The 54260-nt window shown below is 68.2% G+C and carries 63 protein-coding genes (1 of these 63 cut by a window edge); 42 read left to right on the forward strand and 21 right to left on the reverse strand.

Annotated elements, in window-relative coordinates:
• From BR07_RS0115670 to BR07_RS0115695, 6 genes are all read right to left on the reverse strand, one after another.
• Positions 1 to 263: the beginning of a phosphatidylserine decarboxylase gene (locus BR07_RS0115670; protein WP_027506255.1), read on the reverse strand. The gene continues 451 nt to the left of window position 1, outside the view; the window shows 263 of its 714 coding nt (coding positions 1-263); its start codon is at positions 261 to 263; its stop codon lies off the left edge, out of view.
• 110 nt (positions 264 to 373) lie between these two features.
• Positions 374 to 646 carry a GlsB/YeaQ/YmgE family stress response membrane protein gene (locus tag BR07_RS0115675; protein ID WP_027506256.1) on the reverse strand — a complete coding sequence of 91 codons (273 nt, stop codon included), beginning with the start codon at positions 644 to 646 and terminating at the stop codon, positions 374 to 376.
• A 141-nt stretch (positions 647 to 787) separates the two neighbouring features.
• Complete coding sequence (locus tag BR07_RS0115680) at positions 788 to 2002, reverse strand: PQQ-dependent sugar dehydrogenase (protein WP_037186110.1); 1215 nt, start codon at positions 2000 to 2002, stop codon at positions 788 to 790.
• Positions 2002 to 2469 (reverse strand): SRPBCC family protein, encoded by a 468-nt coding sequence (locus tag BR07_RS0115685; protein ID WP_027506258.1) that lies wholly within the window; start codon positions 2467 to 2469, stop codon positions 2002 to 2004. The genes BR07_RS0115680 and BR07_RS0115685 overlap by 1 nt, the downstream gene beginning before the upstream one ends.
• Positions 2470 to 2512: 43 nt before the next feature.
• The gene (locus BR07_RS0115690) at positions 2513 to 2965 is read right to left on the reverse strand and encodes a hypothetical protein (protein WP_027506259.1); all 453 of its coding nucleotides are present in this window, start codon (positions 2963 to 2965) and stop codon (positions 2513 to 2515) included.
• A complete protein-coding gene (locus BR07_RS0115695) occupies positions 2956 to 3495 on the reverse strand; it encodes an RNA polymerase sigma factor (RefSeq protein WP_231476391.1) in 540 nt (179 codons plus the stop codon). The genes BR07_RS0115690 and BR07_RS0115695 overlap by 10 nt, the downstream gene beginning before the upstream one ends.
• Positions 3496 to 3617: 122 nt before the next feature.
• On the opposite strand from BR07_RS0115695, the gene BR07_RS0115700 reads away from it, so the two are divergent.
• From BR07_RS0115700 to BR07_RS0115725, 6 genes are read left to right on the forward strand one after another with little or no spacing between them, the layout of a single operon-like run.
• Positions 3618 to 4103: an Asp23/Gls24 family envelope stress response protein gene (locus BR07_RS0115700; RefSeq protein WP_027506260.1), complete on the forward strand. Its 486-nt coding sequence runs from the start codon at positions 3618 to 3620 to the stop codon at positions 4101 to 4103.
• The gene (locus BR07_RS24895) at positions 4100 to 4486 is read left to right on the forward strand and encodes a hypothetical protein (RefSeq protein WP_231476392.1); all 387 of its coding nucleotides are present in this window, start codon (positions 4100 to 4102) and stop codon (positions 4484 to 4486) included. Before BR07_RS0115700 ends, BR07_RS24895 begins: the two co-directional genes overlap by 4 nt.
• Entirely contained in the window at positions 4483 to 4803 is a 321-nt protein-coding gene (locus tag BR07_RS24900) for a hypothetical protein (protein WP_037186113.1), read from the forward strand. The genes BR07_RS24895 and BR07_RS24900 overlap by 4 nt, the downstream gene beginning before the upstream one ends.
• Positions 4804 to 4826: 23 nt before the next feature.
• Positions 4827 to 5006 carry a DUF2273 domain-containing protein gene (locus BR07_RS0115715; RefSeq protein WP_027506261.1) on the forward strand — a complete coding sequence of 60 codons (180 nt, stop codon included), beginning with the start codon at positions 4827 to 4829 and terminating at the stop codon, positions 5004 to 5006.
• Positions 4999 to 5823, forward strand: a complete 825-nt coding sequence (locus BR07_RS0115720) for an Asp23/Gls24 family envelope stress response protein (RefSeq protein WP_027506262.1) — start codon at positions 4999 to 5001, stop codon at positions 5821 to 5823. The genes BR07_RS0115715 and BR07_RS0115720 overlap by 8 nt, the downstream gene beginning before the upstream one ends.
• The gene (locus BR07_RS0115725) at positions 5820 to 6371 is read left to right on the forward strand and encodes a hypothetical protein (protein ID WP_027506263.1); all 552 of its coding nucleotides are present in this window, start codon (positions 5820 to 5822) and stop codon (positions 6369 to 6371) included. The genes BR07_RS0115720 and BR07_RS0115725 overlap by 4 nt, the downstream gene beginning before the upstream one ends.
• A 10-nt stretch (positions 6372 to 6381) precedes the next feature.
• Here BR07_RS0115725 and BR07_RS0115730 read toward each other — a convergent pair whose 3' ends face one another.
• The gene (locus BR07_RS0115730) at positions 6382 to 6762 is read right to left on the reverse strand and encodes a DUF1304 domain-containing protein (RefSeq protein WP_027506264.1); all 381 of its coding nucleotides are present in this window, start codon (positions 6760 to 6762) and stop codon (positions 6382 to 6384) included.
• Positions 6763 to 6967: 205 nt separating this feature from the next.
• Between BR07_RS0115730 and BR07_RS0115735 the strand changes: the two genes are divergently transcribed.
• Entirely contained in the window at positions 6968 to 7297 is a 330-nt protein-coding gene (locus BR07_RS0115735) for a hypothetical protein (RefSeq protein ID WP_155957051.1), read from the forward strand.
• A 25-nt stretch (positions 7298 to 7322) separates the two neighbouring features.
• On the opposite strand, the gene BR07_RS0115740 is transcribed toward BR07_RS0115735, so the two are convergent.
• Positions 7323 to 7733 (reverse strand): DUF5997 family protein, encoded by a 411-nt coding sequence (locus BR07_RS0115740; RefSeq protein WP_027506266.1) that lies wholly within the window; start codon positions 7731 to 7733, stop codon positions 7323 to 7325.
• Between the two features lie 105 nt (positions 7734 to 7838).
• Between BR07_RS0115740 and BR07_RS24905 the strand changes: the two genes are divergently transcribed.
• The 8 genes from BR07_RS24905 to BR07_RS24910 all read left to right on the forward strand — a co-directional run bounded on the left by BR07_RS24905 (position 7839) and on the right by BR07_RS24910 (position 15620).
• On the forward strand, positions 7839 to 8765 hold the full coding sequence (locus tag BR07_RS24905; protein WP_051613454.1) for a LysR family transcriptional regulator: 927 nt from the start codon (positions 7839 to 7841) through the stop codon (positions 8763 to 8765).
• 38 nt (positions 8766 to 8803) lie between these two features.
• Complete coding sequence (locus BR07_RS0115750) at positions 8804 to 10495, forward strand: FAD-dependent oxidoreductase (RefSeq protein ID WP_027506267.1); 1692 nt, start codon at positions 8804 to 8806, stop codon at positions 10493 to 10495.
• 31 nt (positions 10496 to 10526) lie between these two features.
• Positions 10527 to 11981, forward strand: coding sequence for an ATP-binding protein (locus BR07_RS0115755; RefSeq protein WP_027506268.1), 1455 nt, complete (start codon positions 10527 to 10529; stop codon positions 11979 to 11981).
• Positions 11978 to 12322 carry a UBP-type zinc finger domain-containing protein gene (locus BR07_RS0115760; RefSeq protein ID WP_027506269.1) on the forward strand — a complete coding sequence of 115 codons (345 nt, stop codon included), beginning with the start codon at positions 11978 to 11980 and terminating at the stop codon, positions 12320 to 12322. Before BR07_RS0115755 ends, BR07_RS0115760 begins: the two co-directional genes overlap by 4 nt.
• A gap of 75 nt (positions 12323 to 12397) precedes the next feature.
• Positions 12398 to 12973 (forward strand): DUF6764 family protein, encoded by a 576-nt coding sequence (locus tag BR07_RS0115765; RefSeq protein WP_037186116.1) that lies wholly within the window; start codon positions 12398 to 12400, stop codon positions 12971 to 12973.
• 5 nt (positions 12974 to 12978) lie between these two features.
• Positions 12979 to 13866: a DMT family transporter gene (locus tag BR07_RS0115770; protein ID WP_027506271.1), complete on the forward strand. Its 888-nt coding sequence runs from the start codon at positions 12979 to 12981 to the stop codon at positions 13864 to 13866.
• 18 nt (positions 13867 to 13884) lie between these two features.
• Positions 13885 to 14679 (forward strand): HAD-IIA family hydrolase, encoded by a 795-nt coding sequence (locus BR07_RS0115775; protein WP_027506272.1) that lies wholly within the window; start codon positions 13885 to 13887, stop codon positions 14677 to 14679.
• Entirely contained in the window at positions 14679 to 15620 is a 942-nt protein-coding gene (locus BR07_RS24910) for a serine/threonine-protein kinase (protein WP_051613455.1), read from the forward strand. The genes BR07_RS0115775 and BR07_RS24910 overlap by 1 nt, the downstream gene beginning before the upstream one ends.
• Here BR07_RS24910 and BR07_RS0115785 read toward each other — a convergent pair.
• Positions 15617 to 17068, reverse strand: a complete 1452-nt coding sequence (locus BR07_RS0115785) for an amino acid permease (protein WP_197027817.1) — start codon at positions 17066 to 17068, stop codon at positions 15617 to 15619. The genes BR07_RS24910 and BR07_RS0115785 overlap by 4 nt on opposite strands.
• Positions 17069 to 17471: 403 nt before the next feature.
• On the opposite strand from BR07_RS0115785, the gene groL reads away from it, so the two are divergent.
• Both groL and BR07_RS0115795 read left to right on the forward strand, forming a co-directional pair.
• Positions 17472 to 19097, forward strand: coding sequence for a chaperonin GroEL (gene groL, locus BR07_RS0115790; protein ID WP_027506274.1), 1626 nt, complete (start codon positions 17472 to 17474; stop codon positions 19095 to 19097).
• Positions 19098 to 19196: 99 nt separating this feature from the next.
• Positions 19197 to 19688, forward strand: coding sequence for an alpha/beta hydrolase (locus tag BR07_RS0115795; RefSeq protein ID WP_027506275.1), 492 nt, complete (start codon positions 19197 to 19199; stop codon positions 19686 to 19688).
• A gap of 56 nt (positions 19689 to 19744) precedes the next feature.
• Here BR07_RS0115795 and BR07_RS0115800 read toward each other — a convergent pair whose 3' ends face one another.
• Entirely contained in the window at positions 19745 to 20584 is an 840-nt protein-coding gene (locus BR07_RS0115800) for a DUF559 domain-containing protein (protein ID WP_027506276.1), read from the reverse strand.
• Positions 20585 to 20753: 169 nt separating this feature from the next.
• The gene (locus BR07_RS0115805; protein ID WP_027506277.1) at positions 20754 to 21668 is read right to left on the reverse strand and encodes an oxygenase MpaB family protein; all 915 of its coding nucleotides are present in this window, start codon (positions 21666 to 21668) and stop codon (positions 20754 to 20756) included.
• A 54-nt stretch (positions 21669 to 21722) separates the two neighbouring features.
• Between BR07_RS0115805 and BR07_RS0115810 the strand changes: the two genes are divergently transcribed.
• The 3 genes from BR07_RS0115810 to BR07_RS27415 all read left to right on the forward strand — a co-directional run bounded on the left by BR07_RS0115810 (position 21723) and on the right by BR07_RS27415 (position 23212).
• A complete protein-coding gene (locus BR07_RS0115810; RefSeq protein WP_081821343.1) occupies positions 21723 to 22304 on the forward strand; it encodes a TetR/AcrR family transcriptional regulator in 582 nt (193 codons plus the stop codon).
• Positions 22305 to 22312: 8 nt separating this feature from the next.
• Positions 22313 to 22834 carry an alpha/beta fold hydrolase gene (locus BR07_RS27410; protein WP_197027814.1) on the forward strand — a complete coding sequence of 174 codons (522 nt, stop codon included), beginning with the start codon at positions 22313 to 22315 and terminating at the stop codon, positions 22832 to 22834.
• A 90-nt stretch (positions 22835 to 22924) separates the two neighbouring features.
• A complete protein-coding gene (locus BR07_RS27415; RefSeq protein ID WP_197027815.1) occupies positions 22925 to 23212 on the forward strand; it encodes a hypothetical protein in 288 nt (95 codons plus the stop codon).
• Here the strand turns inward: BR07_RS27415 and BR07_RS0115820 are convergent.
• Positions 23209 to 23529, reverse strand: coding sequence for a putative quinol monooxygenase (locus BR07_RS0115820; RefSeq protein ID WP_027506279.1), 321 nt, complete (start codon positions 23527 to 23529; stop codon positions 23209 to 23211). The genes BR07_RS27415 and BR07_RS0115820 overlap by 4 nt on opposite strands.
• A 72-nt stretch (positions 23530 to 23601) precedes the next feature.
• Here BR07_RS0115820 and ligD point away from each other — a divergent pair, with 72 nt between their 5' ends.
• From ligD to BR07_RS0115845, 5 genes are all read left to right on the forward strand, one after another.
• Positions 23602 to 24555, forward strand: a complete 954-nt coding sequence (gene ligD / locus BR07_RS0115825) for a non-homologous end-joining DNA ligase (protein ID WP_027506280.1) — start codon at positions 23602 to 23604, stop codon at positions 24553 to 24555.
• A gap of 202 nt (positions 24556 to 24757) precedes the next feature.
• A complete protein-coding gene (locus BR07_RS0115830; protein ID WP_027506281.1) occupies positions 24758 to 26014 on the forward strand; it encodes a class I SAM-dependent methyltransferase in 1257 nt (418 codons plus the stop codon).
• Entirely contained in the window at positions 26011 to 26820 is an 810-nt protein-coding gene (locus BR07_RS0115835) for a glucose-1-phosphate cytidylyltransferase (protein WP_027506282.1), read from the forward strand. Before BR07_RS0115830 ends, BR07_RS0115835 begins: the two co-directional genes overlap by 4 nt.
• The gene (locus BR07_RS24920) at positions 26817 to 27500 is read left to right on the forward strand and encodes a PIG-L deacetylase family protein (protein ID WP_051613456.1); all 684 of its coding nucleotides are present in this window, start codon (positions 26817 to 26819) and stop codon (positions 27498 to 27500) included. Before BR07_RS0115835 ends, BR07_RS24920 begins: the two co-directional genes overlap by 4 nt.
• Positions 27501 to 27505: 5 nt before the next feature.
• Entirely contained in the window at positions 27506 to 28543 is a 1038-nt protein-coding gene (locus BR07_RS0115845; protein WP_027506283.1) for an NAD-dependent epimerase/dehydratase family protein, read from the forward strand.
• A 4-nt stretch (positions 28544 to 28547) separates the two neighbouring features.
• Here the strand turns inward: BR07_RS0115845 and BR07_RS0115850 are convergent, their stop codons facing one another.
• Positions 28548 to 29111 carry a dTDP-4-dehydrorhamnose 3,5-epimerase family protein gene (locus BR07_RS0115850; RefSeq protein WP_027506284.1) on the reverse strand — a complete coding sequence of 188 codons (564 nt, stop codon included), beginning with the start codon at positions 29109 to 29111 and terminating at the stop codon, positions 28548 to 28550.
• A gap of 53 nt (positions 29112 to 29164) precedes the next feature.
• Here BR07_RS0115850 and BR07_RS0115855 point away from each other — a divergent pair, with 53 nt between their 5' ends.
• Genes BR07_RS0115855 through BR07_RS0115870 form a run of 4 tightly spaced genes read left to right on the forward strand, consistent with a single transcriptional unit; the run spans position 29165 to position 33718 of the window.
• Positions 29165 to 30295, forward strand: coding sequence for a class I SAM-dependent methyltransferase (locus tag BR07_RS0115855; protein WP_027506285.1), 1131 nt, complete (start codon positions 29165 to 29167; stop codon positions 30293 to 30295).
• Complete coding sequence (locus BR07_RS0115860; protein WP_027506286.1) at positions 30292 to 31125, forward strand: glycosyltransferase family 2 protein; 834 nt, start codon at positions 30292 to 30294, stop codon at positions 31123 to 31125. The genes BR07_RS0115855 and BR07_RS0115860 overlap by 4 nt, the downstream gene beginning before the upstream one ends.
• Complete coding sequence (locus tag BR07_RS24925; RefSeq protein ID WP_037186119.1) at positions 31125 to 32381, forward strand: lipopolysaccharide biosynthesis protein; 1257 nt, start codon at positions 31125 to 31127, stop codon at positions 32379 to 32381. The genes BR07_RS0115860 and BR07_RS24925 overlap by 1 nt, the downstream gene beginning before the upstream one ends.
• Complete coding sequence (locus tag BR07_RS0115870; protein ID WP_027506287.1) at positions 32378 to 33718, forward strand: glutamate-1-semialdehyde 2,1-aminomutase; 1341 nt, start codon at positions 32378 to 32380, stop codon at positions 33716 to 33718. Before BR07_RS24925 ends, BR07_RS0115870 begins: the two co-directional genes overlap by 4 nt.
• On the opposite strand, the gene BR07_RS0115875 is transcribed toward BR07_RS0115870, so the two are convergent.
• Together BR07_RS0115875 and htpG are read right to left on the reverse strand one after the other, a co-directional pair.
• Positions 33693 to 35033 (reverse strand): flavin monoamine oxidase family protein, encoded by a 1341-nt coding sequence (locus BR07_RS0115875; protein WP_027506288.1) that lies wholly within the window; start codon positions 35031 to 35033, stop codon positions 33693 to 33695. The two genes, BR07_RS0115870 and BR07_RS0115875, sit on opposite strands and share 26 nt — an antisense overlap.
• A gap of 34 nt (positions 35034 to 35067) precedes the next feature.
• Positions 35068 to 36960 carry a molecular chaperone HtpG gene (htpG, locus tag BR07_RS0115880; RefSeq protein WP_442970352.1) on the reverse strand — a complete coding sequence of 631 codons (1893 nt, stop codon included), beginning with the start codon at positions 36958 to 36960 and terminating at the stop codon, positions 35068 to 35070.
• Between the two features lie 167 nt (positions 36961 to 37127).
• Here htpG and BR07_RS0115885 point away from each other — a divergent pair, with 167 nt between their 5' ends.
• Together BR07_RS0115885 and BR07_RS0115890 are read left to right on the forward strand one after the other, a co-directional pair.
• Positions 37128 to 37421 (forward strand): hypothetical protein, encoded by a 294-nt coding sequence (locus tag BR07_RS0115885; RefSeq protein WP_027506290.1) that lies wholly within the window; start codon positions 37128 to 37130, stop codon positions 37419 to 37421.
• A 120-nt stretch (positions 37422 to 37541) separates the two neighbouring features.
• Entirely contained in the window at positions 37542 to 38261 is a 720-nt protein-coding gene (locus BR07_RS0115890; protein ID WP_155957053.1) for a hypothetical protein, read from the forward strand.
• A 6-nt stretch (positions 38262 to 38267) separates the two neighbouring features.
• Here BR07_RS0115890 and BR07_RS0115895 read toward each other — a convergent pair whose 3' ends face one another.
• Positions 38268 to 38870: a hypothetical protein gene (locus BR07_RS0115895; protein ID WP_027506292.1), complete on the reverse strand. Its 603-nt coding sequence runs from the start codon at positions 38868 to 38870 to the stop codon at positions 38268 to 38270.
• Positions 38871 to 38948: 78 nt separating this feature from the next.
• On the opposite strand from BR07_RS0115895, the gene BR07_RS0115900 reads away from it, so the two are divergent.
• Positions 38949 to 40388: a glucose-6-phosphate dehydrogenase gene (locus tag BR07_RS0115900; RefSeq protein ID WP_051613457.1), complete on the forward strand. Its 1440-nt coding sequence runs from the start codon at positions 38949 to 38951 to the stop codon at positions 40386 to 40388.
• Positions 40389 to 40403: 15 nt separating this feature from the next.
• On the opposite strand, the gene BR07_RS24930 is transcribed toward BR07_RS0115900, so the two are convergent.
• Entirely contained in the window at positions 40404 to 40634 is a 231-nt protein-coding gene (locus BR07_RS24930) for a PspC domain-containing protein (protein WP_037186123.1), read from the reverse strand.
• A 171-nt stretch (positions 40635 to 40805) separates the two neighbouring features.
• On the opposite strand from BR07_RS24930, the gene ppk2 reads away from it, so the two are divergent.
• Entirely contained in the window at positions 40806 to 41672 is an 867-nt protein-coding gene (gene ppk2, locus BR07_RS0115910) for a polyphosphate kinase 2 (RefSeq protein WP_027506294.1), read from the forward strand.
• A 1-nt stretch (position 41673) separates the two neighbouring features.
• Here ppk2 and BR07_RS0115915 read toward each other — a convergent pair whose 3' ends face one another.
• Positions 41674 to 43737 (reverse strand): prolyl oligopeptidase family serine peptidase, encoded by a 2064-nt coding sequence (locus tag BR07_RS0115915; RefSeq protein ID WP_027506295.1) that lies wholly within the window; start codon positions 43735 to 43737, stop codon positions 41674 to 41676.
• A gap of 161 nt (positions 43738 to 43898) precedes the next feature.
• On the opposite strand from BR07_RS0115915, the gene BR07_RS26315 reads away from it, so the two are divergent.
• Genes BR07_RS26315 through BR07_RS0115930 form a run of 3 tightly spaced genes read left to right on the forward strand, consistent with a single transcriptional unit; the run spans position 43899 to position 46172 of the window.
• Positions 43899 to 44588 (forward strand): hypothetical protein, encoded by a 690-nt coding sequence (locus BR07_RS26315; RefSeq protein ID WP_155957054.1) that lies wholly within the window; start codon positions 43899 to 43901, stop codon positions 44586 to 44588.
• Positions 44589 to 44598: 10 nt separating this feature from the next.
• On the forward strand, positions 44599 to 45216 hold the full coding sequence (locus BR07_RS24940) for a TMEM175 family protein (RefSeq protein ID WP_051613459.1): 618 nt from the start codon (positions 44599 to 44601) through the stop codon (positions 45214 to 45216).
• Positions 45213 to 46172, forward strand: a complete 960-nt coding sequence (locus BR07_RS0115930; RefSeq protein WP_027506297.1) for a dipeptidase — start codon at positions 45213 to 45215, stop codon at positions 46170 to 46172. The genes BR07_RS24940 and BR07_RS0115930 overlap by 4 nt, the downstream gene beginning before the upstream one ends.
• 21 nt (positions 46173 to 46193) lie before the next feature.
• Here the strand turns inward: BR07_RS0115930 and BR07_RS0115935 are convergent, their stop codons facing one another.
• Complete coding sequence (locus BR07_RS0115935; RefSeq protein ID WP_027506298.1) at positions 46194 to 46616, reverse strand: nitroreductase/quinone reductase family protein; 423 nt, start codon at positions 46614 to 46616, stop codon at positions 46194 to 46196.
• 179 nt (positions 46617 to 46795) lie between these two features.
• Here BR07_RS0115935 and BR07_RS0115940 point away from each other — a divergent pair, with 179 nt between their 5' ends.
• Together BR07_RS0115940 and lpdA are read left to right on the forward strand one after the other, a co-directional pair.
• Positions 46796 to 47644: an aldo/keto reductase gene (locus BR07_RS0115940; RefSeq protein ID WP_027506299.1), complete on the forward strand. Its 849-nt coding sequence runs from the start codon at positions 46796 to 46798 to the stop codon at positions 47642 to 47644.
• A gap of 98 nt (positions 47645 to 47742) precedes the next feature.
• Positions 47743 to 49146 carry a dihydrolipoyl dehydrogenase gene (gene lpdA, locus BR07_RS0115945; RefSeq protein WP_027506300.1) on the forward strand — a complete coding sequence of 468 codons (1404 nt, stop codon included), beginning with the start codon at positions 47743 to 47745 and terminating at the stop codon, positions 49144 to 49146.
• Positions 49147 to 49205: 59 nt separating this feature from the next.
• On the opposite strand, the gene BR07_RS0115950 is transcribed toward lpdA, so the two are convergent.
• Positions 49206 to 49742 (reverse strand): carboxymuconolactone decarboxylase family protein, encoded by a 537-nt coding sequence (locus BR07_RS0115950; RefSeq protein WP_027506301.1) that lies wholly within the window; start codon positions 49740 to 49742, stop codon positions 49206 to 49208.
• Between the two features lie 92 nt (positions 49743 to 49834).
• Here BR07_RS0115950 and BR07_RS0115955 point away from each other — a divergent pair, with 92 nt between their 5' ends.
• A complete protein-coding gene (locus BR07_RS0115955) occupies positions 49835 to 50068 on the forward strand; it encodes a helix-turn-helix transcriptional regulator (protein ID WP_027506302.1) in 234 nt (77 codons plus the stop codon).
• Complete coding sequence (locus tag BR07_RS0115960) at positions 50065 to 50559, forward strand: hypothetical protein (protein ID WP_027506303.1); 495 nt, start codon at positions 50065 to 50067, stop codon at positions 50557 to 50559. The genes BR07_RS0115955 and BR07_RS0115960 overlap by 4 nt, the downstream gene beginning before the upstream one ends.
• A 1-nt stretch (position 50560) precedes the next feature.
• On the opposite strand, the gene ramB is transcribed toward BR07_RS0115960, so the two are convergent.
• Positions 50561 to 51973 carry an acetate metabolism transcriptional regulator RamB gene (ramB, locus tag BR07_RS0115965; protein ID WP_027506304.1) on the reverse strand — a complete coding sequence of 471 codons (1413 nt, stop codon included), beginning with the start codon at positions 51971 to 51973 and terminating at the stop codon, positions 50561 to 50563.
• A 176-nt stretch (positions 51974 to 52149) separates the two neighbouring features.
• On the opposite strand from ramB, the gene BR07_RS24945 reads away from it, so the two are divergent.
• Positions 52150 to 52512, forward strand: coding sequence for an SPW repeat domain-containing protein (locus BR07_RS24945; protein ID WP_037186125.1), 363 nt, complete (start codon positions 52150 to 52152; stop codon positions 52510 to 52512).
• Positions 52513 to 52862: 350 nt separating this feature from the next.
• Complete coding sequence (aceA, locus tag BR07_RS0115975) at positions 52863 to 54152, forward strand: isocitrate lyase (protein WP_027506305.1); 1290 nt, start codon at positions 52863 to 52865, stop codon at positions 54150 to 54152.
• Positions 54153 to 54260: the final 108 nt, after the last annotated feature.

The following is a 54260-nucleotide window of genomic DNA, read 5'->3' on the forward strand; positions in this document are numbered from 1 at the left end:
TCGGCAGGGGCCACGACCACCCCGGCCCGATTCGGCGGGACGCGCGGAGGGTGGCGGAAGAAGCCCGCCATGGCTCCGGCGGCGAGCAGCGAGGCGGTGCGGACGATCCGGTGGCGGCGGCCGAGTCCGGCGAGCGCCAACGGCACCGCGACGAACGGGGCACCGGCGGGATGCAGCGGCGGAATGCTGCGCCGCACCAGGTCCACGATGTGTCCTGCTCCGGTCGGTTCAGGCGTACCAGGGGGGACAGGTCTGCGGGCCACGGGCTCCTCTTACGTCGATTCGGGCGGACTCTCACGGCCCGAGGGGAGTGCGGACACGACTCGGGGCCCCTCACAGATTACGTGAGGGGCCCCGAGAGGTGGGGTCTGCGTCAGACGCGCGAACCGCGTCCCGTGACTGCCTTGACGATGAACAGCAGGATGCACGCGCCGATGAGGCACGTGACGAAGCTGAAGATGATGCCGCCGCCCTGGACGTCGACGCCGAACGCGCGGAGCAGGAATCCACCCAGCAGGCCGCCGATGATGCCGACGACGATGTTGAGGATGATGCCCTGCTGCGCATCCGTCTTCATGATCTTGCTGCCGATCCATCCGGCGAGTCCGCCGATGATGATCCAACCGATGATGCCCAGACCCAACATGATGGAACCTCTTTCAGATCAGCTTTGCTGCCCGTGGACCGGGCATGACTACTGACCTTCTGTACCCGGCCCCGATACTCAGCAAACGTTAAGCCGACCGTCGGCACATCACGATCCGGCCTCGACTGTGTGACGGCGGAACTACTGCGGTGTGACCAGCAGGATCTGGTCGGTGTCGCCGTTGTCGGTCGTCACGAGCAGCGTCCCTTCCGGTTGTGCCGACACCGTGCGGATGCGGCCGTACTCGCTGAGAGCGGGAATCGTCGACTGCGCGTCCACCGTGGTGCCGTCGTCGGAGAGATCGAGGAGCAGGACCTCCTGGCCCTTCTGCACGCCGACGGCGAGCATGCCGTTCCACGCGCCCCAGGCGTCACCGTCGAGGAACGTGGCCGACGCGGTGGCGATGGTGCTCGGGCCCGAGCTCCACACCGCGTTCCGGGCGCCGGGTACACGGTCCGGATCGGTCATCGCGACGGACTCGTCGTAGCCGCCGCCGCGGTCCGGGCGGTACCCGTAGTTGCCGCCCGCCGCGAGGAGGTTCACCTCGTCGTCCCGCGACGTGCCCTGTTCGACGGAGAAGATCTGATCGGTGCCGGGCCGGGCGGCCAGTCCCTGGACGTTGCGGTGGCCGAGTGTGAAGACCGGGCTCGCGGGGTCGGGATTGCCTGCGGCCGGTGCGCCCGTGGCGGCGTCGACCCGGAGGACCTTGCCGCCGAGCGACGTCGGGTCCTGCGGAACGGTGCCCTGAGCCGAGTCGCCGGTGCCGATGAACAGGGTGCCGTCGGCGTTCGCCAGCACCCGGCATCCGCCGTGGCGACCGGAGGTGACCGGGAACCCGGAGACGACGGTGCGCTCACGCGTGAGGCTCGCGTAGTCGTCGGCCACGGTCCATGCGACCACGCCGATGGTGGGGTCGTCGCCTCGAATGCCCTGGCAGGAGTACAGGGTCCGATCGGTCTCGAAGGTCGGTGACAGTGCGAGGCCCATCAGACCGGTCTCCGATCCGACGAACAGATCGCCGAGATCGGCGCTGATCGGTGTCGGCTCACCACCGGGCCGGATCGCGGTGAAGCGGCCGGGGCGCTCGTCGAAGATCACGGTGCCGTCCGGCGCCCGGACTACGTCCCACGGATGATCGAGCCCCGTGGCCAGTGAGGAGACGACGACGTTCGGGACGGCGTCCGCGGCGTCCGCGGATGTCGGTCCCGGTGTCGTTGCCTGGGATGTCGGCGATTCGGGGGTGCCGGCCGCGGGGGAGGCGTCGGACTCGGTCGTGGTCGAGCACGCGGTCGTCGCCAGAGCAGCGGACAGGGCGAGGCCGGCGAGGGCGCGGGTCGTGCGGGCGCGAGGGGTCATCACTTCACGGTACGAGCAGAACTCTCGGCCGCGTCCTTGATCTTCGCCAGGGTGGACGCCATGCCCCGCTCGAGTTCGGCCTCGAAGTTGCGTGTGCCGCCCAGCACCAGTCGCACCGCGGTGTCGGAGACCTTGGTGGTGCCGCCGGGTGCCTCGCGACGCTCGGTCACGCGTGTGCCCGTCTCGGTCGGTTCCAGGAAGTAGGACCACACCGTGTGGTTCTCGGTGATGCGGAACGCGAGCAGTCGCTCGGGCTCGAGGCGCACGACCCGCGACGTCGTGGGCCACACGAGGGGTCCGCGCCGATTGACGTTGAGCGTGCGAGTGCCCACGCGCAGCGGGCCGAACACCTTCATCACCGCGCACTGGGGGCTCCACTCACCCATGCGCTTCAGGTCGGACACCACGGACCAGACCGCGCTCGGCGGTGCATCGATGTCGACGCTGACGGACAGGGGTGTGGCCATGGAGTTCTCCCGGTGTGTTCAGGCAGGCTGGGTGGTGACGCCGTCAGGGTAGTAGGACGTCCACGACGTGCACCGCGACGTCCTCCGCCGTGAGAGCGGTGCCGAGCGTGGTGTTCACTGCGTCGGCCGTCCTCCCGGTCAGTGTCACCGCCAGCGCGGCCATGTCCTGGCCGTACGTCACGGCGATGTCCAGGGACACCCCGGTACACCGGCGTCCGTCGACGTCGAGTTCGATGCCCTTGACCCCGCAGGGCAGTTCCGACAGGGCGCGGGCGATGGACAGGAGCACCAGGTGGTCGCCCACCCGGAGCGAGTCGCCGTCGACGAAGCCCGGGTGCGAGGCGTCCAGCGCGCGTGTCCGCCGAGCCGTCGCGCGGAGTGCGGCGAGGATCGCCGTGCTGGCCTCGACCCAGGACGGCACCTCCTCGTCTCGGAGTTCCTGTGCGGCGCGGCTGAGCACGGGATCGTCCGGCTCGTCCGCCGTGTCTAACGCCATGACGCCATCCTCTCGCTCAGAGTGGTTCGTGCGCGGGTGACCTGACCGCGCACCGCGGACGGCGACATGGACAGGATCTCCCCGATCTCGACATGAGTCATTCCCTCGACCTCGCGGAGCAACCAGCACGAGCGCTGCATCTGTGGCAGTGCCCCGAGGGCCACGCGCAGCTCGGCGAGGAACCCCGATTCCGTCGCCCGCACCTCCGGATCGTCCGACACGTCGCTGACGGCGTCGTCGAACAGCCACTCCTCGTGCGGACGGGGGATGCGGCGCCGCGTGGCGTCGATGGCCTTGTGTGCGGTGATGCCGAACAGCCATGTGCGCAGCGCCGAGTCGGACCGGTAGTTGCCGAGGCTCTTCCAGGCCGCGACGAACGCGTCCTGGACCACCTCCTCCGCGACGCCGTCGTCACGCAACATGTTGCGGGCGTACCGGAACATCGCGGGACCGTGCGTGCGGACGATCTCCTCGAACGCGCCGCGGTCACCGATGACCGCAGCGTCGACGAGAGCCGCATCGCTGTCCACGGAGCAGATTCGAACCAGCGGGTGTGAAACGACAGTGGTGTGGCATACGTCACATTGGCATACGTTTTCCTCGGTCCGCCTCGACCTACTCCCGACACAACGAACCCGAAAGGATGACGTAGATGACGACAGCACAGGGATCCACCACGTCCACCACCGCCTCCGGCTCGAACGGTGCGCTGGACAAGAAGACCGACTCCACCGGTGCACTGGTCGCGTCCGACGGCCGCACCACCATCGCGGACGTCGTCGTGTCCAAGATCGCCGGCATCGCCACCCGTGAGGTCCAGGGCGTGCACGACGTGGGCGGCGGCGCGACCCGCGCCATCGGTGCACTGCGCGAGCGCATCCCCGGCGCCCGGGTCAACCACTCGCAGGGCGTGTCCGTGGAGGTCGGCGAGAGCCAGGCAGCCGTCGACATCGACATCGTGGCCGACTACGGCGTGTCCATCGCGGATCTCGCGGCGGGCATCCGTCGCAACGTGATCGACGCGGTCGAGCGGATGACCGGCCTGCAGGTCACCGAGGTCAACATCACCGTGCACGACGTCTTCCTGTTCGAGGAAGAAGACGAGCGCGACGACGCAGCACCCGCACGCGTTCGATGAGCCCCGCGGCACCGTCGGGCAGCGATCGCGCCGATCTCGTCGCGGACGCGGTCGTCGCGGTGGACGGAGTCGCCTCGTTGCACGGCGGGATGTTCGGCGAGATCGGCACCTACCTTCCCGGTAGGCGCGTCGCCGGGGTCGCGATCCGGGACGACGGGACCGAGATCCACATCGCCGTGACCCCGGACGCCGTCGTACGCGAGACGGCCGACGCGGTTCGCCGCGCGGTCCGTGCGGTGGTCGATGCCCCGGTGCACGTCGTGGTCGAGGACGTGGCGTCGCCGTCGGACGGCGGCGCCGACACGGGGTCCTCCGGACCGGAACCGACCGAGTCCTCCGAGCCGGGGTCGACCTCGGCTCCCGGGGGTACTCTCCGCCCGTGACCCAGCCTCGTCCGCCGCACGCCGACCCCGCCTATCGCGAGGCTCGGCGTGCCGCGGCGAGAGCGCACCATCCCGACGCCGGGGGCGACGCCGAGTCGCTCATCCGTGCGTTGCGCGACATCGACGCGAAGTTCTCCCGCGGGACCGTCGCGACGCAGGTGGTCGTCGGCGTCTCCCGACGACGGCTCGCCGTTCGCCGCCTGTCCCGGGTCCGGCGACTGCTGCCCACGCGGCGCACCTACGTCGACCTGCCCACGAGCTCGGCCGACCGGCCACCCAGACCCACGGACCCACGTTCTCCCTCCCGGGAGAACTGACCGCTCTCCACGATCGGAGCACCATGACCTCCTCGACCATCGGCCTTCTCGCCGGCCTCCTTCTGGCAGTCGCTGCCGCAGCCGGCGGATTCACCGGATTCCTCGTCGCTCTCGTCCTGGGTGCGATCGGGTTCGCCGTCGGCGCGTACCGCGACGGAAACTTCGACCCCGAGGCACTCCTGCGAGGTCGCGGCCGTGGCTGACACCGCCCCGAGCGACACGGCGGACGGAGCGGACACCGTCTCGAAAGACCTGTCCGACAGGCATGACCCCGGGACGATCGACCCCGCGCAGCGTGGGTCGCTCACAGTCCTCGATCGCGCGGTCGAGTCCATCGCCGACGCCTCCCTCGGTCGCACCGACGGTGTCGTCACCTCCGGCGGGAGCTTCGGCCGCAAACCGTCCCGTGTGAAGGTGACGAAGCAGGACGACCGCGTACGCGCCGCCGTCGACGTGACCGTGGCGTGGCCGCGCTCGGCGGCGTCCGTCGCCGACGATCTCCGCCGCGACATCGCGCGCGGCATGACCGACTCGGGCCTGCGCACGGATTCCGTCGACGTACACGTCGGCGACTTCGGTTCCGTGTCCTCGTCCGCCGCGCCGGCGTCGGGCGCGACTCCGGCGCCGACCACCCGGCCGCTCGCGGCTCCGGCCGCGACCCCGATCGCGATCGTGGTGTCGCTGCTGCTCCTCGCCGGGGCGGGTGTGCTGATCCGCGACGCGCTGGTCGGATTCTCCGTCATCAGCGGTCGAGAGTGGACGGCGAGCGCACTCGACTGGATCGACGGACTCACACCCCTGTCCTGGATGTTCCCCGCGGGCATCGCCTTGGCGGTCGTCGGAGTTCTGGTCGTCCTGGCCTCGCTCAAGTGGCGCGCCCGTCGGTACCGGTCCAGCGGGATCGCGGACGACGTGTGGGTGCACAAGGCCGACCTGGCGAAGGTGACCGAGCCGAAACCCACGGTGGCGGCCGCACCCGAGACCACGGCCACCCCGACTGTCGCAGGAGGCGAGAAATGAAGCGGACCACGGTGTTCTTCGACCGCCTCGGTGTCCTGATCATCGGACTCGCGCTCGTGGCCGTCGGCGGTGGCGCCGCACTGTGGCAGCGCGATCGACTCCCGTTCGAACTCACCGAGGTCGACGCGTCGGTGGTGACCGACGCGCAGGACCAGCAGTGGTGGCCGTGGGCTCTCCTCGGCGCCGGAGTGCTGATCGCGCTGCTCGTGGTGTTCTCACTGGTGCGAAGGCTGCCGTCCTCAGCGGGGCGCACCCTGTCGCTGCCGGTCACCGGCGATCCCGACGGCCGCGTGACCGTCGATCTGCGATCGGTCGCTCACAGGGCGGCCGACACCGCCCGCGAGGTCGACGGGGTGAAGTCCGCGCGTGCGCGTCTGCGTCACGAGCGGTCCGACGGTCGCCGTGTCCCGGTGATCACCGTGGTGGTGCGGGCCGAGGAGTCCGCATCGCTGCGCACCGTGGCGGAGAAGTTGACGGACGTGCGCAGCGCGGTCGCGTCGGTCGTCGGCGACGGTGCCGTCGGCGTTCGGGTACTGCTCTCGGCCTGACCCTCGCGGCTCAGAGCGCGAGTGCGGTGGCCACGACGGCCAGTCCTGCCGGGACGATCTGCACGAGCGCGCCCTTCATCATCCGACGGTCGGTGCCGAGCAGAACACTGCCGGCGCCGACCATCGATCCCGCGGACACGAAGACCAGGACGGCGCCGACGGTGTGATTCCCCGCCGCCAGGTTCACCGCGCCGACCGCGGCACCCACCGCGAGGAACAGGTTGTAGAAGCCCTGGTTGAAGGCCCACCGCTCGACGACGTCGACGTGGGAGTCCTCCCGCACGCCGAAGACGTGACGGCCCTTGGTGCGGAAGACCAAGGACTCCAGAACGAAGATGTACACGTGGAGCGCGGCGGCGAGAGCGGCCAGAACAGCAGCGACGGCGGTCATGCCGGTCAGTATGCGCCGCACCTGCCACACGGCACGGGGCCAGCACCAGTTGTGTTTTCTCACGAAGTTGTCACAGGAGCCCCGGGACCCTCGTCCGGCGCGTACGCTTCGGCCCACGGACGAGATGGTGTATCGCTCCACGATCCCGCTTCGTTACACACAGATTCGGCGTCGTGTCGACGCCCCTCGTGTCGGGGAGAACCACATGCACGACCTTCTGGCGCACCGCTCACACGCGGTCAACACCGGCCACACCGAGATGATCCGCGCGGTCTTCTGCGACGAGTTCGAGATCGGCGTGGACCAGGACGTCCTGACCACCATCTCGTGCGGCGACATCGGGCAGTGGGTGTCCGATCTGCGGTTCACCGGCCTGTTCCTGCCGGGTGAGATCGAGGCCATCGAGCGCCAGTGGAACACCGACCCCGCAGGTCTGGTCGCCGCGCTCATGGGCGGCATCGACGAGGTCGGGCGGCGCCGCTCGGCGCATCAGGCTCCGCAGGTCGACGTGGTCGCCCAGCGCTTCGTCGGCTGACCCGGCTCGCCGGGCCGCGCGTCCGTCAGCGGTTCTTCGGGGGCCTGTTGGTCTGCGCCCGGCGCGCCTCTTCCTTCTCCTTCACGCGGACGGCCTCGCGCTGCACCTCCGCGTAGTTCTCGCGTTCGGCCTTCAGCCAGTCCGGTTCCTCGGCGGACAGCGCGTCGATCTCGGCCTGCGTCATCGAGTCGGACACGTCGTTGCGCGCCAGTGCGGTGTTGGTGACGCCGAGTTTGCGCGCCACGACGTCGCGGGGGAACGGCCCCGCCGTCCACAGATCGCTCAACCACTGCGGCGGATTGTGGCGCAGAGCCTCGAGGTCGCCTCGCGTGATGGGCTGGGAGCGGAACTCCTCCGGCGCCGCCGGCAGGAAGATCCCGAGCTTGGCAGCAGCCGTCAGAGGCTTCATCGTCTGGGCGTTCAGGTCCTGGCTCACCGCGCCAGCGTAGCGCCCGCACGGCCGACCACGGCCGAGCGCAGCGGGAAGTCGGCCGAGCGCAGCGGGAAGTCGGCCGAGCGCAGCGGGGACTACGCTGGCCCGGTGAACGATGCGACCGTCCTGCGCTGGTACATCGAGGTCGCCGAGACGCTCGCGTTCGGGCGCGCGGCGAAGGCGCTGAACATCTCCCGGCTCCGACTGAGTGCCGCGGTCAAGGAACTCCAGGACGAGGTCGGCGAACCCCTGTTCGTTCCGGGCGACGGGCCCACCGAACTCACCGAGGCCGGACGGGCTCTGCTCGACCGGGCCCGCGACATCGTGGCGGAGGACGATCGCCGCCGCGCCGAGGAGGCTGCGGCAGCGCCGGCGCGGCCGACGCTGCGGGTCGGTTTCGTTCCGGGAGTGACGGTCACGAAATGGACCCGGATCTGGGCGGATCGCCACCCCGGCACCGACCTGCAGACGGTCGTCGTCGAGGAGTCGGACCAGCTCGACGCGCTGCGGACGGGTGTGGTCGACATGTGCTTCGTGCGGGAGCCCGCCGAACGGGAGGGGCTGCACTGCGTCCCGCTGTACTCCGAGGTCGCCGTCGTGGTGGTGCCCAAGGACCATCCGGCCGCGGCCTACGACGCCGTCACGCTCGGTGATCTCGAGGGCGAGTCGCTGCAGGACGGCTCCGACCGATCCGAGGCGTCGCTGCCGACGACGCTCGAGATGGTGGCCGCCGGTGTCGGCCCGGTGCTCGTGCCGCACTCGTTGGCCCGACTGCACAGTCGCAAGGACCTGCTCTACCGGCCCGTCACCGACGCGGACCCCACCCGGATCTTCCTGGCCTGGCCCACATCGGTCGCCGCACCCGAGGAGGGAACACTCGACCTGCCGCAGGAGTTCCTGGGGGTGGTGCGCGGACGGGCCGCGCACAGCTCGCGTACCGAGTCCGAACGCGGGACACCGCCGAGGAAGAAGAAGAAGGCAGCTGCTCCGGGGCCGGCCGCCAAGCGAAGTCAGGTGCCCCGCCGACGACGCTGACATACTGTCGCCGTCGTGACGAGTGGAAAGGCGGGTTCGTGAGCGACCCAGCTCCCCGAAGTTCGGCCGGCGCGAGCAAGCCGGCCATCCTCACCGTGGACGACGATCCCGGGGTGTCCCGCGCCGTCGCCCGCGATCTGCGGCGCAAGTACGGCGAGAAGTACCGCATCATCCGGGCGGAGTCCGGCGAGTCCGCCCTGGAGGCGTTGCGAGAGATCGCGTTGCGCGGTGACCAGGTCGCGGTATTGCTCGCGGACTACCGCATGCCGTCGATGAGCGGTCTCGAGTTCCTCGAGCAGGCCATGGACATCTTCCCGTTCGCGCGCCGCGTGCTCCTCACGGCGTACGCGGACACCGACGCCGCCATCGAGGCGATCAATGTCGTCGACCTCGACTACTACCTGCTCAAGCCGTGGGATCCGCCGGAGGAGAAGCTGTACCCGGTGGTGGACACGCTGCTCGACGCGTGGCACGCCGCCGACATCCGGCCCATCCTGGAGACCAAGATCATCGCGGGTCGGTGGGCGTCTCGATCGTCGGAGATGCGCGAGTTCCTCGCCCGCAACAGGCTGCCGTACCGGTGGTTCCTCGCGGACGAGCCCGAGGGAGCGCGTCTGTTGGCGGCGGCGGGTCACGACGATCGCACGCTGCCGGTGGTGGTGTGCGCGGACGGGTCGTGTCTGCTCGACCCCACCGACACCGAGTTGGCCGAGTACTTCGGTCTGGGCACCACGCCGACGGAGGACTTCTACGACCTCGTCGTCGTGGGCGGCGGGCCCGCCGGCCTGGGCGCGGCCGTCTACGGCGCGTCCGAGGGTCTCCGGACGGTCCTCGTCGAGCGCACCGCGACGGGTGGGCAGGCGGGCCAGAGCTCGCGCATCGAGAACTACCTCGGTTTCCCGGACGGGGTGTCCGGCGCACAGCTGGCCGAGCGTGCACGTCGGCAGGCCGAGAAGTTCGGCGCCGAACTCGTCACCACCCGCGAGGTCGCGGGTGTCGAGGTCGACGGGCCGGCGCGCGTGGTGCGTCTGACCGACGGCAGTGCGATCGCCGCGCACTCGATCATCCTCGCCACGGGTGTCTCCTACCGCCGGCATCCGGCGCCGGGGGTCGACGAGTTCGCCGGTCGCGGCGTCTTCTACGGCTCCGCGGTCACCGAGGCGGTCGGCTGTACCGATCAGGACGTGTACATCGTGGGCGGCGCGAACTCCGCCGGTCAGGCAGCGATGTACCTGTCCAAGTGGGCGCGGTCGGTGACCATCGTGGTGCGCGCCGAGTCGCTGGAAGCCTCCATGTCGTACTACCTCGTGCAGCAGATCGAGAAGAACCCCGTCATCTCCGTCCGCCCCTGCACCGAGGTGACCGCCGCGCACGGCGACGGCCACCTCGAACAGATCACCCTGCGCGACAAGGTCTCCGGCGACGAGGAGACCGTCGACACGGGCTACCTGTTCCTCTTCATCGGGGCGGCGCCGCGGACCGAGTGGCTGGACGGCGTGGTGGTGCGCGACCGCCACGGCTTCGTCGTCTCGGGTCAGGACCTCACGGTCGACGGGGCCCGCCCGCCGGGCTGGTCGGTCGACCGCGCACCGCACCATCTCGAGACCAGCGTGCCCGGCATCTTCGCGGCGGGCGACGTGCGCGCGGACTCCGCCAAGCGCGTCGCGTCGGCCGTCGGTGAGGGTGCGATGGCCGTCATGCTCGTCCACCGCTATCTCGCCCAACCCTGACCACCGCACGCGTCCCGGAAGCTGGATCATCATGACCGAACTCGACTGCAGCACCGAGGAACTGAAGACGCTGTTCCTCTTCGAGTCGCTCGACGACGAGCAGCTCGAGCAACTGTGTGCCAACGGGCACGTGGAGATGATCGAGGCCGGTCCCGTGTTCGCGGAGGGCGACGACGCCACGTGCTTCTACGTGCTCCTCGACGGGGAACTGGTGCTGACCAAGATGTCCGGCGGCGAGAAGATCGAGGTGAACCGCACGTCGTCGCGGGGCGTCTACGCGGGTGCGTGGCAGGCGTACCTCGGGGACCGCGCCCCGCAGAAGTACATGTCGGGCATGGACGTGACGCGTCCGTCCCGGTTCTTCGTGCTCGACGCCGAGCGGTTCGGAGACCTGGTTCGAGAGTGGTTCCCCATGGCGGTCCACATGCTCGAGGGACTGTTCTTCGGTCAGCAGAGCAGCAAGCAGGTCATCGACCAGCGGGAGCGGTTGCTGGCGCTGGGGTCGCTGTCGGCCGGTTTGACACATGAGCTGAACAACCCGGCCGCCGCGGCGGTCCGTGCGACGGCGGCGCTGCGGGACCGGGTGTCGCACATGCGCCGCAAACTCGGCGTCATCGCGTCGGGCGTCTACGACACCGACTCCCTGACGGGTCTGATCCGCCTGCAGGACGAGGCTGCCGAACTGGTGGGCAAGGCGCCGGAGCTCACTCCCATGGAGGCCTCCGACCGGGAGGACGCGCTGGGGGAGTGGTTCGAGGACCACGGCATCTCCGACGGGTGGGACCTCGCCCCGACCTTCGTGCAGGCCGGCATCGAGGCCGACTGGCTCGAGCGCGTCGCCGCGGACACGGGGGCGGAGCTTCTCGAGAGCACGATCCGCTGGCTGAACTACACCATCGAGACCGAACTGCTCATGAACGAGATCTCCGACTCCACCACACGGGTGTCGACGCTGGTCAACGCCGCGAAGCAGTACTCGCAGATGGACCGTGCGCCGTTCCAGAAGGTGGATCTGCGGGTCCTCCTCAAGAGCACCCTGGTGATGCTCGGCCGCAAGATCGGCGACGACATCACGGTGGTCAAGGACTTCGACCCGGCGCTGCCTCCCGTCGCGGCGTACGCCGCGGAGCTCAACCAGGTGTGGACCAACCTCATCGACAACGCCGTACAGGCCATGGACGGCCGAGGAACGCTCACTCTGCGGACCTCGCGGGAGAACGACACGGCCCTCATCGAGATCGGGGACACCGGCCCGGGCGTTCCCGAGGCGATCCGGTCCCGCATCTTCGAACCGTTCTTCACCACCAAGCCCGTGGGCGAGGGCACCGGTCTGGGCCTCGACATCTCGTGGCGGATCGTGGTGAAGAAGCACGGCGGCGACCTACGGTTGCTGTCGGAGCCGGGAGACACCCGGTTCCAGGTACGGATACCGATCGACGGCCCGGCCGGGGCGCCGATGCCGACCGCAGAGGAGGAAGTCGGATGAGCACGAACGGAATCGACACCGCGGTACCGCCCAGCGGCACGGGCTGCGTGGAGTGCGACGCCACCGACGGGTGGTGGGTGCACCTGCGCCGGTGCGCTCAGTGCGGCCACGTCGGATGCTGTGACTCCTCACCGTCGCAGCACGCGAGTGCCCATGCCGCGACCAGCGGTCATCCCGTCGTGCAGTCGTTCGAACCCGGGGAGACGTGGTTCTGGAACTACGTCACCGAGGAGGGCTTCGACGGTCCCGAACTCAGTGCGCCACAGCATCATCCGATGGACCAGACGGTGCCCGGACCGTCGTCTCGGGTCCCCTGGGACTGGCAGCGTCACGTCCGCTGAACCCAACATCGAATCGTTATGGAGTTACCCGCCGGTAGGGACGAGCGGGCGGTAAGGTCTGCGGTGCATTGCACGATGCATTCTCTCGCACAGCCTCAGGAGCCGTCCGTGTCGTTCATCCCCACCTCGTCCTTCTTCTCCAACGCCACGCGCTCGGATCGAAGTTCCTCTCGTGCAACGCGATTCGGTGCAGCAGTCGCGGTCGGCGCCACCATCGCCGCAGGGGCGATCCTCGGTACCGGGGTGGCGTCCGCGGCTCCGGTCACCTGCGTGTCCCCGCCCGCGGCCAACGACATCCAGGTGAGCGACACGGCCAGCTGCGGAGCCAAGGCCACCGGCGCCGGCGTCGCCACGTCGTCGGCGTCCGAGAGCGGTACCGCGGTCAGCGTCGCCGACGGCGGGCGCTCGACGTCGAACGCCACCGGCTTCGGCACCGCGCTGAGTGCCGTTCTGGGAGCGGGTACCTCGTACTCGTACTCCCTCGGTGGTGGCATCTCGCAGTCCTTCGCCACGAACGGAGCCACCTCCGTCGCCATCGCCGGGTACGGCGGCGGCGCGACGGCCAGCACGGTCACGGGCGTGAACTGCGCCGGTCTCAACTCCTTCGCTCTCGACCTCTCCACCGGGCGGTCCTGCATCGCCGGTCTGTAACCGTCGTGAACGCCACCGTCCTGGCGGTGCTCTGCGCCGTCGGGGCGGCGGTGTGCATCGCTGTCGGTACCGTCGTCCGCCAGCGGTCGGCGGCGTCGATTCCCGACGAGTACGTCGGTCGGCTGGGGCCCATCACCACGCTGATCCGCGAGCCGCTGTGGTGGATCGGCACGGTCGTCGGTATCGGCGGCTACGGCCTGCAGGCGGCGGCGTTGGGGCTCGGATCCCTTCTCCTGGTGCAGCCGCTCCTCGTGTTGTCCCTGCTGTTCGCGCTGCCGCTGGGTGCTCGGTTCTCCGGCCGCACCGTGTCGGCGAAGGACTGGCTGTGGGCTGCCGCGCTGACGGCAGCCATCGCGGTCCTCGTCGTCGTGGGCGATCCGCGGCCCGGCGTGGAACGCGCCGAGACGCGGCACTGGGTCGTCGTTCTCTGCGTCGGAATCCCGTTCGTTCTCGCCTGTGTTCTCGGCGCGCGCAGCGGCTCCCGGTCCCGGCGCGCCCTGCTGCTGGGACTGGCCGGCGGTGCGCTGTTCGGCGTCGCGGCCGTGCTGACGAAGAGCGTCGTCCACCTCGCCGGACGCGGACCGCAGCCGCTGCTGACCTCGGTCGAGCCGTACGCGCTCGTCGCCGTGGCCGTGGTCGCGATCTCGCTGCAGCAGTCGGCCTTCCAGGTGGGTGCGTTGCAGGCCTCGCTGCCCGCGACGACCGTGATGGAACCGATGGTCGCGTCGCTGCTGGGATTCGTCGTGCTGGGCGAGTACCTCGACGCCGATCGTGAGGTCACGGTGGTGCTGGTCGTCGCCCTCATTCTCGTGGTGGTCTCGGCGGTGGCACTGGCCCGGTCCGCGGGCGCGGCCGAGAACGTCGAACCCGCCCATCCTGCCCCGAACCCGTAGCGGCACTAGGCTCGTCGCATGAGTCCGATCGGTGGGGTGCTGTTCGACATCGACGGTGTGCTCATGACCAGTTGGCGTCCCGTGCCCGGGGCCGCGGAGACGGTGAGCACGCTGCGCAGCAACGACGTGGCGTGCGCGTTCCTGACCAACACGACGTCGAAGACGCGGGAGCAGATCTCCGACGCGCTCACCGATGCGGGCATCGAGGTGCACGCCGACGAGATCGTCACCGCGGCCACTCTCACCGCCGACCACCTGCGGACGCGGTACCCCGGTGCACGGTGCGTCCTCCTCAACAGCGGCCGGATCGCCGACGATCTGCCCGGCGTGGAGTGGGTCGACAGCGATCCGGACGTGGTGGTGCTCGGCGGCGCCGGCGAGCAGTTCACCCACGAGGCGCTCAGCCGGGTCTACGACTGGATGTGTCAGGGCGTGCCCGTCGTCGCGATGCACCGCAGCCTCATGTGGACCACGGCCGAGGGGCTGCGCATCGACACGGGCATGTATCTGACGGGCATGGAATCGGCGTCCGGCCGCACGGCGACGGCCGTCGGCAAGCCGGCGCCGCTCGGTTTCCAGACGTCGGCGGAACGCATGGGCGTCGATCCGGACCTGGTGGTGATGGTCGGGGACGATCTCGACAACGACGTGCTCGCCGCCCAGGTCGTCGGCATGCGCGGCATGTTGGTCCGCACGGGCAAGTTCCGTCAGGAACGCCTCGACCGGCACGCACGCGACCAGTACGCGATGCAACCGGCGTTCGTCGTCGACTCCGTCGCGGACCTGCCGGCGGTGCTGGAGATCGGTCGGTAGTGGTCCTGCGGCCGGGATCCGAGTTCGCGGGGTTCCGCGTCGAGAGACTGCTCGGTCACGGCGGCACCGCCGAGGTGTATCTCGCCCGACGTGGATCGGCACCGCCGGAGACCCTGAAGATCCTGCGTGCGGACGCCCCGCGGGACGCGTTCGCGGCCGAGGTGCGGATCGGGGCCCTGCTGCAGCACCCGAACATCGTCGCGGCGCACGATCACGGCGAGTTCCGCGGGCGGCCGTGGATGTCGATGTCGCACGTCGACGGGTACAGCGCCGCCCGCCTCGTCGCGCGCGGACAGATCCCACTCGACGTCCACCGAGCCGCCCGCATCGTCGACGGCGTGGCGAGAGCCCTCGATCACGCGCACGGGCTCGGGATCGTCCACCGGGACGTCAAGCCGGCCAACATCCTGCTCGCGAGTGTCGCCGATGCGGACACCCGGGAGCAGATTCTGCTGTCCGACTGGGGAATCGCGCGGCTGACGACCTCGCCGACACCGCTGGTGTCGGACGACGGGACGGTGCTGACATCGATCGGCTACGCGGCACCCGAACTGCTGCGGGGCGGCACGCTCACCGCCCGCACCGACATCTACGCGCTCGGTGCCACCCTCGTCGAACTGCTCACGGGACGGCCGCCGTTCCCGCTGGCCACTCCGTTCGCCGTCATGGACGCCCAGCTGAGGCGGACCCCGCCGTCCGTCAGCTCGCGTCGGGCCGACCTGCCGACCCGCCTCGACGCCGTCGTGCAGCGCGCGCTGGCCAAGGAGCCGCCGGACCGGTTCGCGTCGTGCCACGACCTGAGCGTGGCGGTGGCGCGGGCCCTGAGGGACCACACGCCACCTGATCCCGGCCGGCCTCCGGCCTCCCCGCCACCTGAGCCCGGCCGGCCTCCGGCCTCCCCGCCACCTGAGCCCGGCCGGCCCTGGTACCGACGTCGCTAGTCGCTCGGCGTCTCGGGATCCGTCGGCCGGTTCGCGACGACGGGGTACTTGCCCGTGTAGCCCATCCGCTCCTCGGCGACGCTGAGGACGCGGGCCCGGACGAGGAACCAGCCGCCGATGAGCATCGGCACGATGACGACGAGTGTGGCGACGGTCCACGTCCCGATCGGCGCGTCGAGCGCCATGAGCACCAGCACCGCAGCGAGGAACGCGAGCGTCGCGTAGCTCGTGTACGGCGCCCCGAAGAGCCGGAACGACGGCCGTTCGAGGATGCCCTTGCGGCTCCACCGGTAGAGCTGCAGCTGGCAGAGCACGATGGTCGCCCACGAGGCGATGATGCCAAGGGCCGACATGTTGAGCACGATCTCGAACGCCTCGCCGGGCTTGAACGCGTTGAGCGCCACGCCGAGCAGTGTCAGGGCGCCGGTGAGCAGGATGCCGCCGTAGGGGACACCGTTCCGGCTCATCCGCGCCGTGAACGACGGCGCGCTGCCGTTCATCGCCATCGACCGCAGGATGCGGCCCGTCGAGTACAGCCCGGCGTTGAGGCTGGACAGCGCCGCGGTGACCACGACGATGTTCATGATCGTCCCGGCGCCGTCGACGCCGATGCGGGAGAAGAACGTGACGAAGGGGCTCTCCCCGGCCCGGTAGGTCGTGTACGGCAACAGCAGCGCCAGCAGGATCAGCGATCCCACGTAGAACACCGCGATGCGGAAGATGACGGAGTTGATGGCCCGCGGCATGACCTTCGCCGGGTTCTCGGTCTCTCCGGCCGCGGTCCCGACCAGTTCGACGGCCGCGTAGGCGAAGACGACACCCGACGTGACGATGACCAGCGGCCACGCCCCTGTGGGGAAGAGTCCGCCGTTGCCCGAGATGACGCCGAAGCCGGTCGACTGGCCGTCGACGTCGAAACGACCGGCGAGGAAGACGGTGCCGACGACCAGGAACGTCACCAGCGCCGCGACCTTGATCATGGCCGCCCAGAACTCCATCTCGCCGAACCACTTCACCGACACCAGGTTCACGGCGAGCACGATGGCCAGTGCGATCAGGGCGATGGTCCATTGCGGGATGCCCTTGAAGGCGCCCCAGTAGTGCATGTACGTCGCGACGGCCGTGACGTCGACGATCGCCGTCATCGCCCAGTTGAGGAAGTACATCCACCCGGCCGCGTAGGCGGCCTTCTCGCCGTAGAACTCGCGGGCGTAGGAGACGAACGATCCGGAGGACGGGCGGTGAAGCACCAGCTCGCCGAGCGCTCGGAGGATGAAGAAGACGAAGACGCCGCAGACGGCGTAGATGATGAACAGGCCCGGGCCCGCGGACTCGAGGCGGCCGCCCGCGCCGAGGAACAGGCCGGTGCCGATCGCGCCGCCGATGGCGATCATCTGCAGTTGCCGAGGCTTCAGGCCCTTGTCGTAGCCCTCCTCCTCGTGTGCCATCGCCGAGTTGTCGTAACCGGTGTCGACTGCATCGGACACGATGTGGTCCTTTCGTCCGCAGGGGTGGGCGGGTGTATATGTCCGATTCGCGTGGATTCTGTTGTGGCGCGCGACAACTGGTCGCGTCACACATTCTTCTCACGCGTGAGTCGGTCGTCGTTCCGGCACGTGAACACCGTGTGAATCGCGACCACTCGACGACGACCTTGCACTCGACCACCTCGACTGCTAGAAATCTGGTTGGCACTCGCGTACTGTGAGTGCCAGGTCGAAGAGGTGAGATCGGGAATCATCGACACCCCTGGTCGTCCGTCGCGGGCACCGACTCGGCCGGATGTGGAAAGGGAGCGACCCACCCGTGGTCGCTTCGTGTGTCACCCCCAATCCGGAGGATCACTTCGCAATGGCCAAGATCATCGCGTTCGACGAAGAGGCACGCCGTGGCCTCGAACGGGGCTTGAACAGCCTCGCCGACGCAGTCAAGGTGACGTTGGGCCCCAAGGGTCGCAACGTCGTACTCGAGAAGAAGTGGGGCGCCCCCACGATCACCAACGATGGTGTGTCCATCGCCAAGGAGATCGAGCTGGAGGACCCGTACGAGAAGATCGGCGCAGAGCTGGTCAAAGAGGTCGCCAAGAAGACCGACGACGTCGCAGGTGACGGCACCACCACCGCGACCGTTCTCGCTCAGGCACTCGTCCGCGAAGGCCTGCGCAACGTCGCAGCCGGCGCGAACCCGCTCGGCCTCAAGCGCGGCATCGAGGCAGCCGTCGCCGCTGTCACCGAGTCCCTGCTGAAGTCCGCCAAGGAGATCGACACCAAGGAGCAGATCGCTGCGACCGCTGGTATCTCCGCAGGCGACGCGTCCATCGGCGAGCTCATCGCCGAGGCCATGGACAAGGTCGGCAAGGAAGGCGTCATCACGGTCGAGGAGTCCAACACCTTCGGCCTGCAGCTCGAGCTCACCGAGGGCATGCGCTTCGACAAGGGCTACATCTCGGGATACTTCGTCACCGACGCCGAGCGTCAGGAAGCCGTCCTTGAGGACGCGTACATCCTGCTCGTCAGCTCGAAGGTCTCCACCGTCAAGGACCTGCTGCCCCTGCTGGAGAAGGTCATCCAGTCCGGCAAGCCGCTCCTGATCATCGCCGAGGACGTCGAGGGCGAAGCGCTCTCCACCCTCGTCGTGAACAAGATCCGCGGCACCTTCAAGTCCGTCGCCGTCAAGGCACCGGGCTTCGGTGACCGTCGCAAGGCGCAGCTCGCCGACATCGCCATCCTCACCGGTGGCGAGGTCATCAGCGAAGAGGTCGGCCTCTCCCTCGAGGGTGCCGGACTCGAGCTGCTCGGCCAGGCTCGCAAGGTCGTCGTGACCAAGGACGAGACCACCATCATCGAGGGCTCCGGCGACGCCGACGCCATCGCGGGTCGTGTCTCGCAGATCCGCTCCGAGATCGAGAACTCCGACTCGGACTACGACCGTGAGAAGCTGCAGGAGCGCCTGGCCAAGCTGGCCGGTGGCGTTGCAGTCATCAAGGCTGGTGCCGCCACCGAGGTCGAGCTCAAGGAGCGCAAGCACCGCATCGAAGATGCCGTGCGCAACGCCAAGGCAGCAGTCGAGGAGGGCATCGTCGCCGGTGGTGGCGTCGCGCTGCTGCAGTCGGCTCCCGCACTCGAGAACCTCAACCTCACGGGCGACGAGGCCACCGGCGCGAACATCGTTCGCGTCGCCCTCGAGGCACCGCTGAAGCAGATCGCGTTCAACGCCGGCCTCGAGCCCGGCGTCGTCGCGGAGAAGGTGCGCAACCTCCCCCTCGGCCACGGCCTCAACGCCGCGACCAACGAGTACGAGGACCTGCTCGCCGCCGGCATCAACGACCCGGTCAAGGTCACCCGCTCGGCACTGCAGAACGCAGCGTCGATCGCGGCTCTGTTCCTCACCACCGAGGCCGTCGTCGCCGACAAGCCGGAGAAGGCCGGAGCGCCCGCGGGCGATCCGACCGGCGGCATGGGCGGCATGGACTTCTGAGTCCCGCTCCCTGATCGCACGAGAGCCGGTCACCCTCACGGGTGGCCGGCTCTCGGCGTTCCGCGGTGAGTTCCGGCGCCCCGTCGAGTCGGTATCGGTATGACACGACTACTGTTCGTCCACGGCGCCGGCGGCGAGGACGACGACGAGCCACTGGCGGAGGAGTTCGGCGCGCTGCTCGGCGCGACGGTCGACATGCCCCGCATCCCGAGCGACGACATGAGCGTCGAGGCGTGGGCGAGACCGATACGCCGCGGCCTCGAGGCGAGTCCCGACGTCGTGATCGCCCACTCCTTCGGCGCCACCGTCCTGCTGCACGTGCTCGCTTCGGTCCCGGTTCCCGCCGCCACGTTGCTCGCGATGCCCGACTGGAGTGCCGCGGGCTGGGACGTCCACCAGTACGAGTGGCCGACCGTCCCGCCGGAGGTCTCCCTGACGCTGCACCACTGCCGCGACGACGACGTGGTGCCGTTCGCGCACCTGGCACTGGCCTCCGCGCGGCTCCCGGGCGCTCGGGTGGTCGAGCACCAGCGGGGTGGGCACCAGTTCGAGGGGGCCGTCGGGGAGGTGGTGGCGTCGATGCGGCTGTAGCCACACGATCGTCGACGATTCCACGCATCCGCAGAATCACCGGTGATCGTGTGCGCTCACCCTCGCGCGAGCGATCGTCGTCGGCGTACCGTCTGAACGATCTCGTCCGCGACTGCAGCCACGCTCGCCTTCACCGTGGCAGCGGAGTACCGCAGAACCAGCCAGTCGTCCAACACCAGTGCGTTCTGTCGGCGACGATCGCTGGTAAAGACGTCTGCAGCCGTGTGGAACTCACGCCCATCGATCTCCACCACCACGCGCCCGCGCCGGTCCACCAGATCTCCGTAGTACGGGCCGACCTTGCCATTGATCTCCAGGTGCATGTTGCGGGCGGTGAGAGCTCGCGCCACCATGCGCTCGGGTTCGGACAGTGTGTGCGGGCAGGCTCGACGCAACTGGTCACGCAGCAGACGCATGCCGGTCATCCCCTTCGCCTCGTCGCACAGCTGAGCCAGGGAACGCCAGCTCACCGCCCGTGACAGCGCCCTGTCGATCACCTTCTCGAACTGCGGCCGGGTCAACGTGCCGGCGACGTCGAGGATCGCGTGTTCGAGGGACACGACAGGTATGTCCCCCAACCATCTGACGTTCGTCAGAGCCCGGCGATGAACACGCACCCAGTTCGGGCCACCCGCGTACCCCGTCGGCGGCACCGTCACGTGGACCATGGAGGGTTCCGTGGGCAGCAGCCCCCAGATCCAGGCTGCGGTGTCGTGACTCGCGACGGCGTGCGGTTTCCACAGTCGGACCGCCGTGCACCTGTCCTCGTACGTGGGTGGTTCGGTGGAGTACACGCCGGGCAGCAGTCGGTGCAGTTCGCCGCGCGATGCTCTGCGATCGACGGTCGCGCCGCTGATGCCCCCGGCGATCAGCTGTCGTCTGGTGTGGACTCCCATCGGCCGAGTGTGAGTTGCTCGCGTGCTGTCGAGGTCTGGCGGTGGTCCGCGCCTGTGGACGAAGCGCTCGTTCGTGCACAACGAGATCCACCAGCTTGCGTGTGGAGCCACACGATGATGATCGATGTCGCGGTTCTGCACAATCGAGGGCGATTCCGACGACTCAGCCTCAGCGCCCGGGAACGTAGTGCCGCGGGTTCTGCCGACGACCCGCGGGCGGGAGGTTGCGGTCCGGGGTCTCCACCAGCGGGTCGGTGGCGAGGATCCGGCCGGCGGCGCGGTCCAGTCCGGCGCGCGCACGCGGATGCTTGCGCCGCCGCGCCGGCACGGCCCGGAACGCCACGTTCACCAGGAAACCCAGCCGCCGCAGCCAGCGCTCGTCCCGATCGGTCCAGGTGTAGCCCAGCAGGTCTCGGACCGCCGTGTCGTAGAGCCCGACGGTGATGCGCCGGAAGGTGCGGTCGACGACCGGGCGCATCCGGGCCCACAGCCACTCGGGTAGTGGCAGGAACGGTGGCACCGGCACGGACGACATGTCGAGGACCAGGCGCGCGGCCGGGGTGTCCTCCAGAACGGTGCGGCACATCCGGTCCCAGTACGCCTGGAAGTCGGACCACGTCTCGGGCACGGGGCGCATGCTCATGCCGTACAGGCCGTACCACCGTCGGTGCTCGTCGAACAGTTGCTCTCGCTCGGCCTCGGTGATGCCGCCCATGAAGTACTCGGCGGTGCGCATGGTGCCCACGAAGAACGTGGCGTGCGCCCAGTAGAAGATGTCGGGATCGAGGGCGTGGTAGGGCCGCCCGTGAGCATCGAGACCGCTGATGTCGTTGTGGTAGCGCCTGATTCGTTCCGCGGTCTCGGGTGCGCGGTCACCGTCGAACACGACGCCGCCGATGGGATAGAGCGAGCGCATGACGCGCTCCCAGCGCTCGATCTCGAACGTCGAGTGCTCGCTGACGGCCGCGCCGAGACCCGGGTGCATGTTCTGCATCGAGCCGGCCCACGGTCCCTGCAGGATCCCGCGCCAGTCCCCGAACCATCGCCAGGTGAGGGAGTCGGGGCCGAGCGTTTGACTACGCATGTTGTCACCGTAGAGTCGAGCGAGCACGGCAGTCAACAGTGAGGTGTCATCGACGTGACCACGCTCGAGGCGCGACGCGAGCAGCGGCGCGCGGCACTGCTCACGGCCGGGATCGATCTGCTGGGAGCGGTCGGTGGTCCCGCTGTGAGTGTGCGGGCGGTGTGCTCGCGGGCGTCGTTGACCGAGCGCTACTTCTACGAGAACTTCGGCGACCGTGACTCGTTCGTCCGCATGGTGTACACCGCGGTGGCCGAGGAGGGGCGCGATGTACTGGTCCGCGAGGTGGGTCAGGCCCGCCGCCCGGAGGAGCGCGCACGCCGCGCCGTCACCGCGTTCGTCGAGCTCATGATCGACCGTCCCGAACACGGCCGAGTGCTGTTGTCGGCGCCGTTCGCCGATCCGGCGCTGAGCACCTGGGGGCGGCGCACCATGCCGATCTTCGTCGCGCTCATCGGCGACAACCTGCCCGCCGAGTCGAACGACGTCGACCGCCTGCTGACTGCGACCGGTGTCGTCGGGTCGCTGACCGCCCTGTTCACGGCGTACCTCGACGGCGAGATCGTGGTGGAACGGCAGCACTTCGTCGACCACTGCACGGCCCTGGTGCTGTCTGCGAGCAACCGACGCACGGCATGATGGCGGGCATGGAGCTGGTGCGCGCAGGAGTGCTCGACGTGGGCGTCGAGCGGTACGGAGACCCGAGCGGCCCCTCGGTCGTGTTGCTGCACGGGTTTCCGTACGACACCCGGTCCTACGACGACGTCGCCCGACTGCTGGCCGACACGGGTGCCGACGTGGTGGTGCCGTACCTGCGCGGCTTCGGGCCCACGCGGTTCGTCGAGGACTCCACGATGCGGTCGGGAGAGCAGGCCGCGTTGGCGCACGATCTGCACGACCTCATCGGGGCGATGGCACTCGACCGTCCGATCGTCGCCGGCTACGACTGGGGTGGCCGCGCGGCGTGCGCGGTGGCGGCGCTGTGGCCCGAGTCGGTGTCGGGTCTGGTCAGCGTGTCCGGCTACCTGGTGCAGGACATCGAGGCTGCCGTGACGACGCCGGCACCGCCGCACCTCGAGAAGCGGTACTGGTACCAGTACTACCTGCACTCGGAGCGCGGCCGCGCCGGCCTCGCTGCCTACCGCGCCGAGATCGCGCAGACGTTGTAGACCGACTGGTCGCCGACCTGGCGGTTCGGAGACTCCGAATTCGCCGCCACCGCAGCATCGTTCGACAACCCGGACTTCGTCGACGTCGCGGTGCACTCGTATCGACACCGGTACGGACTCGCGGCGGGGGACCCGCGGTACGCGGCCACGCAGGACGCGCTCGCCGGGCAGCCGTCGATCACGGTGCCGACCGTCGTCCTCGATCCGACGGAGGACACGGTCGCCGCCCTGTACGGATCGCCCGACCACGGCGCGCACTTCACGGATCTCGTCGACGTGCGTGCGGTCGACGCCGGCCACAACCCGCCGCAGGAACTGCCGGGGGTGTTCGCCGACGCCGTCCGCACGCTCGCCGAGATCGTGGACGCGCGGAACTAGACCGCGAGTTCGCCGAGCTCCGACCAGTCGGTGCCCTCCACCTCGGTGCTGACGATCTTCGGAGTCTCCTGCAGGTACGGCGGGAGATCCTTCTGCGCCTGCTTGAAGTGGTCCGACTGCACGTGTGTCGCACCGGCATCCGGGTCGCGGAAGGCCTCGACGAGGACGTACTCGGTGGGATCGTCGAGTGTGCGCGACCAGAAGTACCAGAGGCATCCCTCCTCCGCCTGGCAGGCCTCGGTGAAGGCTCGCGAGATCTCGGGCCAGTCGTCCGCGTGCTCTGCCTTCACTCGGAACTTGGCGGTGATGAAGATCAAGGGGTGCTCCTTCGCTCGTACGAACTCCGACGTGTTCCTGTGTACCCCCTCGGGCCGCACTAGTATCGCGTCATGGCAGCCACGTCACCGGCGATCGAACTCGAGGTCAGCGGACGCACGGTGCGGGTGTCCAACCCCGACCGCGTGTACTTCCCGGCGAGCGGAGCCACCAAGCGTGATCTCGTCGAGTACTACCTGTCTGTCGGCGACGGCATCGTGCGCGCGCTGCGGGAGCGGCCCTGCATGATGCACCGGTTCCCCGACGGTCTCACCGGGGAGAAGGTGCACCAGAAGCGGTTGCCGAAAGGCGCTCCGGACTGGATGGAGACGGTGCGGGTCACCTTCCCGCGCTACAACCGCACCGCGGACGAACTCTGCGTCACCGAACTGGCGCACGTGATCTGGGCCGTGCAGATGTCGACGGTGGAGTTCCATCCGTGGAACAGCCGGCGCGCCGACGTGGAGAGTCCGGACGAGTGGCGCATCGATCTGGATCCGATGCCGGACTGCTCCTTCGACCGGGTGCGCCGGGTGGCGGCGGTGACGCGCGAGGTGCTCGACGAACTCGGTGCCGTCGGGTGGCCGAAGACGTCGGGCGGCAACGGGTTGCACGTGTACGTGCGTATCGCGCCGGAGCAGGGCTTCGCCGATGTCCGCAGGGCCGCACTGGCGTTCGCTCGGGAAGTGGAGCGGCGCGCGCCGGACGACGTGACCACGACGTGGTGGCGCAAGGACCGCGACCCGACGAAGTTGTTCGTCGACTACAACCAGAACGCCCGCGACCACACCATCGCGAGCGCGTACTCCGTGCGCGGCAATCAGGACGCGACGGTGTCGACGCCGATCACGTGGGACGAGATCGCCGACGTGGAGCCGCGGGACCTCACCATGTACACGGTGCCGTCCCGATTCGCGGATCTCGGTGATCTGCACGCAGGAATCGACGATGCCGTGTACTCGATCGCCCCGCTGATCGAGTGGGCCGAGCGCGACGAGCGGGCGGGGCTCACCGAACCCGAGGAGTGACCGGATCGTTCTCTGTGGCCCGTGTGTTCTCACAACACGCAGCGGAGGTGAGATGTAGTTCGAGCGAATGATTTGGGGCCGGAAACCGGCACAGGGTCTTTTTCTGTGGCAGAATACGTGCAAATCGTACAAAGCAGCGCGTTCGGTCCACCCCGTCGGCGGGGCCCGACACGGACGCGCGGCCTGCCAGTGAGGAATGCTCATGCACTGCCGTCTCTGCGGATCCGCCGACCTCGAGAGTGTCCTCGACCTGGGCGCGACACCGCCGTGCGAATCGTTCCTCACCGCAGCGCAGCTCGACGATCCGGAGCCCACCTTCCCCCTGCACCTGCGTCTCTGCCGAGAGTGCCTGCTGTTGCAGATTCCGGCTCTCGTGTCGCCGGCCGAGACGTTCACCGAGTACGCGTACTTCTCGTCGTTCTCGAGCAGCTGGGTCGACCATGCCCGGACGTTCGTGCAGGAGTCCGTGCGCCGCCTGGATCTGTCCGACGAGTCGTTCGTGGTCGAGGTGGCGAGCAACGACGGCTATCTCCTGCAGCACGTCGTGAACGCCGGAATCCGCTGCCTCGGTATCGAGCCGAGCGTGAACGTCGGTGCGGCAGCGCGTGAGTCCGGTGTTCCGACGGAGACAGCGTTCCTCGATCCGACGACCGCGGCGCAGGTGCGTGCCGCGCACGGGCCGGCGGACCTCGTCGTCGCGAACAACGTGTACGCCCACATCCCGGACGTCGCGGGATTCACCGAGGGGCTGCGCACGCTGGTGTCGGACCACGGCATGGTCGGCATCGAGGTGCACCACGCCCTCCACCTGGTGGCCGACGCACAGTTCGACACGGTCTACCACGAGCACTTCCAGTACTGGACGGTCCTGACGGCGACGAGGGCGCTCGCCCGAGGCGACCTGACCGTCGTGGACGTCGAGGAACTGTCCACCCACGGTGGTTCCATCCGGATCTGGGCGACACCGTCCGCGAACGCCGGCCCGCCCAGCGAGCGCACCCTCGACCTGCTCGCGGCCGAGCAGCGCGCGGGACTGCATCACGTGGTCGGCTATCGCGGGCTCGAGAAGGCGGCGCGCGGGGTCCGAGCGACGTTGCTCGAGTTCCTCCTCGACTGTCGCCGGCGGGGTGAACGCGTGGTCGGATACGGCGCGCCGGGCAAGGGCAACACCCTGCTCAACTACTGCGGCATCCGAACGGACCTGGTGGAGTACACCGTCGATCGCAATCCCTACAAGCACGGCCGGTTCACACCGGGGACGCGAATCCCGGTGCACCATCCCGATCGCATCGCGGCGGATCGTCCGGACGTGGTCCTGGTCCTGCCGTGGAATCTCGAGAGCGAGCTCACCGAGCAGCTGAGCTACGTCGCCGAGTGGGGTGGGCGCGTCGTGTTCCCACTCCCCGTTCTCCACGCCGCCGACATCGGGCGGCTCGACACATCGGAAGCTCTGGCATGAAGGTCGTACTGTTCTGTGGCGGTTACGGAATGCGCATGCGCAACGACCGCAACGACGACATCCCGAAGCCCTTGCAGATGGTCGGGCCCCGTCCGCTCCTCTGGCACATCATGAAGTACTACGCACACTACGGCCACAAGGACTTCGTGCTGTGCCTCGGCTACGGCGCGGCAGCGATCAAGCAGTTCTTCCTGGACTATCACGAGGAGCAGTCCAACGACTTCGTCATGCGCGACGGCAAGGTCGAGTTGCTGAGCACGGACATGAGCGACTGGTCGATCACGTTCGTGGACACCGGCGTCGAGTCGCCCATCGGCGAGAGGTTGCGGCGCGTCCGTGACCACCTTGACGGCGATCCCTACTTCCTCGCCAACTACTCGGACGTGTTGACCGACGCCCCGCTGGACACGATGATCGAGCGTTATCACGAGTCGGGCGCCGTGGCGTCCATGCTGGTGGTGCCGCCGCAGTCGAGCTTCCACTGCGTGGACGTGTCGGAGGCCGGCGAGATCAAGGACATCGTTCCGGTGAGCCGCTTTCCCATCTGGGAGAACGGCGGGTACTTCGTGCTCAGTCAGGAGGTCTTCGACCACATTCCGGAGGGGGGCGATCTGGTCGGCGATGCGTGTATGACACTGGCGGGCCGCGGGGAACTGTTCGGATACCGGCACGAGGGATTCTGGAAGCCGGCCGACACCTTCAAGGAGCGTGCGGAACTCGACAACGACTACGGGCGCGGCATTCGCCCGTGGGCGGTGTGGGAGGGCGATCGGAATCGACCGCCACTGTCGAGCGTCGTCGCGTGATTGGCCTGTCCCCCAGCCGTATCCGCTCGGTGGCGGTGCTCGGGGCGCATCCGGACGACATCGCCATCGGCGCCGGAGGAACGCTCCTCGACCTCACCCGTGGGGGAGATGTCGAGGTGCACGCTCTGGTGTTGTCGGGCGGCGGTACCGAGCGGGAAGCCGAGGAGCGAAAGGCACTGTCGGACTTCTGTTCGGACGGACCGGTGTCGCTCACCGTGCTCGACGTGCCGGACGGCCGCTCCCCTGATCACTGGAGCGCGGTGAAGAACGGACTCGAACAGTTCCGGCGTACGTGCGAGCCCGACGTCGTACTCGCACCGCAGCGGCGCGACGCGCACCAGGATCACCGCCTGCTGGCGGAGCTGGTTCCCACCGTCTTTCGCGACCATCTGGTGCTGGGCTACGAGATCGTCAAGTGGGAGTCCGATCTTCCGACACCCGGTCTCTACCATCCGCTCGCCGACGACGTGGCGGTGCGCAAGGCGGAGCTGCTGTCGCGGCACTACCCCTCTCAGCATCACCACGACTGGTACGACTCCGAGACCTTTCTCGGGCTGGCGCGCGTGCGAGGAGTGCAGTGCCGCAGCAGATATGCCGAGGCGTTCGTCGTGGAGAAGATACTCCTGCACACGGAGAACCTGCGGTCGGACCGTCCGGCACCGCAGACGAAAGGGTCGTGAACAGCATGCGTGTACTCGTCACCGGACACCAGGGATACCTCGGTACCGTCATGGTTCCACTCCTGCAGGAGCGTGGTCACACCGTGGTGGGGCTCGACAGCGGCCTGTTCGCGGACTGCGTTCTCGGTGACGCACCCGCGGATCCGGTCACCCTGGCCACGGATCTGCGCGACGTCGTGGCCGCCGATCTCACGGGTGTCGACGCGGTGGTGCACCTCGCCGCACTGTCGAACGATCCGCTCGGCACGCTGGCGCCGGAGATCACGCACGACATCAATCACCATGCCTCCGTGCGTCTCGCACGTGCCGCGAAGGATGCGGGGGTGGGCCGGTTCCTGTACGCGTCCACCTGTTCGGTCTACGGCGCCGCCGGTCAGGACGCGGTCACGGAGGACGCGGTGCTGAGGCCCCTCACCCCCTACGCCGTGAGCAAGGTGCGCGTCGAGGACGACGTCGCGGCCATGGCGGACGACAGCTTCGCGCCGGTGTTCCTCCGCAACGCGACGGCCTTCGGCTACTCACCGCGGCTGCGGGCGGACATCGTGGTCAACGATCTCACGGCGTCGGCGTTCCTCACCGGACGCATCGTCGTCAAGTCCGACGGCACGCCGTGGCGACCCCTCGTGCACGCGCGAGACATCGCGTACGCCTTCGCGGCCGCGCTCGAGGCGCCGGTCGACCGAATTCGGAACCGGGCGTTGAACATCGGCACCGAGGCGAACAACGTGACGGTGCGCGACATCGCCGAGACGGTCGCCGACGTGACGGGTGCCGAGGTGGTGGTCACCGGAGAATACGGCGCCGACCCGCGGTCCTACCGCGTCGACTTCTCCGCGGCGCGAGAGGTGTTGCCCGCCTTCGTCCCCGAGTGGAGTGTCCGAGCCGGCGCTGAAGAACTGGTCGCCGCATACGCCCGCCACGGTCTCACCGCGGACGCACTGGCGCAGCGCTTCACGCGTCTGGCCCGCGTCACCGAGCTCCAGCGGACCGGCGCGATCGACGAGAACCTCCGCAGGACGCGGGTGGGTGTCGGCAGTGCGTGAGAGATCACCCGCCGGCGACGAGGTCGCGCCAGGACCGCGCTGCCGCGTCCCGGTCGCTCACGATGCTCGGCGTCCCGCGCCAGCGGATCGCCAGATCCGCGTCGTCCCAGCGGACGCCCACGTCCTCGGAGGGTTCGTGCGGACGGTCGATCCGGTAGCACACGTCTGCGGTCTCGCCCAGGGTGAGGAAGCCGTGCAGGAAGCCGGGGGGCACGAACAGGTGCGCGCACTCCACGTCGTCGAGCACGACGTCGAACCACTGACCGAAGGTGGGCGACTCCGTTCTGGTGTCCACCAGGACGTCCTGGACGGCGCCGCGGGCGCACCGCACCAACTTGGCCTCGCCTCGGCCTCCTCGCCCGTGCAGGCCACGCAGAACGCCGCCGGCGGAACGGGACTGGGAGTCCTGACGGAAATCAGCGGCTCTCGTGGACAGGGTCGTGTGCTCGGCGATCGCCGCGTCGAAGATCTCGGTGTCGAAGGTCCTCGTGAAGAAACCCCGATCGTCGCGATGCGGGGTGGGCAGGAAGAGCAGGACGTCTCGCAGAGGTGTGGTCTCGACGCGCATGAGTCCAGTGTCGCCGACGGGTACTCCCCGCGTACGACGAGCCGGAGAATCTCATGAGTTCGTGCAGAGCCTGCGCCTCGGCGACGGTGTCCACGGTGCTCGATCTCGGCCTCGTGCCGGCCGCGGACAGTTTCCCGACGGCCGAGTCCTCTCCCGAGGGCGACGAGATGCATGCTCTCGCGATGGGCCTGTGCACGACGTGCGGCCTGGCACAGCTCCTGGACGACGACACCCGCGCGGACGAACCGCGTGGAGTGGAGCCGGAGGCGTTGACGCGAGCCGCTTCTCGGGCGATGGACGAGATCGTGCGACGCGGGTGGCTCCCCGACGGCGCCGTGGTCCGCGAGTACGGAAGCCCCCACGGTGGGTCCTGGATCCCCGACGTGAGATCCCGTGGCGTCGCGGATGCCGGTCCGGCCGTGGCGGGTTCGCGCTCCGCCGACCTCGTCGTCGACGGTTTCGGGCTGATGCACGAGCCGGACCAGGCGGCCGCTCTGCGTGAACGTCGGGCGCTGCTCGGCGACGGCGGCGTACTGGTGCTGCAGGTCCACTCCTTCATGACCATCGTGCGGGATCGCCAGTGGACGGCGCTCCGCCACGGACACTTCGCCTACTGGTCGTCGACCGCGCTCGAGACCGCTCTGTGGGCAGCGGGTCTGATGCCCACCGGGTGTTGGGAGTCGGACCTCTACGGCGGGACTCTCCTGGTCTCGGCGATGCGCGACGACTCGGTGCGCCTCCCGGTGTGGGAGGACGACCTCGTGACGGCACGGCGCGTGCGGGAAGCCGAGGCTGCTGCCGCCGTCACCGATCCCACCGTCGTGTCGTCCCTCGGAGCAGCCGCCGTCGCCGAGGTCGAGGCGGTGCGGGCGAGACTCGGCGCGTCGTCTCGCGCGGGTGTGACGCTCGCCGCGTACGGAGCGGCGTCGCGTGCGGTCGCTCTGTTCGCGATGGCGGGGGTGACCACGGAGACGGTCGGCGCGGTCGTCGATGCGTCCCCGGCGAAATGGGGCCGCCGCATGCCGGGTACGGACGTTCCCATCGTCGGCCCGGAATGGCTGTACACCCATCGTCCCGACCGTGTGGTGGTGACCGTCCCGGATCTCCTCCCGGAGGTCGCTGCGGCGCATCCGGAGATGTCGTTCGTCGATCTCGACTCGGCCACGGAAGGACTCCGCTCATGACCGCTCCGCTCTCGGTGTGCATCCCGGCCTACGAGGCCGCGCGCACCCTGGAGACCACACTGGCCTCCGTCCTGGACCAGGACGAGGACATGGAGGTCCTGGTGCTCGACAACGCGAGCACCGACGCGACCGGCGACATCGCCCGCTCCTTCCGCGACGAGCGCGTCCGGATCGTGCGGAACGACCGGGTGCTCGCCATCGGGGACAACTGGAACGCGGCCGTGCGGGCCTCGACGGGCCGGCTCGTCAAGGTGGTGTGCGCCGACGACGTGCTCCGTCCCGGTGCGCTGGCGAGACAGCAGGCCGTACTGGACGATCCCGGGATCGCGGTGGTCTCGTCCAAGTTCGAGGTGATCGACGAGCAGGGGTCGGTGAAGGAGACCGGGCTCGGCCTCCCCGGCCTGCTCGGTCGACGCCCGGGCAAGGACCTCGCGGGCATCATCGTGCGCCGCGGTCCCGCCGAGTTCGGGCCGACCGCGGCCACCACCTTCCGCAGGGATCTGTTCGACCGGGTCGGCGGTTTCCGCGGCGACCTGGTGTTCCCGATGGACGTCGATCTGTTCGCTCGCATGGGCGCTCACGGGGACTTCCACGGCGTCTCCACCATCGACGCAGCGTGGCGCGACTCGACCTTCAACCTGTGCAGCCGGACGTCGAGCTACAGCAAGCTCAGCGAGTCGGTCCGGCTGCATCACCGTCTCGCACGCGAACTCCCGGCTCTGGTCTCCACCGGCGACGTCCTCGCCGGAGACGGACGCATTCTCGGCGCCGTGCTCACCCGGTTACGTGCGCGAGCCGGCGACGTGGCCGACCGCCTCCTGCGGCGCTGATGCTGCGGCTCGCCCGAGACGTCCTGCTCGTGGGCTTCGGCACCTACGGTCAGTTCCTCGTCACGCTCGTCACCCTGCCGCTGACAGCCCGGCTGCTCGGAACCGAAGGAGTCGGGCTCGTCGCGGTGGGGATGTCGGCGTACTTCCTCGGCTCGGTTCTCGTCGATCTCGGTGCCACGCAGTACTTCGCTGCGCGCGTCGACGACCCCGACATCACGCAGGTGCGTGGCGCGTACGCGGTGGTGCGGTGCGGCCTCTTCGCCGTGCTCGCCGTCGCGGCGCTGGTCGGGTGGGCCGCCGGTGTGGACGGGGCCGCCCGGATGATCCTGCTCGGGGCGGTCGCCGGGGGTGTCTGGTCACTGTCGGAGGACTGGCTGCTGATCGGTCGTGGCCGCTTCGGTGCCTCCACCGCGTACCAGGCCGCCGGACGTGTGGCATACCTGGTGGCGCTGGTCGTTCTGCTGCCGCAGTTCCCGTCGCCCGAGGTCGCGCTGGCCTGTCTGGGCGGTTCGTCCATCGTGACCGTGATCGCCACCGGCGTGGACGCCGACCGGCACTTCGGACGCCTCGTTCCCTCGTGGCGAGTCGGTGACACTCTGAGAACGGCGGCACCGGTGCTCGCGTCGCGGCTCCTGCTGACCGGCTACGGACAGGGCGGCGCGGCGGCGTACTCCACGGTGCTCGACGCGGTCTCCCTGGGCCTGTTCTCGGCCGCGGACCGGCTGGTCCGAGCGGGACAGTCGGTTCTCGATCCGATCGGGTTCGCGCTGCTCCCGCGGATGACCCGAATTCGGGACGGCCAGGCCTTCCGGGCGCGGACGATGCAGGGTGCGGCGGGGTGTCTCGCACTCGCGGTCGTCGCCGCGGCAGGGCTGACGCTCGTGGCCCCCCTGGTGATCCGCATCGTCTACGGCACCGAGTTCGCCCAGGCGACCGACCTGTTGCGCATCCTCGCCTGGATCCTCCCAGCCACCACGCTCACGTCCTACGTCACCACCGCCGTGCTGCCGGCGCAGGGTCGGACGTCCACGGTCCTCGGCGGCGCCGTCCTCGGCGTCACCCTCGCGGCGTCGGCTCTGCTGATCACCTCGGTCACCGCATCGGTCGTGACCATGGTCGTCGGGGTGCTCGTCTCCGAGTGGGCGGTGGCGCTGTGGTTCGTCGCCACGACCGCGCGGACCGTCCTGCGGCGCGAGGCGTACCACCCTGACGTCACCCGTCCCTCCCACGACGACCGCCGAGAGGCCACGCGATGACACACGAGAGATCCTCGGAACTCCAGGAACGTCTGCACCGCCTCGTCCCCGGTGGAAGCCACACGTACGCAAGGGGTTCCGATCAGTACCCGGAGCACCTCACCCCGATCCTCACGCACGGGGTCGGCGCCCGTGTGTGGGACGTCGACGACAACGAGTACGTCGAGTACGGGAGTGGTCTGCGCTCGGTCACACTGGGACACGGGTACCGTCCCGTGGTCGACGCCGTGGCGGACGCGGTCGCTCGGGGAACCAACTTCTCGAGGCCGACCGAGCTCGAAGTGCTCGCGGCGGAGGACTTCCTGAGGACCGTTCCCACCGCGGAGATGGTGAAGTTCGCGAAGAACGGCTCCGATGCGACCACCGCGGCCGTCCGCCTGTCGCGTGCGGTCACCGGGCGTACCGAGATCGCGGTCTGTGCGCAGCCGTTCTTCTCGGTCGACGACTGGTTCATCGGGACGACGGAGATGAACGCGGGAATCCCGCACGGCGCGGTGCATCGGTTCCCGTTCGACGACACCCCTGCGCTGGAACGGATCCTGGCCGATCACGACATCGCGTGCGTCGTCATGGAGGCAGCCGGTGCGCTGGCCGAACCGTCACCGGGGTATCTCGAGGCCGTCCGCGCAGCCTGTGATCGACACGCGACCGTTCTCGTGTTCGACGAGATGATCACCGGGTTCCGATGGTCGTCCGCGGGTGCGCAGGGTGTGTACGGCGTGACTCCCGATCTGTCGTGTTGGGGCAAGGCCATGGGTAACGGACTCCCGCTGTCCGCGCTCGCCGGCCGCCGCGATCTGATGGAACTCGGCGGTCTGCGCACGGACTCCGACCGAGTCTTCCTGCTGTCGACGACGCACGGACCGGAGACGACGGGGCTCGCCGCGTTTCGTGCCGTCGTCCGGGCGTACGAGACGGAGGACCCCGTGGGCGCCATGGAGCGCGCCGGCGCCCGGTTGCGTGACGCCGTGACCGAGGTGGCGTTCGATGCCGGTGTCGGGGAGCACCTTCGGGTCCTCGGACGCCCCAGCTGCCTGGTGTTCGCCACCGCGGATGCCGACGGGGTTCCCTCGCAGGCCTACCGGACTCTCTTCCTGCAGGAGATGCTGTCCCGCGGTGTCCTCGGTCAGTCGTTCGTCGTGTCCGCGGCGCACACGGACTCGGACATCGACCACACGGTCGATGCTGTGCGGGAGGCGGTCCTCGTCTACCGGAAGGCCCTCGAGGCGGGCACCACCGAGGGGCTTCTCCGAGGCCGACCGGTGGCACCGGCTCTGCGTCGGCTCGCGGCACCGCGGAGACTGCCCGATCTCAGACGGTCCCACCTCGAGACGTAGTCAGGATCTCACGCGCCGCTCGCCGACCGGAACGCACGGCCCCGTCGAGGTAGCCGGGCCAGCGATCGGCCAGATCCGTTCCTGCCCAGTGCACGCGGTCCGTGGTCAGGTCCTGATGGTGGAAGACGCCTCCGTACGGCGGGATCGCGGTGGGCGCCCCACCCAGCCAGGGTTGCGCCGACCAGGTGATGTCGTCGACACGACGAGGTGACCGCGCCCGAGGGCCGAACAGCCGCACCAGCTCGGCGACGACGATGTCACGGCGATCTGTGCGGGAGAACAGGTCTGCCGCGGCTCGACCGCCACTGAAGGCGACCAGGATTCCGGGCGAGTCCCGTCCGGCGTTGCCGTCGACGATCATCTGGACCGGGCCGTCGACGTCGAGTGCCGTTCCGGTGAGTCCGTTCTCGCGCCACCACGGACTGTCGTACACGACGATGGTCTTCGCGTACTCGCCCATGCGGGAGGTGCGCATCCGGTCCCCGAGTCCGGCGGGGAGCGCGCCGTCGATGTCGGCGGCGCGGGGGAGGGGAACCGCGAGAACCACCGAGGATGCGCGGACTGTGCCGTCCGCGGTGACCACGTCGACTCCGGAGGTGTCCGGCCGGATCGCGATGACGGGTCGAGACGTCTCCGGCGGGGCGGAGAGGTGCTGTGCCACAGCTGAGATCAGCGATGCGGTGCCGTCCACGAAGTAGCGTTCCTGCGCTCCGTCACGCACCTCGGCGATCGCCCGCAGGCTGCCGGCCGCGCGCAGGTACTCGAGTGCGGCTCGGGCGGGGACCTCGTCCGGGTCGGCGCCGAAGATCAGCCGGGAGAAACACGTGAGGATGTCGCGGCCGTAGGCGGAGGGAAACGTCCGACGCGCGAGAACGTCGGACATTTCGTGATCTCCGGGCCGCCAGGTCGACAGCAGCGGCACCGCGCGGTCGACGGTGCGGACCGCCAGGTCGAGGCGCGCGATACCCGAACCGACGGGGAGCCACTCGCGAACGGGGATGCGCGGCACCTGACCGTGATAGCGGTGGACGCGGCCGGCCGCCGCGAACACTTCGTCCGCACCGCGTCGCCGTCGCGGTTCGGGAGCCGTGTCGACACCGAACTCGGCGGCGAGTGCGCGCACCGCGGTCTGGTCTCCACCGATCCAGTGGGCGCCGTGATCGACGTGGTGACCTTCGGTGTCGACGGTGAGAACCTTACCGCCGATCCGGTCGGCGGCCTCGAGGACGATGACCGAGCGCCCCGCCCTGGTCAGGTCGAGTGCTGCCACCAACCCGCTGAGCCCCGCCCCGATCACGACCACGTCCCCCGACATACGCCCACCCTACGGGTGGGCATATGTCCTCAGGTCACATCGTGCGTATCAGCCTCTCCGCCAACAACTTCGCGAACGACGCCGGGTCGTCCAGCTCGCCACCCTCGGCGAGCAGGGCTGTGCCGTAGAGCAGCTTCGCGGTCTCGGCGAGGGCCATGTCGTCCTTGTGCTCGGCATGGGCCGTCTCGAGAGCCGTGACCAGAGCATGATCCGGATTGAGTTCCAGGATGCGCTTGGTCTTCGGCACGGGCTGACCGGACGCGCGGTACATCTTCTCGAGCTGGGGGCTCAGTGAGAAGTCGTCACCGACGATGCACGCGGGCGAGGTGGTCAGGCGTGAGGACAGGCGGACCTCCTTGACGTCGTCGGACAGCGTCTCGGCCATCCAGGTGGTGAGGTCGGCGAACCGCGCCTTCTGCGCGTCCTTCTCCTCGGATTCGGCCTCGTCGTCGCCCAGGTCCACGGCGCCCTTGGCGATGGAGCGGAACGGCTTCCCGTCGAACTCGGGGACGGACCCGGTCCACATCTCGTCGACGGCGTCGGTGAGGATCAGCACCTCGAGCCCCTTGGCAGTGAATGCCTCCATGTGCGGGGAGTTCTCCACCTGCTGACGCGACTCGCCGGTCATGTAGTAGATCGCGTCCTGGCCGTCCTTCATGCGAGAGACATACTCCGCCAACGTGGTCGGCTTCTCGTCGCTCCGCGTCGTCGCGAAGGACGACAGCCCGAGGATGGTCTCCTGGTTGTCGTGGTCGGACAGCAGCCCTTCCTTGAGGGCACGGCCGAACTCACCCCAGAACGTGCTGTACTTCTCCGGCTCGTTCGCCTGCAGATCCTTGACGGTGCTCAGCACCTTCTTGGTCAGACGGCGACGGATCGCGCGGATCTGGCGGTCCTGCTGCAGGATTTCACGAGAGACGTTGAGCGACAGATCGGCTGCGTCGACGACACCCTTGACGAAGCGCAGGTACTCGGGCACGAGTTCCTCGCAGTCGTCCATGATGAAGACGCGCTTGACGTACAGCTGGATACCGATCTTCGACTCCCGCATGAAGAGGTCGAACGGTGCGCGCGACGGAATGAACAGCAGCGCTTGGTATTCGAAGGTGCCCTCGGCCTTCATGGGGATGACCTCGAGCGGCTCGTCCCATGCATGGCTGACGTGGCGGTAGAACTCGGTGTACTCCTCGTCCGAGACCTCGTCCTTCGAGCGCGTCCACAGCGCCTTCATCGAGTTGACCGTCTCGTCCTCGAGCACCGTCGTGGCGTCGTCGCCCTCGCCGGTGGTCTTCTCGACCTGCATGCGGATGGGCCACGCGATGAAGTCCGAGTACCGCTTCACCAGTTCGCGGATCTTGTGCTCGGACGTGTAGTCGTAGAGGTGATCCTCGTCGTCGGCCGGCTTCAGGTGCAGGGTCACGGCGCTACCCTGAGGCGCGTCGGACACCTCCTCGATGGTGTACGTGCCCTCACCGCTGGACTCCCAGCGCGTCGCGGTGTCCTCACCCGCGCGCCGGGTCACGAGGGTGACCTTGTCGGCCACCATGAACGTGGAGTAGAAGCCGATGCCGAACTGGCCGATGAGCTCCTCGGACGCGGCCGCGTCCTTCGCTTCCTTCAGCTTCGCGCGGACCTCGGCGGTGCCCGACTTCGCGAGCGTGCCGATGAGATCGACGACCTCGTCGCGCGACATGCCGATGCCGTTGTCCCGCACGGTGAGGGTGCGGTTCTCCTTGTCGATCTCCAGGTCGATGTGGAGATCGGAGGTGTCGGCGCCGAGATCCTTGTTCTGGAACGACTCGAGTCGCAGCTTGTCCAGCGCGTCCGACGAGTTGGACACCAACTCGCGGAGGAACGAGTCCTTGTTGGAGTAGACCGAGTGGATCATCAGATCCAACAGCTGCCGGGTCTCGGCCTGGAACTGCATTTCTTCGACGTGCGCGGTCACGTGACTCCCCTGATCGAAACAAGTGCCTGGTGGACCCTCGTATTTTACGGCAACCGTGCTTGCGTTCCCGCATGCCTCTTCCCCCGTAACAGTCCGCACGGTACGGTTTTCGAAGGCCGGGGCTCTCCCATCGGAAGGTGTGTGTCATGGTGCGAATCGGACTACGGCGAGTGGTCGGTGGAGTACTCGCCGCCGGAGCCGTCACGGCGGGATCGGTGCTGGCAGGGGCGGGAACCGCCTCCGCGGAGCCGACCTACATCGGGCCGCTGTACTACGAGGTGGTGCCGGGGATCTTCCCCACGTGTCCGGACGTCGCTGCTGCGGAGCGCGCCAAGGGCACCACGATCCTGGTCGACTGCGTCCGCTGGTTCGGACCTCAGAGTGGTCCGTTCACTCCGTACCAACTCATCGCCGGCATCGCACCCCTCGACGGCAGTTAGCGGACTCGTGTCCTGATCGTGACGTGAGTACAGGTAACGACGCCACGAAAGAGACCGATGGGTATGTCAGAGGGGGCGGCGATCGGCCGGCTCCGGACAGGAGTCGACATGTCGTTCTCGATGAGCACACGGGCTGCCGTCGCGGCCGCCCTGGTCGCCGGCGCCGCGGTGCTGGGGGCATGTTCGGCTCCGGACCAGGTGACGTCGGCGACGGCGGTTCCGGCGCCCGCTGACACCTCGGTCGTGACGCCGACGGGGACATCGGTCGTGGCGCCGACGGGAACACCGGTCACGGCCCCGATCGAGCCGCCCACCGGTGCCGCGTCGGATCAGCCCGACGCCGAGGAACCGTCGGCCGAGCAGCCGCAGTCCACCGTGCGATCAGGAGAGTCGGCAGGGTCGGCGGACGCACTCCCGCGTCCGGGGTCGCAGGAGGTGTCGGTGGATCCCGAGCTCTTCCGCGACAGTGGCGGGGCGGGTGAGGGGTACTACTTCCGGACACCGTCGGGGAATGTGTCGTGCGGGCTCTTCCCGAACGGAACCTCGGTCGGATTCCTGGGATGCCAGGCCGTGTCCAGTGTCGCTCCCGACGAGGGCGAGGTCTGCTCGAACGGTGCCACCAGCAAGTACGCCGTCCGCGTGGAGAGCACCGGGCCGATCCACTACTGCACGAATCAGGGCTATTTCACCGGCTCGGAGAACATCCGCACACTGCAGTACGGCGAGGTGATCAACACGGGGCAGAGCTTCTGCGTCTCTCGGGAGGACGGAGTCGCGTGCGCCCGCGTCGGCTCGAACGCGTTCTTCCTCACCCGTGACGAGAACACCACCCTGCGGTGACCTCGGTCAGCGGTGGTCGATCGTCGTGCGTATCCGCGTCGTCGACGGGGCCGCGGGTGTGGACCCGAATCCGAATCGCACCGGCGGCTCCACCGGCGACAGGTGTCCCAGATCGTCGCCCTTCCACGATGCCGTCGCGCCGACGATGCTGCGCTGCCCTCGCGCTCCGTAGTATTCGCGCCGCCCACCGCCGGCGGTGCCCCTGGTCCGCACGCCGCGCATCACGACCCGCGCGATCGGGTCGCTCACCGTACAGAACCAGGGTGCGGTAACCACCGACGTCGGTGCGAGGGTGAGCAGTCGACCCAGCAGTGTCGGGCCGCCGATCTGGAAGGACACCTCGAGATCACCCGCGGAGACGCCGACTCGGTCACCTCGGCGGTGATACGAGACGTCGGTGATGGTCGTCGTATCGAAGTGGTAGGTCGCGGTGACGAACTCGCGGACCGCGTCGGACGGTGCCAGCAGAAGGCGCTCGCCGTCCGCGAACTCGACCATGACATCGGTGAAGTCGCCCAGCGGCGACGACGTCCAGTGGCCGACGACGATCCTGGTTCCGCTGGAGGTCCCGAGACCGGCGATGTCGCCGTCGAAGATCGATCGTGTCACCGGCTCGACAGTAGCGTCGACGCGGCACTGTGAGGCGATCGAGGTTCGGGGGAGCCCCCGACTGGGCATCATGGAGGCATGGCTGACACTGCGACATCCGAATCCGGCGGGGCTCCGACCATCTTCGTGCTCTTCGGGGCGACGGGAGACCTTGCCAAGCGCATGGTGCTGCCGGCGTTCTACGAACTTGCGCAGGAAGGACTGCTGCCCGAGCAGTGGGCGTTGGTGGGCAACGGTCGAGGTGAGAAGACCGACGACGAGTTCCGCGAGCACATCCGCGCGGCGCTCGAGGAGTTCGGTCCCGGGGAGGGTGTCGACAGCATCGACGAGAAGGTGTGGTCGTCGTTCGCGGACCGTGTTCGCTTCGCGGGCAACGGATTCACCGCCGACGATCCGGGTGACCTGCCGTCGGTCATCGGAGACGTGAAGGACGAGCTGGGCGGCGACGTGCAGCTCGTGCACTACATCGCGCTGCCGCCCTCGACCTTCATCGACTACACCGAGGCGCTCGGCGCACACGATCTCGCCGAGGGCGCGCGGGTGGTCTACGAGAAGCCGTTCGGCACGTCGCAGGAGAACTTCGAGAAGCTCGACGAGGCGGTCCATGCCATCGTCGACGAGAAGCAGGTCTATCGGATCGACCACTTCCTCGGCAAGGAGAACACCCAGAACCTGCACATCCTGCGCTTCGCGAACGGGATGATCGAGGGGATCTGGAACCGGGAACACGTGGAGCAGGTGCAGATCGACGTGCCGGAGACGCTGGACATCGACGACCGTGCCGAGTTCTACGACGCCACGGGTGCCGTGCTCGACATGTTGGTGACGCACCTGTTCCAGGTCGCGGCGGAGGTGGCCATGGAGCCCCCACTCAGCCTCGGTGCGGACGACCTGCAGACTGCCCGCGAGTCGGTCATCGCGGCGTTCCGCCCGCTCGACAAGTCCGAGGTGGTCCTCGGTCAGTACCGCGGCTACCAGGACGTCGAGGGGATCGCGGACGATTCGTCGACCGACACGTTCGTCGCCGCACGCATGTGGGTCGACACCGACCGGTGGCGCGACGTTCCCTTCGTCCTGCGCACCGGCAAGATGCTGGGAACCAGCACGCAGCGGGTGTCGCTGGTGTTCCGTCGCCCCGAGGGACCGGTGAAGCACCTGCCGGCCGACGGCGCCGTGCTGACGTTCGACCTGTCGGGCGACGGCCGAGTGGACATCGCCATGACGGTCAAGGAGCCCGGCCCCGGCGAGGACCTCGGGATCGGTCGGATGTCGCTCGACCTGTCGACGGTGTCGGACGCCGAGCCGCTGTCGCCCTATTCACGACTCATTCTCGACGTACTCGACGGTGACCGGTCGTTGTTCACCCGTCCCGACGGACTGGCTCACGTGTGGGAGGTCGCCGCACCGTTGTTGACCTCTCCGCCGGCCGTGCTCCCGTACGAGCCCGGCTCGATGGGACCCGAGGCAGCGAACGACTTGGCCTCTCCCTGTGGTTGGTTGGTGACCGGAGGCAAGTGACCGAACTCGCGACGGTCATGCTCGGGGAACGAGCATGACCATCGCGAGGTAGAGCAGGGCGACGGTGCCGAACGAGACGAGGGCGCCGACCACGGTGAGGGCGCGCACCAGGCTGGGATCCCATCCGGTGTACGCGGCGACACCGCCGCAGACCCCGGCGATCCAGGCGTCGTCTCGGCTTCGCGTCAGCTGCGTGGTGTGGTTCGGGTTCGGGTGGACGGTGGAGTTGCTCTCGTGGAATGTCATGTCTCCATCCTGAGTTCCGCCCGCGCGCTGCACCATCGGTGACCACCCCGAGACGTACCCTGAAACTCCGCCTGTCACGGCATCTGCTGTTCACCCCGTGATCACCGTCCCGTCTCCGGCGGCTCGTAGGTTCCTGGCGTGACCGCTCTCGATGACTTCGCCCTGTCCCGGATCGTGGACCTCTCGGACACCTCGTCGTTCAGCGTGCGGGACGACGACGACGACGACCCCGTGTTGCTGACCGGTGACGGAGTCCCGGTGGACACCTGGCGCCAGGCGTACCCGTACGACGAACGGATGCCGCGCGCGGAATACGAAGGTACGAAACGTCTTCTGCAGATCGAGTTGCTGAAGCTGCAGATGTGGATCAAGGAGACCGGTGGCCGCCACGTCATCGTCTTCGAAGGTCGCGACGCCGCCGGCAAGGGCGGCACGATCAAGCGCTTCATGGAGCATCTCAACCCTCGCGGCGCGCGGGTGGTGGCACTCGAGAAGCCGTCGCCACGCGAGTCGACGGAGTGGTACTTCCAGAGGTACGTCACCCACCTACCGGCTGCCGGAGAGCTGGTCCTGTTCGACCGCTCCTGGTACAACCGGGCCGGCGTGGAACGTGTGATGGGATTCTGCAGCGACGAGCAGTATCACCGATTCCTCCACCAGGCACCGTTGTTCGAGCAGATGCTCGTCGACGACGGAGTGCAGCTGACCAAGTTCTGGTTCTCGGTGTCCCAGCTCGAACAGCGGACGCGCTTCGCCATCCGCCAGGTCGATCCGGTACGGCAGTGGAAGCTCTCGCCCATGGACCTCGCCTCCCTGGACAAGTGGGACGCGTACACGAGGGCCAAGGAGGACATGATCCGGTTCACCCACACCGATCACGCCCCCTGGACGACGGTGAAGAGCAACGACAAGAAACGCGCCCGCCTCGAGGCGATGCGCTTCGTGCTGAACAGCTTCGACTACTCGAACAAGGACCACGAGGTGGTGGGGCGCCCGGATCCGTCCATCGTCGGACTTGCGGAACCGGACACCGACTGACCTAGCGGGTACCGCCCCCGAGCGTCCGCCACAGGAACGTGTACGCCAGCGCGGACTTGAATGCGGCCTGCGCGTTGTCGGCCGCACCGCCGTGGCCGCCCTCGATGTTCTCGTAGTAGGAGACGTCGTACCCGTACTCCTCGAGGAGGGCGTCCATCTTGCGCGCGTGCCCGGGGTGCACACGGTCGTCCCTCGTCGACGTCGTGATGAGGATCGGCGGATACACACCGATCGAGTTCCCCGGCGGTGAGACGTTCTGGTACGGGCTGTACTCGGAGATGAAGGCCCACTCGTCGGGATCGTCGGGATCTCCGTACTCGGCCATCCACGACGCCCCGGCCAGCAGGCGGTGATACCGCTTCATGTCCAGGAGCGGCACCTGACACACGATGGCGCCGAACGACTCCGGGTACTTGGTGAGCATGATGCCCATGAGCAGGCCGCCGTTGCTGCCGCCCTGCGCGCCCAACTGGTCCGGGGTGGTGATGCCGCGCTCCACCAGATCGCTCGCGACCGCCGCGAAGTCCTCGTGCACCTTGTGTCGACCGGACTTCAGCACCTCGGTGTGCCACGACGGCCCGTACTCGCCGCCGCCGCGGATGTTCGCCACCACGTAGGTACCGCCCCGAGCCAGCCAGGCCGCGCCGACCACGCCGCTGTACGAGGGGGTGAGTGAGACCTCGAAACCGCCGTATCCGTAGAGGAGGGTGGGGCCTGCGGCCGTCGGACGGTCCTGCGTTCCGGGGTTCCGTACGACGAAGTAGGGCACGCGTGTGCCGTCGAGTGAGCTGGCGAAGTACTGCTCGACCGCGAGGCCCGTGGTGTCGAAGAACGCGGGAGCGGACTTCAGGACCTCGGGTTCGGTCCCGACGGTGCCCACCAGAAGAGTGGACGGAGTGAGGTGGCCGCTCGCGTCGAGGAAGTATTCGTCACCGCCGAACTCGGGGTCGGTGCCGATGACGGTGACGTCGACGGCGTCCGGGAGCCCCTGCAGGCGTTCGGAGGTGACCGTGTCGCCCAGCGTCACCACGTGCACGCTGGAGCGGACGTCCTCGAGCAGCACCATCAGCAGATGGTTCTCGGTCCACGCGTACTGGTGCAGCGACGTGCGGGCGTCGGGAGCGAAGACGACGACCAGATCCCTTGCACCGGAGAGGAACTCGTCGATCTTCGCGGCCACCAGCGACCCTGCGGCGTACTCGGTGCCGTCGACGGTCCATGCGGTCGTCAGGCGAACGGTCAACCAGTTCTCGTGCAGGGACACCGAGGCATCGGTGGGCACGTCGAGGACCGTGGTCGATCCGTCGTCGTGAAGAATGGAGGTGACGGCATTGAAGAAGTCGGTGGCGCGCTGGACCAGGCTGCGCTCGAAGCCGGGCGTCGCATCGTGCGAGGCGGACACCGCGACGTCGGTCTGCTCACCCTCGTACACGACGGGAGCCTCCGCGAGAGGAGTTCCACGGAGCCACCGGTGTGCGCGCCGGGGGTACCCGGAATCGGTGAGCGACCCGGGTCCGAGATCCGTGCCGACGAAGACCGTGTCCGCGTCGATCCAGTCGATGTCCGTCTTGGCCTCGGGGACGACGAAGCCACCCTCGTCGGGTGCGACGAAGGAGCGGGACGTGAGCGAGTACTCGCGGATCACCGATGCGTCCGCGCCGCCGCGCGACAGGGAGATCAGCGCGCGGTCGAACGACGGACGGAGCACCTGCGCGCTCTTCCACACCCAGTTCTCGCCCTCGGCCTCGGCGAGAGCATCGAGATCGATGATGACGTCCCAGGCGGGACTGTCCTTCCGGTACTCCTCCATGGTGGTGCGCCGCCACAGCCCGCGGGGGTGCGACGCGTCCTTCCAGAAGTTGTAGAGGTGGTCGCCGCGCTTGCGCGCGTACGGGATGCGCGCGTCGGTGTCGAGAATGCTCCGGATGTCGGTCTCGAGCGTCCGGAACTCGTCGTTCGCGGTGAACTCGTCGACCGTGCGCTCGTTACGGGCACGCACCCACTCGAGGGCGGCGTCGCCGGTCACGTCTTCGAGCCACTCGTACTTGTCGGTCACACGCACCATTCTGCCCGTGGGGCGACACCGCCGCCGCGTGCGGAAACAGCGCGTGGAGGAATCGTAGTGGCATCAAAACAAGATCGCGGTATGTTCCTAGGGTAGTATCACGCCACAAAGGACGGAATGAGTCCGTATTCGGTCGGGGAGACCATCACAGGGAGTGGATGATGACCGTGTCGATCCAGAGCGACGGCGTCGGAGCCGTGACGAACCACGATGTGGCGGGCCACGGTGTGACGGGTTCCAGGAGCCGTGTCCACGGCACCTCGGCTCGGGGAACCGACTACGCCGGCGTGCACGTCGTGTACCTCGGTCACCGATCGGCGGTGGTCACGGCAGCGATGCGCCTGATCCTGCCCGGCGCCGAGGTGACCTTCGTCGAGGCGGATCGTCTGCACGAGCTGTCCGTCGACGGTGAGGCGATCGTCCTGATGGACGGGTCGCACGACCCGGCCGACGTCCCCGCTCTCCTCGAGGCCGCGGCGCGCCGCAGTGTCGGCATGGTGGTGGGATCGCGCAGCACGACGGGTGGTCGAGACGGATCGTCCGCGCTGCGTCGCGTGGGCACGAGAGTGGCGAACGCGCTGATCCGGCACACCGCAGACCTGCCGCTGCGCGACGTCACCTCCAGCTTCCGCGTGTACACGGGCGACGCCTGGCGATCCATCGACGGCGCCGCGGCGCTTCGCGGAGGTCTCCTCCCGTCCCTCGTCACCTCCGCCCACGCCGTGCACCATCAGCGCTGGATCATTGCCGAGGTGCCGGTGAGCACGCGGCCGCTGTCGGGCACTGCGCGACCGAACGTCGGATCACTCCTGCGCACGGTCGTCGTTCTCGCGAGGCGCCGCCGGGCCTAGAGTCGTCCGGGTGACCGAACCCGACACCGAGGTGCGCTCTCAGCAAGGGCTGGACCGCATCGTGTTCTTCTCCGACGCGGTGGTGGCGATCGCCATCATGCTCGTCGTGCTCCCCCTCGTGGACAGTGCCCGCGACACCCCGGAGGGTGCGGGAGCGTTCCTGCGGGAGAACGGCTACGCACTCGTGGCCGCGGGCATCAGCTTCGCGGTCATCGCGGGGTTCTGGCGCGATCATCACGCGCTCTTCACTCGTGTCACGGGGTACGACGAGGTCGTCGTGCGGCTCAACCTCCTGTGGCTCGCCGGCATCGTGCTGATGCCCGTGGCGACTGTGCTGGAGGTCGCGGCTCCCCACGGGGACCCGTTGTCGGTGGGGCTGTACCTCGGGGTCATCGCCGTGACCATGATCGTGTCCCGTCTCCTCGCAGCACGAGTGCGTGCTGCGGGCTTCCTGCGTGGAGATCTGCGTCGCGGCGCGCGCGGCGCGGCGGTGCCCTGGGTTCCGGTCGTTCTGTTCCTGGTGGTCTCCGCGGTGGCGCTGCCCGTCCCGTCTGTGGGCCTCTACGCACTGCTCGCGATGCTGTTCGCCCCGTTGCTCTCTCGCGCGCTGGCCGGAGGTGCGCGGTGACAGCGCTGTGGGAACAGCACACCTGCCTGCCGCTGTACGCGGACACCGACATCACCGAACTGGCGCGGTACGAGGCGGGGAGCTACCTCTCCGTCAACGTCGGCTACTCGCCCCACACGAAGGCGTCGGCGACGGAGTTGGCCACGACGTGGAGTGCGCGGGCACTCGCGGACGGTCGCTTCCTTCCGGCGCGGAGCGTGGCCGACATCGACGAGGCCCGACGACGGGGACTGCGTGCCCTGGCCTTCGACCTCGAGGACTCCGCTCCTCTGGACGGCGACCTCGACAACGTGCGCTACTTCGTCGAACTGGGCGTGCGCTCGATGCTGCCCACCTACAACCATGCGAATGCCGCGGGATGCGGATGCCTCGACGCCGTCGACACGGGTCTCACCGCCCACGGACGCGACCTGATCCGGGCGATGAACGAGGCGGGCATGGCAGCGGACGGGTCGCACTGTTCCCGGCGGACGGGGCTCGACATCGCCGCGACGACGTCCCGGCCGATGATCTACAGTCATTCCAATTTCGCTGCGCTGTGGGAACATCCGCGGAACATCACCGACGAGCAGGCGCGTGCGTGCGCCGACACCGGCGGCGTGGTCGGCATCAACGGGGTGGGCATCTTCCTCGGCGTCAACGAACCCGAACGTCGCGCGGATCGGGTGCGCGCCATGGCCGACCACGTCGAGTACGGAGTCGACCTGGTCGGGATCGATCACATCGGTGTCGGCAGCGACTACTCCTTCGACCACGAGGACTTCAACACCGAGTTGGCGCTCCACCCCGAGGCGTTCTCCGAGGAGTACACGAGATACGGGGCACTGCAGTGGGTTCCGCCCGAGGACACCCACACGCTCCCGGCCGTGCTCGCCGAGCGCGGCTGGGACGAGAGTGCGGTGGCGGCTGTGTTCGGCGGCAACTTCCGCCGCGTGGCCGACGCCGTGTGGACCTGACGCCGGCTGGACCCGACCCTGTCAGGCGGGCGTCAGGCGGAAGATCGGGAACTGTCGCCCCTCCGCCGTCGTCGTGTACTCGAGGAAGCCGGGGGACGCCGAGGTGAACTTCGCCCAGTGAGTCTCCCATTCGTCGTCGGGCACCTCGGTGACGTCGACGGCGATGGTGCGTACGGTCGCGTCGTCGCCTGGGACCTCCATGTCGATGCGTGGGTGAGCCCGGAGGTTGTGCACCCATGCGGGATCCTTCACCGCCCCCGCCGCGGAGCCCACCACCAACCAGGTGCCGTTCTCGGAGATCGCGAAGAGCGGGTTCAGCCGCACCTCGCCGCTACGTGCACCGATCGAGTGCAGCACCACGAGGTTGTCGCCGAACCCGGCTGTCGCCACGTGTCCACCGTTGTCGCGGAACTCCGCGATGACCATCGAGTTGAAGTCGCTCATGGTGGTCATTCTGGTGTCCTCGTCGTCGCGACGACCATCGATCCGGAATAACGATTCGACACACCCGTTGCACCAGAGGAGCGGGGCGCCCGCGGGTGGCTTCACCGCCCCCGTCGCGGGGTACTCCGCGCACACGAGCACGAACTCGGATCACGAACAACGAACAGGAGTTCACGCACATGAGCCACGTTCCTTCCCTCTCCCTCAACGACGGCCGGTCCATCCCCCAGCTGGGTTTCGGCGTCTTCCAGATCGAGCCGGAGAAGACCGCCGATGCCGTCCGCACCGCGATCGAGGTGGGCTACCGCCACCTGGACACCGCGCAGATGTACGGCAACGAGAAGGAGACCGGCCAGGGAGTGAAGGACTCGGGCGTCTCCCGTGACGACGTCTGGATCACCAGCAAGCTGAACAACGGCTTCCACCGCCCCGACGACGCCCGTCGCTCGTTCGACGAGACACTCGAGAAGTTGGGCACCGACTACATCGACCTGTTCCTCATCCACTGGCCGCTGCCGACGCAGTACGACGGTGACTACGTCTCCACCTGGAAGGTGCTCGAGGAGTTCACGAAGGACGGACGGGCGCGCAGCATCGGTGTCTCGAACTTCCAGGTGCCGCACCTCGAGAAGTTGGCGCAGGAGACGGAGACCGTCCCGTCGGTCAACCAGATCGAGGTCCACCCGTACTTCTCGAACTACCAGGTGCGCGCGTACGGCGCGGAGCACGGAATCGCCACCGAGGCGTGGTCACCCATCGCGCAGGGCAAGGTTCTCGGTGACCCCGAGCTCGAGCGCATCGCGAAGGACGTCGGCAAGACCACCGCGCAGGTCACCCTCCGCTGGCACATCCAGCGCGGCGACATCATCTTCCCGAAGTCGGTCACGCGGGAGCGCGTCGAGGCGAACTTCGACATCTTCGACTTCGAACTCGACGACCGTCAGATCGCCGACATCTCGGCGCTGGACAAGGGTGAGGACGGCCGCACCGGCCCCAACCCCGATACGTTCGACATGATCCCCGACTGAATAGAGCCGCTGAAATAAGGACACGAAAGGTCCGGTTACCAGCCAGTAGCCGGACCTTTCGGTGTGTGTCCGGATCGACGGGACTAAGGTGGGCAACCGTGACCTCACACTATGACGTCGTCGTTCTCGGAGCCGGACCCGGTGGGTACGTCGCAGCCATCCGCGCGGCGCAGCTGGGCCTGAAGACCGCCATCATCGAGCAGAAGTACTGGGGCGGTGTCTGCCTCAACGTGGGCTGCATCCCGTCCAAGGCTCTGCTGCGCAACGCCGAACTGGCGCACCTGTTCACCAAGGAAGCCAAGCAGTTCGGCATCTCCGGTGACGTGTCGTTCGACTTCGGCGCTGCCTACGATCGCAGCCGCAAGGTCGCGGACGGTCGCGTCAAGGGAATCCACTTCCTGATGAAGAAGAACAAGATCGACCAGCTCGACGGCAAGGGGTCGTTCACCGACGCCAACACCATCGAGGTGGAGTTGACGAAGGGTGGCAGCGAGACCGTCACCTTCGACAATGCGATCATCTCCACCGGCAGCACCACGAAGCTGCTGCCCGGAACGTCGCTGAGCGAGAACGTCGTGACGTACGAGGAGCAGATCATGACGAAGGAGCTCCCGGGCTCCATCCTCATCGTCGGCGCGGGCGCCATCGGCATGGAGTTCGGGTACGTCCTGAAGAATTACGGCGTCGACGTCACCATCGTCGAGTTCCTCGATCGCGCGCTCCCGAACGAGGACGAGGACGTCTCCAAGGAGATCGCCAAGCAGTACAAGAAGCTCGGCGTGAAGATCATGACCGGCGCCGCGGTGCAGAGCATCGACGACGACGGCAGCAAGGTCACCGTCGCGATCAAGAACAACAAGAGCGGCGAGACCGAGACGGTCACCGTCGACAAGGTCATGCAGTCCGTCGGATTCGCTCCTCGTGTCGAGGGATTCGGGCTCGACAAGACGGGCGTCGAGGTCACCGATCGCGGGGCCATCGCCATCGACTCGGTCATGCGCACCAACGTGCCGCACATCTACGCGATCGGTGACGTGACGGCGAAGCTGCAGCTCGCCCACGTCGCCGAGGCACAGGGTGTCGTGGCGGCCGAGACCATCGGCGGCGCCGAGACGCTTCCCATCGACGATTACCGCTTCATGCCGCGCGCGACCTTCTGCCAGCCCCAGGTAGCCAGCTTCGGTCTCACCGAGCAGCAGGCCAAGGACGCCGGCCACGACATCAAGGTCGCGACGTTCCCCATGACGGCGAACGGCAAGGCACACGGACTCGGCGATCCCACCGGCTTCGTCAAGCTCATCGCCGACACGAAGCACGGCGAGCTGCTCGGCGGGCACCTCATCGGACCCGACGTCTCGGAGCTCCTCCCGGAGCTGACGCTCGCGCAGAAGTGGGACCTGACGGCCACCGAACTCGCGCGCAATGTGCACACGCACCCGACGCTGTCCGAGGCACTGCAGGAGGCCATCCACGGCCTCGCAGGGCACATGATCAACTTCTGATCTTCCGACGAGAACACCCCGGCCGCTCACGAGCGACCGGGGTGTTCTCGTCTGCGCAGCTACTGGTAGTCGCGGGGGATGCGCAGTGTCGTGATCGTGGTGGCGAGTCCGTCGTACTGGGTCACCAGCAGCACGAACTCGATGAGCGATCGGGACGACCAGACCGTCGTCAGCTCGGTCCACGTGGCGTCGGACAGATCGCGGGTCGACACCAGCTCGTCCACCGCCCGCAGGATCAGGGCGGTCCGACTGTCGAGACCCGGAGCGTCGGGACCGGCGGCGATGGCGTCGGCGAGGGCGTCGTCGATGCCGGCGCGCGCGCCCAGACGGAGGTGATGGTCCTGTTCGTACCGGCAGTCGCGGAGTGCGGCGACCCGCAGGATCACCGTCTCGGTGTCCTTGCGGGGCAACCCACCGAACGGCATCAGGCGGCCGCTGTAGAACAGCCAGGCGCGGAACAGGCCGCCCGTCTGTCCCAGAGTGGAGAACAGGTGCATGTCGCCGGTGCGGGTGACCGCGCCGGCCAGTCGGGCGATGCCCCAGTTGACGGGACGCAGCGAGCGGAGGGTGGCCGGAGGGGTGCGGTGTCCTGTCACGTCGCTGAGGCTAACACCCGAGTCTTCCCCCGCTCGGTGATCTGATGTCAAGAAGTCTTGACACGTAATGACAAGTGGAGTTGACTCGGATCATGGTCGTGACGAACCGGGTGCGGGAGTTCCGTAAGTCGTCGCGCCTGACCCAGGCGGAACTGGGGCGGGCGTGCGGAGTGAGCCGGCAGTCGATCGTCTCGGTCGAGGGTGGCGACTATTCGCCCAGCGTGTACCTGGCCCTGAAGCTGGCGGGAGCGCTCGACTCGACGGTCGAGGATCTCTTCCCGCTCACCCCCGATGATCGGCTCGAACCTGAGGAGGAATCGACATGAGCATCTTCACCTCGTCAATGCGAATGGTCGGCGATCTGGACAGCGAGTTCTATGACGACGAGCGTCAGAGAGACGTGTGGAACGAGGCAGCCGCAGTGGGTCTGCAATTGCACATCTTCGGCGGGCTGATCGCCGCCGCCGTCCTCCCATGGGTTGCCGGTCCGACAGGTGCGTGGATCGCGTTGGGCATCATCGTCTTCGGTGCGGTCGTGAACTACGCGACCATCGGGTACGCCAAGTCCAAGAACGTCGACCTGTTCGCAGAGTCGCGGTGGTTCACGGCGCGCGCCAACGTGACTGCCGCGTTGATGCTCGTCGCATTCGTCGGCATCGGCGTGACGCTCGCTCCCGACAAGTACCTGCCGAGCCGCGCGGGAGCCGACACGTGGGCGGGCCTGGTGGTCGGGGGGATCGTCGGCGGCGGAGCGGTGGCGCTGATGATCCGGCGCAGCCGCCGTCGCAAGCAGCAGTTCGAGACCGAAGAGGACTGAGTCAGCGAATGGTATACGGCGACACCGAGCTTCGATGTTCGTCGATGTCGAGTTCCTTGCCCAGCGGCGGGAACGCACGCTGCGGGCAGTGGGCACGCTCGCACACGCGGCATCCGGCGCCGATCGGCGTCGCCACGGAGGATCCGTCCAACTCCAGGCCGTCGGCGTAGACCAACCTATTCCCGTGACGCACTTCGCATCCCAGACCGATGGCGAAGGTCTTGCCGGGTTCGCCGTAGCGCGCCGCTCGCCGCTCCACCGTGCGCGCGATCCACAGGTAGCGCCGACCGTCGGGCATCTCGGCGATCTGGGTCATGATCTTGCCCGGGTAGGCGAACGTCTCGTACACGTTCCACAGCGGGCACGTGCCGCCGCTCGACGAGAAGTGGAACCCGGTGGCCGACTGGCGTTTGGACATGTTGCCGGCACGGTCGACCCGGACGAACGAGAACGGGACCCCGCGGAGCGACGGCCGCTGCAGCGTCGAGAGCCGGTGACAGATGGTCTCGTAACTCACCGCGTAGTAGGCGGAGAGTCGTTCGATGTCGTACCGGAAATCCTCCGCCACCTCGTGGAAGCGCGCGTACGGCAGCACGGTCGCCGCGGCGAAGTAGTTGGCGAAGCCGAGTCGTGCGAGTGCCCGCGACTCCGCGCCGGTGAAGCCCCCGTCCTCGACCATGCTGCGGATCAGGTCGCCGTTCTCCAGGTACGCGAGTTCGGCCGCGAAGCGGAACACCTTCTGGCCGGCCGACAGTCGCGGGGAGATCTCGAGAACACGGGTCCGCGCGTCGAAGCGGTGCAGGACGTTCTCGCCCAGGTCGATGCGCTCGATGACCTGGACGTCGTACAGATTGCGGAGCCGTTTGGCTATCTCGGCCGCGACGTCCGCCCGGTGGAAACGCAATCGGTTCGCCAGGTCCTCGGCCGCACGATCGAGTGCGTCGAGGTAGTTCTGGCGTTGGTAGAAGTAGTCGCGGACCTCCTCGTGCGGTTTCGAGATGGATCCGCTGCCGCTGCCGTCGGCGAAGCGGTCCTCGGTCGCCGCCGCGAGTTGGGCGGTGGTGTTGCGGTACCGGCGATGCATGGTGACCATCGCTCGCGCCATCGCCGGGTGGTCGGCCACGAGTTCGGCCAGCTCGTCGATGTCCGCGTCGACTCCGACGTCCTGGTCCAGGGTCACCTCGCGGAGTTCGGCGACGAGCCTCGTGTCGTCCTGGGTGGAGAAGAACGTGGTGTCGACCCCGAACACTGCGGTGATGCGCGTCAACACCGCTGACGACAGCGGTCGGACGTCGTGCTCGATCTGGTTGAGGTAGCTGGCCGAGATCGCGAGCTGCTTGGCGAGCGCCGCTTGGCTCAACCCTCGCTCGACCCTCAGTTGGCGAAGCCGGCCGCCGACGTAGGTCCGTGCCATGCGGACAGTCTAGGACGCCCCCGGCATTACCCCGTCTTTGCCAGGTCCTTGCAGGTGAGACGGGTTTCAGGTCTGGTCTGTCACACACGGGCGCGCCGGGGAAGACGGGCGCACACTGGGCGTTGCAGGGGGCAGATGTGCAGTGCACGTGAGAGACGACTGTGAGGAGAAGCGAGATGGCCCACTCGGTACGACAGGAAATTGCCCGCGACGCGGTGGTGCTGGTGGCAGGCACCGTTCTGGTGTTGTCGACGCTCTGGCTCCCGGTGCCCCACCGCAGCGAGGTGGCCGGCGCCATCCTCGTGCTGGGTCTGCTGGCGGCATTCTCGGCGCTGTGGGCCATGGGCAGTGCATCGCGCTCGAGCCATTGGGCCCACGTCGTACTCGGTGTCGTGCTGGCGACGTCACCCGTCGTCCTCGCATTCCCCGCCGGTGCTAGCACGGCGGACTACTACGCGCTCGTCGGCGGCGTCGTGATCGCGGCGATGGGTGTACTGGGAGTGCTGACCGAGCGTCGTCGGGTCGCTGCGACGGCCTGACGCACCAGAAAACAGTACGAACGTACGGTGACGGTGGTCACAGCCGGCCGCGGGCGACGCCGGGGGTGAGCGTGTCGCACGGCGATCTCGTCGGTGTTCGGTATTGCGTGCATTTCGTTCCCGAACTGCGGTTATCAGGTTACTGACGGGTACGGAGTCGCCACGACACTCGCGACGTTCTTCGCAAGATTCGCAGAACGCGCGTACTGCTTAGCGTAGATTTACAGTCTCAGCAGGTAGACACCACTTTTTCTCTGTGCCATCGTGGGGTCGTACATCCGATATGCCTGGCAAGCCTGCGAAGCACGAGCACGCTGCCGACGCAGACGCAACAGAGACGGAGCTTTTCGATGTCGACCACCGGCACACCGAAGACCACGGAAGAGATCCAGAAGGACTGGGACACCAATCCCCGCTGGAAGGGCGTCACCCGCAACTTCACCGCACAGCAGGTGTCCGACCTGCAGGGCAGCGTCGTGGAGGAAGCCACGCTCGCGCGTCGCGGCTCGGAGATCCTCTGGGATCTCGTGAACAACGAGGACTACATCAACTCGCTGGGCGCCCTCACCGGCAACCAGGCCGTGCAGCAGGTGCGCGCCGGCCTCCAGGCCATCTACCTCTCCGGCTGGCAGGTCGCCGGTGATGCCAACCTCTCCGGCCACACCTACCCGGACCAGAGCCTCTACCCGGCCAACTCGGTTCCGAGCGTCGTGCGTCGCATCAACAACGCTCTTCTGCGCGCCGACGAGATCGCCAAGGTCGAGGGTGACTCGTCCGTGAAGAACTGGCTCGCGCCCGTCGTCGCGGACGCCGAGGCCGGCTTCGGTGGCGCGCTCAACGCCTACGAGCTGCAGAAGGCCATGATCGCGGCCGGCGCCGCAGGCGTGCACTGGGAGGACCAGCTCGCCTCGGAGAAGAAGTGCGGCCACCTCGGTGGCAAGGTGCTCATCCCCACCCAGCAGCACATCCGCACCCTGACCTCCGCGCGTCTCGCGTCGGACGTGGCCGACGTGCCGTCCGTCATCATCGCCCGCACCGACGCCGAGGCAGCCACGCTGATCACCTCGGACGTCGACGAGCGCGACCAGGAGTTCCTGGACGGAACCCGCACCGCCGAGGGCTTCTTCGGCGTGAAGAACGGCATCGAGCCCTGCATCGCCCGTGCGAAGGCCTACGCCCCGTACGCCGACCTCATCTGGATGGAGACCGGCGTGCCGGATCTCGAGGTCGCCAAGAAGTTCTCCGAGTCGGTCCGCAGCGAGTTCCCCGACCAGCTGCTCGCCTACAACTGCTCGCCCTCCTTCAACTGGAAGGCGCACCTGGACGACGCGACCATCGCGAAGTTCCAGAAGGAGCTCGGCGCGATGGGCTTCAAGTTCCAGTTCATCACCCTCGCCGGCTTCCACTCGCTCAACTACGGCATGTTCGATCTGGCGCACGGCTACGCCCGCGAGGGCATGACGGCGTTCGTCGACCTGCAGGAGCGTGAGTTCAAGGCAGCCGAGGAGCGGGGCTTCACCGCCATCAAGCACCAGCGTGAGGTCGGCGCCGGCTACTTCGACCGCATCGCCACCACCGTCGACCCCAACACGTCGACCGCAGCCCTGAAGGGCTCCACCGAAGAGGGCCAGTTTCATTAACCCCCACTCGGCGCTTTCTGCGCACTAGTCAGGCGGCTCGCAGCTTTCGTTGCGGGCCGCCTGTCTCGTATCTGCGGGCTTCGCCCGTGCCCGAGCAGAGTTACCCCC

Source organism: Rhodococcus sp. UNC23MFCrub1.1, assembly GCF_000686025.1.
Taxonomy (GTDB): Bacteria; Actinomycetota; Actinomycetes; order Mycobacteriales; family Mycobacteriaceae; genus Rhodococcoides.

Bases quoted from the DNA above. Each gene is read 5' to 3' on its own strand.
- BR07_RS0115760 (WP_027506269.1), top strand. From the start codon at position 11,978: ATGAGCACGAACGGAATCGACACCGCGGTACCGCCCAGCGGCACGGGC.
- BR07_RS0115700 (WP_027506260.1), top strand. From the start codon at position 3,618: ATGACGACAGCACAGGGATCCACCACGTCCACCACCGCCTCCGGCTCG.
- BR07_RS0115845 (WP_027506283.1), top strand. From the start codon at position 27,506: ATGCGTGTACTCGTCACCGGACACCAGGGATACCTCGGTACCGTCATG.
- BR07_RS0115755 (WP_027506268.1), top strand. From the start codon at position 10,527: ATGACCGAACTCGACTGCAGCACCGAGGAACTGAAGACGCTGTTCCTC.
- BR07_RS0115830 (WP_027506281.1), top strand. From the start codon at position 24,758: ATGCACTGCCGTCTCTGCGGATCCGCCGACCTCGAGAGTGTCCTCGAC.
- BR07_RS24925 (WP_037186119.1), top strand. From the start codon at position 31,125: ATGCTGCGGCTCGCCCGAGACGTCCTGCTCGTGGGCTTCGGCACCTAC.
- BR07_RS0115835 (WP_027506282.1), top strand. From the start codon at position 26,011: ATGAAGGTCGTACTGTTCTGTGGCGGTTACGGAATGCGCATGCGCAAC.
- BR07_RS0115800 (WP_027506276.1), bottom strand. From the start codon at position 20,584: ATGGGAGTCCACACCAGACGACAGCTGATCGCCGGGGGCATCAGCGGC.
- ramB (WP_027506304.1), bottom strand. From the start codon at position 51,973: ATGGCACGGACCTACGTCGGCGGCCGGCTTCGCCAACTGAGGGTCGAG.
- BR07_RS0115900 (WP_051613457.1), top strand. From the start codon at position 38,949: ATGGCTGACACTGCGACATCCGAATCCGGCGGGGCTCCGACCATCTTC.
- BR07_RS0115955 (WP_027506302.1), top strand. From the start codon at position 49,835: ATGGTCGTGACGAACCGGGTGCGGGAGTTCCGTAAGTCGTCGCGCCTG.
- BR07_RS0115915 (WP_027506295.1), bottom strand. From the start codon at position 43,737: ATGGTGCGTGTGACCGACAAGTACGAGTGGCTCGAAGACGTGACCGGC.
- BR07_RS0115715 (WP_027506261.1), top strand. From the start codon at position 4,827: ATGACCTCCTCGACCATCGGCCTTCTCGCCGGCCTCCTTCTGGCAGTC.
- BR07_RS0115940 (WP_027506299.1), top strand. From the start codon at position 46,796: ATGAGCCACGTTCCTTCCCTCTCCCTCAACGACGGCCGGTCCATCCCC.
- aceA (WP_027506305.1), top strand. From the start codon at position 52,863: ATGTCGACCACCGGCACACCGAAGACCACGGAAGAGATCCAGAAGGAC.
- htpG (WP_442970352.1), bottom strand. From the start codon at position 36,960: ATGCAGTTCCAGGCCGAGACCCGGCAGCTGTTGGATCTGATGATCCAC.
- BR07_RS0115850 (WP_027506284.1), bottom strand. From the start codon at position 29,111: ATGCGCGTCGAGACCACACCTCTGCGAGACGTCCTGCTCTTCCTGCCC.
- BR07_RS24895 (WP_231476392.1), top strand. From the start codon at position 4,100: ATGAGCCCCGCGGCACCGTCGGGCAGCGATCGCGCCGATCTCGTCGCG.
- BR07_RS0115785 (WP_197027817.1), bottom strand. From the start codon at position 17,068: ATGGCACACGAGGAGGAGGGCTACGACAAGGGCCTGAAGCCTCGGCAA.
- BR07_RS0115735 (WP_155957051.1), top strand. From the start codon at position 6,968: ATGCACGACCTTCTGGCGCACCGCTCACACGCGGTCAACACCGGCCAC.
- groL (WP_027506274.1), top strand. From the start codon at position 17,472: ATGGCCAAGATCATCGCGTTCGACGAAGAGGCACGCCGTGGCCTCGAA.
- BR07_RS0115805 (WP_027506277.1), bottom strand. From the start codon at position 21,668: ATGCGTAGTCAAACGCTCGGCCCCGACTCCCTCACCTGGCGATGGTTC.
- BR07_RS0115685 (WP_027506258.1), bottom strand. From the start codon at position 2,469: ATGGCCACACCCCTGTCCGTCAGCGTCGACATCGATGCACCGCCGAGC.
- BR07_RS0115765 (WP_037186116.1), top strand. From the start codon at position 12,398: ATGCATTCTCTCGCACAGCCTCAGGAGCCGTCCGTGTCGTTCATCCCC.
- ligD (WP_027506280.1), top strand. From the start codon at position 23,602: ATGGCAGCCACGTCACCGGCGATCGAACTCGAGGTCAGCGGACGCACG.
- BR07_RS0115885 (WP_027506290.1), top strand. From the start codon at position 37,128: ATGGTGCGAATCGGACTACGGCGAGTGGTCGGTGGAGTACTCGCCGCC.
- BR07_RS0115795 (WP_027506275.1), top strand. From the start codon at position 19,197: ATGACACGACTACTGTTCGTCCACGGCGCCGGCGGCGAGGACGACGAC.
- BR07_RS26315 (WP_155957054.1), top strand. From the start codon at position 43,899: ATGACCGTGTCGATCCAGAGCGACGGCGTCGGAGCCGTGACGAACCAC.
- BR07_RS24930 (WP_037186123.1), bottom strand. From the start codon at position 40,634: ATGACATTCCACGAGAGCAACTCCACCGTCCACCCGAACCCGAACCAC.
- BR07_RS0115935 (WP_027506298.1), bottom strand. From the start codon at position 46,616: ATGAGCGACTTCAACTCGATGGTCATCGCGGAGTTCCGCGACAACGGT.
- BR07_RS0115960 (WP_027506303.1), top strand. From the start codon at position 50,065: ATGAGCATCTTCACCTCGTCAATGCGAATGGTCGGCGATCTGGACAGC.
- BR07_RS0115855 (WP_027506285.1), top strand. From the start codon at position 29,165: ATGAGTTCGTGCAGAGCCTGCGCCTCGGCGACGGTGTCCACGGTGCTC.
- BR07_RS0115675 (WP_027506256.1), bottom strand. From the start codon at position 646: ATGTTGGGTCTGGGCATCATCGGTTGGATCATCATCGGCGGACTCGCC.
- BR07_RS0115875 (WP_027506288.1), bottom strand. From the start codon at position 35,033: ATGTCGGGGGACGTGGTCGTGATCGGGGCGGGGCTCAGCGGGTTGGTG.
- BR07_RS0115725 (WP_027506263.1), top strand. From the start codon at position 5,820: ATGAAGCGGACCACGGTGTTCTTCGACCGCCTCGGTGTCCTGATCATC.
- BR07_RS0115680 (WP_037186110.1), bottom strand. From the start codon at position 2,002: ATGACCCCTCGCGCCCGCACGACCCGCGCCCTCGCCGGCCTCGCCCTG.
- BR07_RS0115730 (WP_027506264.1), bottom strand. From the start codon at position 6,762: ATGACCGCCGTCGCTGCTGTTCTGGCCGCTCTCGCCGCCGCGCTCCAC.
- BR07_RS0115860 (WP_027506286.1), top strand. From the start codon at position 30,292: ATGACCGCTCCGCTCTCGGTGTGCATCCCGGCCTACGAGGCCGCGCGC.
- BR07_RS0115690 (WP_027506259.1), bottom strand. From the start codon at position 2,965: ATGGCGTTAGACACGGCGGACGAGCCGGACGATCCCGTGCTCAGCCGC.
- BR07_RS0115870 (WP_027506287.1), top strand. From the start codon at position 32,378: ATGACACACGAGAGATCCTCGGAACTCCAGGAACGTCTGCACCGCCTC.
- BR07_RS27410 (WP_197027814.1), top strand. From the start codon at position 22,313: ATGGAGCTGGTGCGCGCAGGAGTGCTCGACGTGGGCGTCGAGCGGTAC.
- BR07_RS0115890 (WP_155957053.1), top strand. From the start codon at position 37,542: ATGAGCACACGGGCTGCCGTCGCGGCCGCCCTGGTCGCCGGCGCCGCG.
- BR07_RS24945 (WP_037186125.1), top strand. From the start codon at position 52,150: ATGGCCCACTCGGTACGACAGGAAATTGCCCGCGACGCGGTGGTGCTG.
- BR07_RS0115775 (WP_027506272.1), top strand. From the start codon at position 13,885: ATGAGTCCGATCGGTGGGGTGCTGTTCGACATCGACGGTGTGCTCATG.